The organism is Streptomyces sp. AMJ-169 (genome assembly GCF_055597585.1).
In genome coordinates this window covers 223,187-280,857 of sequence record NZ_JBVLTJ010000007.1, presented here as the reverse complement: position 1 = coordinate 280,857, position 57,671 = coordinate 223,187, and the positions used below count along the sequence as shown (strand labels likewise).

The 57,671-nt window shown below is 72.3% G+C and carries 44 protein-coding genes and 1 pseudogene (2 of these 45 running past the window's edge); 27 read left to right on the top strand and 18 right to left on the bottom strand.

The genetic code is table 11. The features are described 5' to 3' along the window. On the bottom strand, positions 1 to 248 hold the 5' end (the start) of the coding sequence (locus ACYUD3_RS19620; RefSeq protein ID WP_470971568.1) for an L-threonylcarbamoyladenylate synthase. It extends 373 nt beyond the left edge of the window; the window shows 248 of its 621 coding nt (coding positions 1–248); it begins with the start codon at positions 246 to 248; its stop codon lies beyond the left edge, outside the window. 144 nt (positions 249 to 392) lie between these two features. On the opposite strand from ACYUD3_RS19620, the gene ACYUD3_RS19615 reads away from it, so the two are divergent. After that, entirely contained in the window at positions 393 to 1,847 is a 1,455-nt protein-coding gene (locus ACYUD3_RS19615) for a helix-turn-helix domain-containing protein (protein WP_470971565.1), read from the top strand. Positions 1,848 to 1,974: 127 nt separating this feature from the next. Here ACYUD3_RS19615 and ACYUD3_RS19610 read toward each other — a convergent pair whose 3' ends face one another. From ACYUD3_RS19610 to ACYUD3_RS19585, 6 genes are all read right to left on the bottom strand, one after another. Continuing rightward, complete coding sequence (locus ACYUD3_RS19610) at positions 1,975 to 3,156, bottom strand: cytochrome P450 family protein (RefSeq protein ID WP_470971966.1); 1,182 nt, start codon at positions 3,154 to 3,156, stop codon at positions 1,975 to 1,977. A gap of 95 nt (positions 3,157 to 3,251) precedes the next feature. Continuing rightward, a complete protein-coding gene (locus tag ACYUD3_RS19605) occupies positions 3,252 to 3,845 on the bottom strand; it encodes a GTP-binding protein (protein WP_470971562.1) in 594 nt (197 codons plus the stop codon). Further along, positions 3,820 to 4,179, bottom strand: coding sequence for a DUF742 domain-containing protein (locus ACYUD3_RS19600; protein WP_470971560.1), 360 nt, complete (start codon positions 4,177 to 4,179; stop codon positions 3,820 to 3,822). Before ACYUD3_RS19600 ends, ACYUD3_RS19605 begins: the two co-directional genes overlap by 26 nt. Beyond that, positions 4,176 to 4,598 carry a roadblock/LC7 domain-containing protein gene (locus ACYUD3_RS19595; protein WP_470971558.1) on the bottom strand — a complete coding sequence of 141 codons (423 nt, stop codon included), beginning with the start codon at positions 4,596 to 4,598 and terminating at the stop codon, positions 4,176 to 4,178. Before ACYUD3_RS19595 ends, ACYUD3_RS19600 begins: the two co-directional genes overlap by 4 nt. Continuing rightward, positions 4,595 to 6,154, bottom strand: coding sequence for an ATP-binding protein (locus ACYUD3_RS19590; protein ID WP_470971555.1), 1,560 nt, complete (start codon positions 6,152 to 6,154; stop codon positions 4,595 to 4,597). Before ACYUD3_RS19590 ends, ACYUD3_RS19595 begins: the two co-directional genes overlap by 4 nt. Before the next feature lie 379 nt (positions 6,155 to 6,533). Next, positions 6,534 to 7,571, bottom strand: a complete 1,038-nt coding sequence (locus tag ACYUD3_RS19585; RefSeq protein WP_470971553.1) for a GAF domain-containing protein — start codon at positions 7,569 to 7,571, stop codon at positions 6,534 to 6,536. A 494-nt stretch (positions 7,572 to 8,065) separates the two neighbouring features. On the opposite strand from ACYUD3_RS19585, the gene ACYUD3_RS19580 reads away from it, so the two are divergent. The 7 genes from ACYUD3_RS19580 to ACYUD3_RS19550 all read left to right on the top strand — a co-directional run bounded on the left by ACYUD3_RS19580 (position 8,066) and on the right by ACYUD3_RS19550 (position 16,801). After that, positions 8,066 to 9,991 carry a beta-ketoacyl synthase N-terminal-like domain-containing protein gene (locus tag ACYUD3_RS19580; protein ID WP_470971550.1) on the top strand — a complete coding sequence of 642 codons (1,926 nt, stop codon included), beginning with the start codon at positions 8,066 to 8,068 and terminating at the stop codon, positions 9,989 to 9,991. Then, a complete protein-coding gene (locus ACYUD3_RS19575) occupies positions 9,988 to 11,523 on the top strand; it encodes an amino acid adenylation domain-containing protein (RefSeq protein WP_470971548.1) in 1,536 nt (511 codons plus the stop codon). The genes ACYUD3_RS19580 and ACYUD3_RS19575 overlap by 4 nt, the downstream gene beginning before the upstream one ends. 98 nt (positions 11,524 to 11,621) lie before the next feature. Next, a complete protein-coding gene (locus ACYUD3_RS19570; protein WP_470971545.1) occupies positions 11,622 to 12,818 on the top strand; it encodes an NAD(P)/FAD-dependent oxidoreductase in 1,197 nt (398 codons plus the stop codon). Positions 12,819 to 13,055: 237 nt separating this feature from the next. After that, the gene (locus tag ACYUD3_RS19565) at positions 13,056 to 15,392 is read left to right on the top strand and encodes a sensor histidine kinase (protein WP_470971543.1); all 2,337 of its coding nucleotides are present in this window, start codon (positions 13,056 to 13,058) and stop codon (positions 15,390 to 15,392) included. A gap of 30 nt (positions 15,393 to 15,422) precedes the next feature. After that, positions 15,423 to 15,854 (top strand): roadblock/LC7 domain-containing protein, encoded by a 432-nt coding sequence (locus ACYUD3_RS19560; protein WP_470971540.1) that lies wholly within the window; start codon positions 15,423 to 15,425, stop codon positions 15,852 to 15,854. Next, positions 15,847 to 16,221 carry a DUF742 domain-containing protein gene (locus ACYUD3_RS19555; RefSeq protein ID WP_470971538.1) on the top strand — a complete coding sequence of 125 codons (375 nt, stop codon included), beginning with the start codon at positions 15,847 to 15,849 and terminating at the stop codon, positions 16,219 to 16,221. The genes ACYUD3_RS19560 and ACYUD3_RS19555 overlap by 8 nt, the downstream gene beginning before the upstream one ends. Beyond that, positions 16,202 to 16,801 (top strand): GTP-binding protein, encoded by a 600-nt coding sequence (locus ACYUD3_RS19550; protein ID WP_470971535.1) that lies wholly within the window; start codon positions 16,202 to 16,204, stop codon positions 16,799 to 16,801. The genes ACYUD3_RS19555 and ACYUD3_RS19550 overlap by 20 nt, the downstream gene beginning before the upstream one ends. A 44-nt stretch (positions 16,802 to 16,845) precedes the next feature. Here ACYUD3_RS19550 and ACYUD3_RS19545 read toward each other — a convergent pair whose 3' ends face one another. Further along, positions 16,846 to 17,319, bottom strand: a complete 474-nt coding sequence (locus ACYUD3_RS19545; RefSeq protein WP_470971533.1) for a hypothetical protein — start codon at positions 17,317 to 17,319, stop codon at positions 16,846 to 16,848. A gap of 64 nt (positions 17,320 to 17,383) precedes the next feature. Beyond that, a pseudogene (locus ACYUD3_RS19540) lies at positions 17,384 to 17,569 on the bottom strand (CGNR zinc finger domain-containing protein); the annotation flags it as partial. 249 nt (positions 17,570 to 17,818) lie between these two features. On the opposite strand from ACYUD3_RS19540, the gene ACYUD3_RS19535 reads away from it, so the two are divergent. Together ACYUD3_RS19535 and ACYUD3_RS19530 are read left to right on the top strand one after the other, a co-directional pair. Continuing rightward, positions 17,819 to 18,382, top strand: coding sequence for an MFS transporter (locus ACYUD3_RS19535; RefSeq protein ID WP_470971530.1), 564 nt, complete (start codon positions 17,819 to 17,821; stop codon positions 18,380 to 18,382). Further along, entirely contained in the window at positions 18,372 to 19,412 is a 1,041-nt protein-coding gene (locus ACYUD3_RS19530; RefSeq protein ID WP_470971528.1) for a helix-turn-helix domain-containing protein, read from the top strand. Before ACYUD3_RS19535 ends, ACYUD3_RS19530 begins: the two co-directional genes overlap by 11 nt. Positions 19,413 to 19,530: 118 nt before the next feature. Here ACYUD3_RS19530 and ACYUD3_RS19525 read toward each other — a convergent pair whose 3' ends face one another. Beyond that, complete coding sequence (locus ACYUD3_RS19525; RefSeq protein WP_470971526.1) at positions 19,531 to 24,624, bottom strand: family 43 glycosylhydrolase; 5,094 nt, start codon at positions 24,622 to 24,624, stop codon at positions 19,531 to 19,533. A 347-nt stretch (positions 24,625 to 24,971) separates the two neighbouring features. On the opposite strand from ACYUD3_RS19525, the gene ACYUD3_RS19520 reads away from it, so the two are divergent. Together ACYUD3_RS19520 and ACYUD3_RS19515 are read left to right on the top strand one after the other, a co-directional pair. Then, entirely contained in the window at positions 24,972 to 25,817 is an 846-nt protein-coding gene (locus ACYUD3_RS19520; RefSeq protein ID WP_470971523.1) for a PP2C family protein-serine/threonine phosphatase, read from the top strand. A 308-nt stretch (positions 25,818 to 26,125) separates the two neighbouring features. Beyond that, complete coding sequence (locus ACYUD3_RS19515; protein ID WP_470971521.1) at positions 26,126 to 27,109, top strand: MASE1 domain-containing protein; 984 nt, start codon at positions 26,126 to 26,128, stop codon at positions 27,107 to 27,109. Between the two features lie 147 nt (positions 27,110 to 27,256). Here the strand turns inward: ACYUD3_RS19515 and ACYUD3_RS19510 are convergent, their stop codons facing one another. Continuing rightward, positions 27,257 to 29,473 (bottom strand): serine/threonine-protein kinase, encoded by a 2,217-nt coding sequence (locus ACYUD3_RS19510; RefSeq protein WP_470971519.1) that lies wholly within the window; start codon positions 29,471 to 29,473, stop codon positions 27,257 to 27,259. Positions 29,474 to 29,604: 131 nt separating this feature from the next. On the opposite strand from ACYUD3_RS19510, the gene ACYUD3_RS19505 reads away from it, so the two are divergent. Then, complete coding sequence (locus ACYUD3_RS19505) at positions 29,605 to 32,979, top strand: pyruvate carboxylase (protein ID WP_470971516.1); 3,375 nt, start codon at positions 29,605 to 29,607, stop codon at positions 32,977 to 32,979. Positions 32,980 to 33,040: 61 nt separating this feature from the next. Here the strand turns inward: ACYUD3_RS19505 and ACYUD3_RS19500 are convergent, their stop codons facing one another. Further along, positions 33,041 to 33,988: an SDR family oxidoreductase gene (locus ACYUD3_RS19500; RefSeq protein ID WP_470971514.1), complete on the bottom strand. Its 948-nt coding sequence runs from the start codon at positions 33,986 to 33,988 to the stop codon at positions 33,041 to 33,043. Between the two features lie 132 nt (positions 33,989 to 34,120). Here ACYUD3_RS19500 and ACYUD3_RS19495 point away from each other — a divergent pair, with 132 nt between their 5' ends. The 5 genes from ACYUD3_RS19495 to ACYUD3_RS19475 all read left to right on the top strand — a co-directional run bounded on the left by ACYUD3_RS19495 (position 34,121) and on the right by ACYUD3_RS19475 (position 38,713). Then, the gene (locus ACYUD3_RS19495; protein ID WP_470971511.1) at positions 34,121 to 34,696 is read left to right on the top strand and encodes a TetR/AcrR family transcriptional regulator; all 576 of its coding nucleotides are present in this window, start codon (positions 34,121 to 34,123) and stop codon (positions 34,694 to 34,696) included. A gap of 74 nt (positions 34,697 to 34,770) precedes the next feature. Then, positions 34,771 to 36,411, top strand: a complete 1,641-nt coding sequence (pgm, locus tag ACYUD3_RS19490; protein ID WP_470971509.1) for a phosphoglucomutase (alpha-D-glucose-1,6-bisphosphate-dependent) — start codon at positions 34,771 to 34,773, stop codon at positions 36,409 to 36,411. Between the two features lie 235 nt (positions 36,412 to 36,646). Then, the gene (locus tag ACYUD3_RS19485; protein ID WP_470971507.1) at positions 36,647 to 37,882 is read left to right on the top strand and encodes a cation:proton antiporter; all 1,236 of its coding nucleotides are present in this window, start codon (positions 36,647 to 36,649) and stop codon (positions 37,880 to 37,882) included. A 49-nt stretch (positions 37,883 to 37,931) separates the two neighbouring features. Continuing rightward, complete coding sequence (locus ACYUD3_RS19480; protein WP_470971505.1) at positions 37,932 to 38,210, top strand: DUF3040 domain-containing protein; 279 nt, start codon at positions 37,932 to 37,934, stop codon at positions 38,208 to 38,210. Between the two features lie 68 nt (positions 38,211 to 38,278). Next, entirely contained in the window at positions 38,279 to 38,713 is a 435-nt protein-coding gene (locus ACYUD3_RS19475) for a hypothetical protein (protein WP_470971503.1), read from the top strand. 82 nt (positions 38,714 to 38,795) lie between these two features. Here ACYUD3_RS19475 and ACYUD3_RS19470 read toward each other — a convergent pair whose 3' ends face one another. The 5 genes from ACYUD3_RS19470 to ACYUD3_RS19450 form a co-directional block, all read right to left on the bottom strand. Then, positions 38,796 to 40,832 carry an RICIN domain-containing protein gene (locus tag ACYUD3_RS19470; RefSeq protein WP_470971500.1) on the bottom strand — a complete coding sequence of 679 codons (2,037 nt, stop codon included), beginning with the start codon at positions 40,830 to 40,832 and terminating at the stop codon, positions 38,796 to 38,798. Positions 40,833 to 40,934: 102 nt separating this feature from the next. Continuing rightward, a complete protein-coding gene (locus ACYUD3_RS19465) occupies positions 40,935 to 42,962 on the bottom strand; it encodes a beta-galactosidase (RefSeq protein ID WP_470971498.1) in 2,028 nt (675 codons plus the stop codon). A 75-nt stretch (positions 42,963 to 43,037) separates the two neighbouring features. Continuing rightward, the gene (locus ACYUD3_RS19460) at positions 43,038 to 44,381 is read right to left on the bottom strand and encodes an ABC transporter substrate-binding protein (protein WP_470971495.1); all 1,344 of its coding nucleotides are present in this window, start codon (positions 44,379 to 44,381) and stop codon (positions 43,038 to 43,040) included. Positions 44,382 to 44,482: 101 nt separating this feature from the next. Continuing rightward, on the bottom strand, positions 44,483 to 45,403 hold the full coding sequence (locus ACYUD3_RS19455) for a carbohydrate ABC transporter permease (RefSeq protein ID WP_470971493.1): 921 nt from the start codon (positions 45,401 to 45,403) through the stop codon (positions 44,483 to 44,485). A gap of 6 nt (positions 45,404 to 45,409) precedes the next feature. Next, complete coding sequence (locus ACYUD3_RS19450; protein ID WP_470971491.1) at positions 45,410 to 46,336, bottom strand: carbohydrate ABC transporter permease; 927 nt, start codon at positions 46,334 to 46,336, stop codon at positions 45,410 to 45,412. A gap of 219 nt (positions 46,337 to 46,555) precedes the next feature. On the opposite strand from ACYUD3_RS19450, the gene ACYUD3_RS19445 reads away from it, so the two are divergent. The 7 genes from ACYUD3_RS19445 to ACYUD3_RS19415 all read left to right on the top strand — a co-directional run bounded on the left by ACYUD3_RS19445 (position 46,556) and on the right by ACYUD3_RS19415 (position 55,942). Beyond that, complete coding sequence (locus ACYUD3_RS19445; RefSeq protein ID WP_470971488.1) at positions 46,556 to 47,629, top strand: LacI family DNA-binding transcriptional regulator; 1,074 nt, start codon at positions 46,556 to 46,558, stop codon at positions 47,627 to 47,629. A gap of 140 nt (positions 47,630 to 47,769) precedes the next feature. Further along, positions 47,770 to 48,543 (top strand): MHYT domain-containing protein, encoded by a 774-nt coding sequence (locus ACYUD3_RS19440; protein ID WP_470971486.1) that lies wholly within the window; start codon positions 47,770 to 47,772, stop codon positions 48,541 to 48,543. A gap of 44 nt (positions 48,544 to 48,587) precedes the next feature. Beyond that, positions 48,588 to 50,327: a S1 family peptidase gene (locus ACYUD3_RS19435; RefSeq protein WP_470971483.1), complete on the top strand. Its 1,740-nt coding sequence runs from the start codon at positions 48,588 to 48,590 to the stop codon at positions 50,325 to 50,327. A gap of 2 nt (positions 50,328 to 50,329) precedes the next feature. Further along, positions 50,330 to 52,414, top strand: a complete 2,085-nt coding sequence (locus ACYUD3_RS19430; protein ID WP_470971480.1) for a tetratricopeptide repeat protein — start codon at positions 50,330 to 50,332, stop codon at positions 52,412 to 52,414. A 41-nt stretch (positions 52,415 to 52,455) separates the two neighbouring features. Beyond that, a complete protein-coding gene (locus tag ACYUD3_RS19425) occupies positions 52,456 to 53,859 on the top strand; it encodes a VWA domain-containing protein (protein ID WP_470971478.1) in 1,404 nt (467 codons plus the stop codon). Continuing rightward, on the top strand, positions 53,856 to 54,746 hold the full coding sequence (locus tag ACYUD3_RS19420; RefSeq protein WP_470971475.1) for a hypothetical protein: 891 nt from the start codon (positions 53,856 to 53,858) through the stop codon (positions 54,744 to 54,746). The genes ACYUD3_RS19425 and ACYUD3_RS19420 overlap by 4 nt, the downstream gene beginning before the upstream one ends. 8 nt (positions 54,747 to 54,754) lie before the next feature. Further along, positions 54,755 to 55,942: an ABC transporter substrate-binding protein gene (locus ACYUD3_RS19415; protein WP_470971473.1), complete on the top strand. Its 1,188-nt coding sequence runs from the start codon at positions 54,755 to 54,757 to the stop codon at positions 55,940 to 55,942. A gap of 36 nt (positions 55,943 to 55,978) precedes the next feature. On the opposite strand, the gene ACYUD3_RS19410 is transcribed toward ACYUD3_RS19415, so the two are convergent. Continuing rightward, the gene (locus ACYUD3_RS19410; RefSeq protein WP_470971471.1) at positions 55,979 to 56,464 is read right to left on the bottom strand and encodes a MarR family winged helix-turn-helix transcriptional regulator; all 486 of its coding nucleotides are present in this window, start codon (positions 56,462 to 56,464) and stop codon (positions 55,979 to 55,981) included. A gap of 335 nt (positions 56,465 to 56,799) precedes the next feature. Between ACYUD3_RS19410 and ACYUD3_RS19405 the strand changes: the two genes are divergently transcribed. Both ACYUD3_RS19405 and ACYUD3_RS19400 read left to right on the top strand, forming a co-directional pair. Continuing rightward, complete coding sequence (locus ACYUD3_RS19405) at positions 56,800 to 57,027, top strand: CbtB domain-containing protein (protein WP_470971468.1); 228 nt, start codon at positions 56,800 to 56,802, stop codon at positions 57,025 to 57,027. A gap of 13 nt (positions 57,028 to 57,040) precedes the next feature. Then, a protein-coding gene (locus ACYUD3_RS19400) for a CbtA family protein (RefSeq protein ID WP_470971466.1) crosses the window boundary here: on the top strand, positions 57,041 to 57,671 show its 5' portion. The gene runs 119 nt beyond the window's last position; the window shows 631 of its 750 coding nt (coding positions 1–631); it begins with the start codon at positions 57,041 to 57,043; the stop codon falls past the right edge of the window.

Sequence of the window (57,671 nt, the reverse complement as noted above, 5' to 3'; positions counted from 1 at the left end):
TTGTCGATCTGCACGAACTGGCCGAGCTGGGCGAAGTCCTGGCACACCAGCGTGAAGTGGTGCCGGTCGTCGAGCTTGCGGATCGACCGGATCCGGTCGATGCCCTCCTTGCTGCCCAGCTTGCAGCCCAGCGCGTAGCAGGAGTCCGTCGGGTACGCGATCAGCGCACCGCCGCGGACCGCGTCGGCGACCTGCGTGATGGTGCGGGCCTGGGGGTTGTCGGGGTGCACGTCGTAGTACTTCGCCATTCGGCGAGCCTATCCGCAGCCGACGGGAGCCGCCCGACGGGGCCGGGGGGTGTCGTAACAGCCCGCGCGCACTGGCCGAACGACCGCGCACGGCCCCCTGCCCAACCCCGGTACCGTCTCCCCCGGGAAAGGAGGGCCGCCCGGATGCCCGCTCAGGACGGCACGGCACACTGGGCCGAGGAACTCCTCGCCCAGCTGAGACCCGGCCACGGCACCGAAGCCGTCACCGCCTGGCTGGCCCGCACCCTGGACGCCCGAGCGGCCCTGTACGACGCCCGGGGCGCCCTCGTCGCGGGCGAACCCCTGCCCCTCGACGGCACCCCCGCCGCCGACGTCCGCGCCGGCCGCCTCGCCGCCGCCTCCTGGCAGGACCCCGGCCGCGCCCTGCGCCTCGTCCGCGTCGTACGCCCCCGCCCCGAACCCCCCTGGCTGCTCGCCGTCGCCCGCGCCGCGCCCTTCGACGCCCGCGCCGCCGACGTCGTCGCCCACACCGCCGCCGTCCTCGGCGCCGTCCTGCGCGCCCGCGAGGCCGACGCCACCGAACGCCGGCTCGCCCGCGCCGCCGCCGACCTGCGGCTGGCCATCCTCCAGCTGCTGATGGTCGAGGACACCGTCGCCGCCCGCCGCGTCGCCGCCGGCCTCTGGCCCGGCCTCCTCGACACCGACACCGCCCGCGTCTACGTCGCCGAGTCCACCGTCGCCGACCGCGACCGGCTCGCCGAGGACTGCCTCACCGCGACCCGCGACCGCGCCCTCGTCGTCCGCTGCCCGGCGATGGACCCCCAGGTCATCCTCGTCGTCCCCGAAGCCGCCGCGGACGACGGGCTGCGCGCGCTCACCGGCCGCCGCCCCGGCACCTACCTCGGCGGCAGCGTCCCCCTCAGCCTCGGCCGCACCGCCACCGCCTACGGCCAGGCCGTCAGCGCGCTCGCCGTCGCCCGCCACCGCCCCGACCGCACCGCCATCTACACCGAACGCACCCACCCGCGCCGCCTCATGGACCCCGCCGCCCTGCACGCCTGGGCCGCCGCGCTGCTGCGCCCGCTCGACACCCTCCCGCACCACATCCGCGCCGAACTCCTCGCCACCACCCGCCTCGGCCTCGACTTCACCGCCGTCCGCGCTGCCCGCATCCTCGGCGTCAGCCGCAACACCGTCCGCGCCCGCATGGAACGCGTCGAGGCGCTGCTCGGCACCGACCTCACCGACCTGCCCGCCCGCGCCGCCCTCCACCTCGCCCTCACCCGCCAGGACCGCCCCGCCGGCGCCGCCCCGCCCGCCGCCCTCGCCGACCTCCTCGCCGCCCCCGCCCTGCGCACCTGGGCGCACGGCCTGCTCGGCCGCCTCGACACCGACCCGCGCGGACTGCGCCGCACCCTGCGCGCCTGGATCACCGCCCAGGGCAACGCCGAACGCGCCGCCCACACCCTAGGCGTCCACCCCCAGACCGTCCGCGACCACCTCCGCAGCGCCGAACTCATCCTGGAACGACGGCTGCTGGACCCGGGCGGCGATCTCTACGAAGTCGTCCTCGCCCATCTCGCCACCGGGGACATAGGGGCAAACCGGGGCGAGGCGGGCGGAGTTGTGCAGAAGTGAGCCACCGGCGGGCACGGTCGCGATTCACAACAGCGGCCGAACGCGCGTACGTTCACTCTCAGCGGGGTGCGACCAGCACGGGGGACCGGTCGCACCCCTCACCTCTGCGAAGGAGCACACCCTGGGGTCAGACCGCTCCGGGGTGGTCGGGGGTGCGGGCCGTGTAGCGGGCGGGCAGCGCCTTCAGGGAGCGGTGGAACGGGCCCGGCCGCCACTCCAGCCGGCCGCGCGGCAGCGCCGGTTCGAGATCCGGCAGCCACTGCATCAGCCGCTCGATCGCCTCCGTGACGATGAGCAGCGTGTGCTGCTTCACCGGGCAGGCATGCGGACCCGCGCCCCACGACAGGTGCGACGCGTCCGACGGATGCCGCCCGTCGGTCACCTCGCGCTCCGCGAAGTGCCCGAGCGCCCCGAACGACACCACCACCGGCACCGCGTCCCTGATCCACACGCCGTGGAACGCGAACGGCTCACGGGCGTAGTAGACGCCGTAGTTGGCGAGCGGCGTCTCGTGGTGCAGGACCTCCATCACCGCGTCCAGGACCGGGCGGGCGCCGCTCGTGAGGGTCGAGTAGTAGTGCGGGTTGCCGATGACCCGGGAGAGGGTGTTGGAGATGAGGTTCGACGTCGGCTCGAAACCGGCGGTGAGCGTCAGGAACACCTGCCAGGTGACCTCCTCGGTGGTCAACTGGGCCGGGTGGCCGAGGAGTTGGCTCGGCAGGTCGTCGCCGGGCCGCTCGGTCTTCGCGGCGATCAGGTCGAGGAGGTAGCCGGTGAACTCCGCCTCGCCGCCCGCCGCCTCGGCGCCGCCCTCCATCATGCGCGCGAGTCCCCGGTGCAGCCGCTCGCCCTGGCTGTCGGGGAGCCCGAACAGGTCGTTGAAGACCAGCGCCAGCAGCGGGCGCGCGAACTCCCCGACCAGGTCGGCCTCGCCGCGCGGCCCGATCCGGTCCACGATCAGCCGTACCGCCCGGTGCACGCGCGAGCGCAGGTCGTGCGGTTCGATCAGGCCGAACACGTCGATGAGGGTGGTGCGGTGGCGCAGGTGCTCGGCGCCGTCCGAGAACAGCGCGTTGGGCCGCCAGCGCATCATGCCGAGCACCGGCGCGTCGGCCGGCACGGTCTTCTCCCAGGCCCGCGGGTCGTGCGAGAACGTCTCGTCGTCGTGCAGCACCTCCAGCGCCGCCCGCCGGTCGGTCACCACGTACGCGGTCACCCCCGGCGCCAACTCCGCCCAGCCGATGGGGCCTTGGGCGCGCAGGGCCGCGTAGTAGCGGTACGGGTCGGCCGCGAAGCCGTCCTCCCACAGCCGGACCGGGGCGGAGCGGGCGAAGCCGTCACGGGCCTGCGGATACGGGCTCTGCGGAGAGAGGTCTTGCTGACGGCGGCTTTGCCGAGGGGCGGTCACCGGGCCTCCTTGGTGACGAGATGGTCGACCAGCGCGAGCAGCGCGTCGATCGAGGAGTTCGCGTCCCGCGCGTCGCACGTCACCATCGGCGTCCCCGGCTCCAGGTCCAGCGCCCGCCGCAACTGCTCCTCGTGGTGCCGGGGCGCGTCCGGGAACGCGTTGAAGGCGACGGCGTACGGCAGCCGGCTCTCCTCGACCAGGCCGAGGACGTCGAACGAGGCGTCGATGCGGCGGCTGTCCACCAGCACCAGCGCCCCCAGCGCCCCGTGCGCGATGTCCTCCCACAGATCCCGGAACCGCTCCTGTCCGGGCGTCCCGAACAGATACAGCACGACCCCGCCGGGCAGGCTCAGCCGCCCGAAGTCGATCGCCACGGTCGTCGTCGCCTTCTCCCGCACCCCCGCCAGATCGTCGACGTGCGCCGACGCCTGCGACAAGGGCTCCTCGGTGTGCAGCGGCCGGATCTCCGACACCGAGTCGATCAGCGTCGTCTTGCCCACCCCGAACGGACCCGCGACCAGGATCTTCACCAACTCCCGTGCGGTGTCCGGGAGATGCGGGGGACTAACGCTTGAGGGCGCGCAGGCCATCGGCCACTCTCTTCAGCAGATCGGGGTCGTAGTGCGCCGCCGCCGCGATCGGGGCGCGGGCCAGCAGCAGATCGCGGTCCAGCAGGTCGGCCGTCAGCACCCGCACCGCCGACACCGGCAGCCGCAGCACCGCCGCGGCCTCCACCAGCGCCAGCGCACCGCCCGACAGGGCGTCCAGCAGGGCGAGTTCGGCCGCCGGCAGCCCCTCGGGCAGCGGTGTGCCGCTGCGCGCCAGCACCGTCAGCCGCTCCAGGGCGGGCCGGCTCGGCCGCGCCACCCCGCCCGTCGACAGATACGCGGGCACGAGCGGCCGGCCGGCCTGGCGTCTCGTCATGCGGGCGCGGCACCCTCGGTCCCCCGTGGCGCCGCCGTCATCGCCTTCTCCCCGAGCCGCGCCACCTGCGAGTGCACCCGGTGCGCCAGCAGATCGAGCCGCACGTCGGCACTGCCGTACGCGGCGACACACGTCCCGTGGTCGGTGGGCACGATCAGGACGTACCCGTGGTCCGACTCGATGACGATCTGCCGTACGACGGCCCGGTCGGCGTCCGCGAAGGCGGCGGCGGCCGTGCGGCAGGCGCCCTGCACGGTGCTGGTGATCGCCGCGACCCGCTCCGCCGACGGCTGCGACAGCGCGTCGGTGTACCCCGTCACCAGTCCGTCCCGCGTCAGCATCACCGCGGCCACCACCTGCGGGACCTCGAGAATCGGCTCCAGCACCCAGGCCGTGTCGCCCGTGTCGGGGGTGGTCATCGCGCGCTGCCTCCTTCATGTTCGTGTTCGGCTTCGGAATCGGTGCGGCGCGGCGTCTCGGGCGCGCGCGACCAGTCGTGAGCGGGGGCCGGCCTCGGCGGCGGCGGGTCGTACCAGGGCTCGGCCGAGGCGACCGGTCTGGGGGAGGGGGTCGGGTCGGTGCCGTGTTCCGAGCGGGCCGCGGCCGTGCCCGACTGGAGGGCGCCCAGCGCGGCGGCCGACTCCTCCGGTGTCCGCGCGGGGCGCCGGGGCGTCGCCCACTCCTGGCCGCCGACCGGGCCCTGCGGCGCGGTGCTCGCGGTCTTCCTGCGACGCCTGCGCTGCGGGAGGTTGCCGAGATCTGCCGGGGTGTCGTCGGCGGGCGGCGGTACGTGGTCGGCGCGGCCGGCCGGCTCCGGGGCGGGGGAGTCGGTGCTGTAGGCATGGGTGGTGGGGGCCGGAGCCGGGGGTGCCGGGGGCCGGGGCGGCTGGGGGGCCGGCGTCTTGCGGGTGGTGCGCGGGGCGCTCGCCGACGGGGGGCGGCGGGACGGGTCGACGCTGGTCAGGAGGTGGGTACCGATGCGCAGGACGGCGCGGACGCCGCCGTAGGGGGAGACCGACGACAGGTCGACGGTCAGTTCGAACTGCCGGGTCAGGCGGCCGATCGCGGCCAGGCCCATGCGCGGGGGGTCGCCCAGCTCGGTCAGCAGGATCGGCGCGTCCCCGCCGACCAGCAGCTTGGCCCGCTCCCGCTCGTCACGCGTCATCCCGAGCCCCGCGTCGTCGATGGTCACGCACACACCGTGGTGCACGTGCTCCAGGCCGACGACGACGTCGGTGTCCGGCGCGGAGTGGCGCAGCGCGTTGTCGAGGAGTTCGGCGACGATGATCGCGACGGGCTCCACGGCGTGCGAGACCAGCGCTGTGCCGGGCTCCAGGTGGTTGTGGACCTTGACCCGGTGGTAGCCGGCGAGCCGGGCCTGGCCGCCGGTCACCGCGTCCACCAGATGCGACTCCTCGCGCGCGAGGCCCACCCACGCCCCGCACACCACGGCCGCGACCTGCGCCCGGCGCAGCGACTGCTCGTTCTCGTGGTCCAGGCGGAACAGGGTCTGGGCCAACTCCGGTTCGTCGTACTGCTGTTGGAGGCCGCGCAGGGCGTCCTGGAGGCGGTAGAGGGCCGCCTGGATCTCTCTTGTCGCGCCGCGCATTCCCGCCTGGGCCGCCGCGTCGACGCGGTCGCGCTGCGCGGTCACCTCCACGCGCAGGGCCTGGAGGACCTTCTCCAGCGCTATGCCCAGCGGGGTGCCTGCCGTCAGCGGCTGGAGCGGGCCCGGTATTTCCAAGTGGGGGTGGGCGAGTCTGCGGGCCGCCGCGGGGACCCTCAGGCCCGCCAGGTGTTCCACCTCTGCCGTGAACGCCCTTGCCGTGCCGTCGAGTTGGGTGCGGAGGGCGGTGATCTCCGCTCGCTGGCGGGCCTGGTGGCGGCGGGCGCGCAGGAGGCCGCCGGCCAAGGCGAGCGCGGACAGGGTGCCGGCGGCTAGGGCGCCGACGGCCAGGTCCGGTAGTTCGATCATCGGTTCGCGTTCCAGGGAGGGTCAGGGGTTCCGGGGACACGGGCTCGGTGCACAGTACACACCGTCATCGGGCGGTCTCGCACGGTCGAGCGACAGATCCTCCGGAAACGGGCCTGGTTCTGGGGGGTTCTGGGGGGAGTGTCGGAAATTCCTTGTGGGGTAAGGGAGTTGGCGGTGAACGCGGGGGGTGTCGGGGGCGTATGGGTGGGGGCGGGAGGTGCGTTTGGCGTGCCCTGGTGCGGTGGCGGAATGTTCTCGCCCCCGCCGCCCCTACCCTTCCCATCCTTTGAAGGGGCTGCCGCCCCTTCGACCCCGCGTCGGCCCTGAACGGGCCTTGTCCTCAAGCGCCGGACGGGCTGGATTCGGCTGGGGATTGTCCTCAGTGCCTCGGGCCGAAGAAGTCCACCGGCGTCCCCGGGGGTACCGTCGTGTTGAGTTGTTCGAAGCGTTGTTGGACGTTTGCCGCGAAGGCGTGGGACTGGGTGGCGTTGGTCTGGCCGCCTGCGTTCATGGCTACTGTCAGGATGCCGCTGACCGGGACTCCGGGGGACGTGCGGACCGGGGTGCAGAGGAAGTCGAACTCCTGGGGGGCCGGGGAGTCGTAGGTCTTGATGCGGCCGCCGTTGAGGGTGGTCGTCTGGCCGCTGCGGAACGCGTCGTCCATCGCGTTGAAGACGCCTATCGCCTCCAGGCCGGGCAGGACGTGGCGGCCCCGGCTGAACTGGGGGACCATGCCGAAGGCTTGGCCCTGCTTGCCGTTGGCGTAGCGCAGGAGGTGGTCGGGGCCCTCGGTGAGCATGATGGGGAAGGGGGCGCCGTCGAACACGGCGAACAGCTCCTGCTGCTGGGCCAGGAGGCTGTCGCGGAGGCGGAACTCCGACAGCAGCGTGTCGGCCAACTCCCGCATGCCTTCCCGGATCTGCGCGTCCCACGTACGGGGCTTGAAATCGGCCACGCAGACGGTGCCGAGGATCAGGCCGGTGTTGTCACGCAGCGGGGTGCCGAGGTAGGAGCGTACGCCGAGGTCGTTGACCAGTGCGTTGCCCTTGAAGCGGGGGTAGTCGAAGACGTCGTCGAGGGCGAGCTGCGAGCGCATCGCGACCGCGTGCGGGCAGAAGCCGTAGTCCCCGGGGGCTTCACGGGTGAGGTTGCTGAGGTCGAAGGTGACCGGGTTGCCGGCGGCGTCGGTGCGCGGGCCGTCCGGTTCGGTGGGGGGGACGAACATGCCGCGGAACATCTGCCGGTCGTCGTTGATGAAGTTGACCATGGCCAGCGGGGACTGGGTGAAACCGGCCGCAAGCCGTGCCACCCGGTCGAAGGTGGCCTCCGCCTCGACCGTATTGAGGCCGAGAATCTGCAACCGGAGCCTGCGCTGCTCGCCGGCGAGGCGGAGTTCTTCAGGTGAGAGGGAGTCCATGAGATCAGATCAAAGCAGAACTCGATGCGCCGCGAACCACCTCCCCGGGCGATCCGGGTCACTTCTGTCCCAGCCGTAACATGCCGGTCCCCGGCGGGGAATTGGCGAAAGCCGGTCTTGTGGACAGCGGGCCCGGCGGGGTTGACAGCACCTCAACTTCTGAGTCTGTCCAGCATTCGCCAGGTTTCAACCTGCGGCGATCACTTCCCGTCATTCCGCCGGGGGCCGTCGCGCGATGTCGTTGGGGCGTAAGACAATCGTGCGACGGGCGTGTTTTCGACGCTAGCGTGTTCGGCTCGCCATGTCATAAGGAATCGAAAATGTGTCCGAAAATGGGGTGTCGAGCCACCTCGGCGACCGTGCGCCTGTGAGGTGACGGGGGTGTTCCGGTCAGAGATGTTGCCGAGATCTCGTCGTCTTTTCGCCGTCCGACCGGCAAGATCAACACTTACTGCCGCGTAGGACGGTGGCCGAGTATGAATTGGAGTCATCTCATGAACAGCTGCGAGGCGGACGCCCGCTGCGTGGCGGTGATCGGCATGGCCTGCCGGCTGCCCGGCGCGGCAGGCGCCGATGAACTGTGGGAACTGCTGCTCGGCGCCGTGGACGCCACGAGCGAGACCCCGCCCGAGCGTTACGACGCGGGGGCCCTGTACTCCGAGAAGACCACCCCCGGCCGGCTGGCCAGCCGCCGCGCCGGCTATCTCCAGGGGGCCGGCGACTTCGACGCCGGCTTCTTCGGCATGTCCGAGGCCGAGGCCGGCCAACTCGACCCGCAGCAAAGGCTGCTGCTCATGTCCGCGTGGGAGGCGCTGGAGGACGCGGGCCTCCCCGCGAGCACGCTCGCCGGCACCCGGACCGGCGTCTGGGTCGGCAACGCCCGCGCCGACTACCTCGAACTCGCCCTGCGCCAGGGCGCCGAGGGCTCCGGCGCGGCCCAACTGCACAACTTCCGCTCGCTGCTGCCCGCCCGGCTCTCCCACTTCTTCGATCTGCGCGGGCCCAGCGTCGTCGTCGACACCGCCTGCTCCTCCTCGCTCGTCGCCGTCCACCAGGCCGTGCAGAGCCTGCGCGCCGGGGAGACCCCGGTCGCCCTCGCCGCCGGTGTGAACCTCGTGCTCCGCCCTGACGAGGGAATTGTCATGACCCAGGCGGGTGGGCAGGCCCGGGACGGCCGCAGCAAGTTCGGCGACGCCGCCGCCGACGGCCACGCCCCCGCCGACGCCGTCGGGGTCCTCGTCCTCAAGCGGCTCGACCGCGCGCTCGCCGACGGCGACCGCGTCCGCGCCGTCATCCGCGGCAGCGCCGTCGGCAACGACGGCCGCACCAGCGACAGCGTCCTCAACCCCTCGCTCCAGGGCCAGTTGGACGTGCTGCGCTGGGCGTACGAGGACGCGGGCGTCGACCCCGCCGACGTCGACTACGTCGAGGCCCACGGCTCCGGGTCGCCCGCCCTCGACCCGCTCGAACTCGGCGCGCTCGCCTCGGTGCTCGGCGAGGGACGGCCCGCCGGCCGGCCGTTGCTGGTGGGCTCGGTCAAGACCAACGTCGGACACGCGGAGGCGGCCGGCGGGCTCGCCGGGATCGTCAAGGCGATCCTCTGCCTGGAGCACGGCCGCATACCCGCGAGCCTGCACCTCACCACCCCGCGCCCCGACGTCGACTGGGACACCCTCACCGTCCCCGCCGCCGTCCACGAACTGGCCGACCGCGGCCGGCCCGCCCTCGCCGGGGTCTCCGGGCAGGGCTCCTCCGCGCTCAACGCCCACGTCGTCCTCAGCGCCGCCGCCCCGGCCAAGGGGCGCAGGAAGACCGCCGAGCACCCCTATGTACTGCCGCTCTCCGCGCGTAGCGCCGACGCCCTCGCCGAACTCGCCGCCGCCTACGCCCGCTACCTGACCGACGGGCCCGGGGCGGCGTACGCGGTGCGGGACATCTGCCACAGCGCCGCGCTGCGCCGCGAGCACCACACCGGGCACCGGACGGCCGTCGTCGGCGCCACCCACGCGGAGCTGGCCGCCGCGCTCACCGCGACGGCGAAGCAGCGGCAACTGCCGCCGCTCGCCCAGGAGTACGCGGCCGGCGGGGACGTCGAGTGGAAGGGCGCGTTCGGGCGGAGCGCGCGGTACGTGCCGCTGCCCGGCTACCCCTGGCAGACCAAGCGGTACTGGTCCGGCGAGGAACCCGAGCCCCAGGAGGGCGACCTCGCCGCCTGGGTGCTGCGCGAACACGCCCGCAGCGCCTTCGAGGACGGCTCCTCGCTCCTCGACATCGGCATCGACTCCCTCGCCAAACTCCGCATCATCGTCGAACTCGTCAAGCGCACCGGACAGGAGGTCGACCCCGAGGAACTCGGCCGGGTCCGCACCGTCGGCGAACTGCGCCGCTGGACCCGGGACTTGGGGGCGGTCGCCCGATGAGCCGACCGCACGATCTCTACGGCTGGTTCGCCGAGGCGGCGCGGCGACATCCCGGCGCGACGGCCCTCGAAGTGGCCGGGGACCAGCTGACGTACGCTCAGCTCCGTTCAGCGGCACAGGAGTTGTCCGGCGAACTCACCGGCGTCAGACGCGTCGGCCTCCTCGCCGCCCGCTCGCTGCCCGCCTACGCCGGCTGGCTCGCGGCGCTGAGAGCCGGGGCCGCGGTGGTCCCCCTCAACCCGGAACACCCCCCGGCCCGCACGGCGGAGATCATCCGGGAGGCCGCCCTGGACCTGATCCTGGCGGACGCCGCGGACGTGGGGGCGGACAGACAAGGGGGGGCCTTCGCGCAAGGGACCCCGCTCCTCCCCCTCACCCGGGAGGACATCCTCGACCGGGCCGCCCGCGAGACACCCCCGGCCCCCTACGACCCCCCGGCCCCCGACGCCCTCGCCTACCTCATCTTCACCTCAGGATCGACGGGCAAGCCCAAGGGCGTCCCCATCGCCCACGGCAACATCTGCGCCTACCTCGCCGATCTGGCCGGGCGCTACGACATCGGCCCCGGCAGCAGACTCTCCCAGAGCTTCGAGCTGAACTTCGACGGATCGGTGCACGACCTCTTCGTCACGTGGGCGGCGGGCGGAACGCTCGTGGTACCGCACCGCAACCAGCTCATCTCGCCGGTGAAGACGGTCAACTCCCTGCGGCTCACGCACTGGTTCTCCGTCCCGTCCCTCATCTCTTTCGCCGACAAGCTGGGCACCCTCACCCCCGGGGCCATGCCCACCCTCAAGTGGAGCGTCTTCGGCGGGGAGGCCCTCACCCTCGCCGCCGCCCGGCGGTGGAGCGCCGCCGCCCCCGCCGGCCGGATGGACGTCCTGTACGGGCCCACCGAACTCACCATCTCCTGCACCGGACACACCCTCCCCAGGGACCCGGCCGACTGGCCCGACACCCCCAACGGCACCGCGCCCATCGGAACTCCCCACCCCGGCGCGGAAGTCCTCCTGATCGACGAGGCCGGCCGCCCGGCCGACGCCGGCGAGCTGTGCGTGCGCGGCGCACTGCGCTTCGCCGGCTACCTCGACCCCGCCCAGAACGAGGGCCGCTTCCTCGACGAAGAGCTGCGCCCCGCCGACGGCCCGCCCCAGCCGGGCCACTGGTACCGCACCGGCGACCGGGTCACCCGGGGCGACGGGCACTTCGTCCACCTCGGCCGCACCGACCAGCAGGTCAAGATCCGCGGCCACCGCATCGAACTCGGCGAGGTCGAGGCCGCCCTGCGGCGCGGGGAAGGGGTCCGCGACGCCGCCGTCGTGGTCCTGCCGGCCCCCGACGGCGAGAGCGAACTCCAGGCCGCCGTCAGCGGAGACGGCTGCACCCCGGACCGGCTGTACCAGACGCTCAACGCCGAGCTGCCGGCGTACAAGATCCCCCGGCGCATCACCGTCCTCGACGCGCTGCCGCTCAGCGGCAACGGAAAGATCGACCGCCGGGCGCTGCTCACCGCGCTCGGGCACGGGGGCTGACACCCGGGGCTCCCCCCTTCTCCCCCTTCTTTCTTTGTCTTCTGCTTTCCCCAACCCCCCACACCCGTCCCCTTGTTGCCGACATGTAAGGCTCCGACATGTTCGACGCCATCGTGGTGGGTGCGCGCTGCGCCGGCGCGCCCACCGCCATGCTGCTCTCCCGCGCCGGGTACCGGGTGCTCCTGCTGGACAAAGCTCCGTACGGAAAAGACACCCTCTCCACCCATCTCCTGCACCAGCCGGGGGTCGCCGCGCTCGACCGCTGGGGACTGCTCGGCCGGCTGACCGCCACCGGCTGCCCGCCCATCGAGCGGGTGCGCTACGAGGTCGGGGACGTCCGCCTCGACGGCTGCGCCCGCGGCGTCGAAGGCCACCGCACCGCCTACGCGCCCCGCCGCACCGTCCTGGACCCGCTGCTCGTGGACGCGGCCGTCGAGGCGGGCGCCGAGTACCGCGAGCGCTGCGCCGTGGACGGCCTGCTGCACGACGACGTCACCGGCCGCGTCGTGGGGGTCCGGGGCACATACAAAGGAGAAACCTTCACCGAACGCGCCCACCTGGTGATCGGCGCGGACGGCATGAACTCCAAGGTCGCCCAGCTCGCCCAGGCCGCGACCACGGTCGAGGACGACCGGCTGACCTGCGCCTACTACGCGTACTACCCGAACCTCACCGACATGCTGGAACTGTACGAATCCCCCGGCAGCTGGGTCGCCGCCGTCCCCACCCACGGGGACGCCACCCTCGTCCTCGCCTACTTCCCGCAGCGCCGCTACGACGAGCTGCGCAAGGACGGCGAGGTCCGCGCCGCCGCCTACCTCCGGCAGCTGCGCGACACCGCGCCCGGCCTGTACGAACGGGTCGCGGGGCGCCGTCCGTTGGAGAAGCTCACCGGGACCGGCAGCCAGCGGAACTTCTTCCGCCAGGCCACCGGGCCCGGTTGGGTGCTCGCCGGCGACGCCGGGCACCACAAGGACTCCATCACCGCGCGCGGCATCAGCGACGGTTTCCGCCAGGTCGGCCTGCTCACCGAACGCCTCATCGGCAGCCTCGGCGAGGACCCCGCCCGGCTCGACAGGAACCTCGCCGACTTCGCCGCCGAACGCGACCGGCAGCTCACCGACGGTTACGAATCAACCCTCGCCGCCGCCCGCCTCGACCCGCACGAACAGCGCCTGTCGCTGCTGCGGGCGGTGCGCCGGGACGAGGAACTCACGTCGATCTATTTCGACGTCGTTGCCGGAATCGCCCCGCCGAGTTCGCTCTTCACACCCCGCCTGCTCGCCCTGCTGTGACCCATTGCCCGCACCTGCCCGCTTCGGCGGGCTTGTGCCCCCACTTTCCGGGCCTGTCAACTGTGCCGTGACGTGCGGAAGTTGCCCCAGGCGTATGCTGACGCTGCGCCATGATCCTGATACGGTGCAGCTCATCGCCGACATTCGAACACGCCGAGTGAACCGGCGGCGAGGTAGCCCGGCACTTCGCCTACCCGTCCGCCCGCCCAGGTGTTTCGCTGCTGTACGAGGAATCAGATGCCAGGCATCCGCGACCGGCGGACCCGATACCGCTCCGCCACCCGCAGTCCGCTGCGCTCCTCGTTCGTCGTCCCCTTCGTGGTCCCCGCGGTCTGTCTCACCTGCCTGTGGGGCGTCACGGCGGCGGCCCTGGCCGACGAGCAGAGCGCGGCCCGCGCCGACGCCCCCGGCGTGAGCGCCCTCACCCTGCCCGCCCACGACGTGCCCGACCGGCTGCGGACCGAGCGCGGACGCACCGCCCTCTGGCACACCGACGCGCGCCCCGAGCACCGCACCGCGCCCGGCTCCCTCCAGGACGGCGACCCGGCGGCCACCGCCCGCGAGGACGGCCTCGTCACCGCGGTCCTCGCCTCCGGCCGCCTCTCCACCGCCGAACGGGACCTCTTCGAGGAGTACCTGACCCTCCGCCACCAGGCGACGGCGGCCTTCACGGACGCCTCCACCACCACCTACGACGCCGCGGCCGCCCCGGCCGGTTCCGTGAACCAGGCCACACAGCCCGTCGCCGCCCTCATCGGCGTCCGCGCCGACGCCCTCCTGCTCGGCGCCGCCATCGGAGCCGTCGCCGCGCTCGCCGCCGTCTCCGCCGCCTGGCTCGTCGCCCGCCGCAAGCGCCACGCCCTCCTCGCCGATCTGCACGAACTCCACACCCACACCGAGGAGCTGGCGAGCCGCCGGCTGCCCGAACTGCTCAGCAGGATCGAGCGCGGCGAACGCCCCGACCCGGCGGACACCCTCACCCGGCAGCGCCGCAGGCGCGGCTCCGAGGAGGTCGCCAAGCTCGCGGCCGTCATCGACCGCGTCGGCCTCGCCGCCGCCGACACCGCGATCCGCCAGCACATGGGCCGCGAGGGCACCGAGAAGGTCGTCGCCCAGCTCATCCGGCGCACCCAGATCCTGCTGCACCGCCTCATCGCCCTCCTCGACGACCTGGAGCGCAAGCACGAGGACTCCGACCTGCTGCACGACATCTTCAAGGTCGACCACCTCGCCACCCGCGCCCGCCGGCACGCCGAGAACCTGATGATCCTCAGCGGCACGCCCACCGGCCGCCGCACCCACGCGCCCGTCCCGATCACCGACGTGATGCGCGCGTCCGTCGCCGAGACCGAGGCGTACACCAGGGTCAAGGTCAAGAACGCGCCCGCCGACCGCCGTACCGCGCTCGCCGCGCGCGCCGTGTCCGACGTGACGCACCTGCTCGCCGAGCTGATCGAGAACGGCACCAGCTTCTCGCCGCCGGACACCCAGGTCGCCGTCAGCGCGATCCGGGTCGCCAAGGGGCTCGCCATCCACGTCGAGGACCACGGCCTCGGCATCCCGCCCGCCCAGCGCCACCACGCCAACCAGCTGCTCGCCCACCCGCCCCGGCTCGACCTCACCGCGCTCGGCGAGGACCCGCGCCTCGGCCACTTCGTCGTCGGCAAGCTCGCCGAACGGCACGGCATCAAGGTCGAGCTGCGCGAGTCGGTCTACGGCGGCACCCTCAGCATCGTCCTCGTCCCGGCCGAACTCCTCGAAGAGGTCGGCTCGCCGGTCCTCGACCAGCTCCAGGCCGCGACCGCCGCCTCGTTCGGCACGCTGGGCCAGGGGGAGCGCATGGGTCTCGCCGCCGAGCCCGCCGCGAACCCCGTCGAACAGGTCCTGGTCGGCGCGGGCGCCGTCCCCGTCGGCTCCGACCTGCCCACCCACACCCGGATACCCGAGTACGACGGCTTCCCCGAGTACGCGGGCGCGGGCCTGCTGCCCCCGGTCGCCGCCGGCCACCCCGAGCCGATGCCCGCGTACGAGCCGGTGCCCGTGTACGAGCCCGCCCCCGAGCCGATGCCGTCGTACGCGCCCGCGCCCCACCAGGACCCGGAGACCACCGGCTCCTACCGGATGCCACCGCCCGCCGACCCGTACGCCTACCCCCCGCGCTCCGCCGCGCCCGAAGGGGCGGGCCTGTACGTCCCGGAGGGTTCCGGCAGGTACACCGAGCAAGCGGTTTCCGCGCCGTACGGGGCGTACGGGACCCCCGGACCCGCGTACACACCCGAGCCCCCTCCGTCGTCGTACGGACCCGCCGGCACCCCCTACGGCGAGCCGCCCGAGCCCTCCGGACCGCTGATGACCCCTGAGGTCCTCCCGCGCCGCACCCGCGGGGCCGCCCTCGCGCAGCAGCTGCGCAAGGAGGCCAGCCAGTTCGAGGGGGGCGAGGAGCCGGACGAGAGCGTCATCTCTCCCGATGTGTCGGCCCGCGCGCTGAGCGCCATCCAGCGAGGCCTGAAACGAGCGCAGACACCCGACGCGGACCCACCCCGCACCGGGCGGTTCGACGACGGAAGGCCCTGATGCACACCGATTGTGAAGGAACTTTACGGAATGAGTGAGCAGGTACACGCCGGTCCGCAGCTGGACTGGCTCCTGGACGACCTGGTGGACCGTATCCCCGAGATCCGCTGCGCTGTCGTGCTGTCGGGCGACGGCCTCCTCATCGGCAAGTCGAAGGACATCCGCCGCGACGACGCCGAGCACCTCTCGGCCGTCGGCTCCGGAGTGCACAGCCTCGCGCGGGGCGCCGCACGCCACTTCCACGGCGGTCCGGTCCAGCAGACGGTGATCCAGATGGAGAAGGCCTACCTCTTCATCACCGCCGCCGGACAGGGCGCCCGGCTCGCCGCCTTCGCCTCCGAGGCGGTGGACGTCGGGATGATGGCGTACGAGATGGGGACCCTGGTCAAGCGGGTCGGGACCTATCTGAGCGCCGCCCCACGGGTGCCGGGTCCTCCGGGCGGCAACGGCCAGGATGTCTGAGTCCCGGTGGTCGGACGAGTCGGGCGGCGGGCGGTACTTAAGGCCGTACGCCATCACGGGCGGGCGCACCCGTCACTCCCAGCACGCCTTCACGCTGATCACCCAGGTCGTCTCCCGCTCCGAGCTGGAGAGCGACCAGGAGCAGGTGGCACCGGAGGCGGCGAAGATCCTGGAGCTGTGCCGGGACCGCGCGGTGGCGATCGCGGAGATAGCCGCCCTGCTGGATCTTCCCGTCAGCGTGGTGAAGATCCTGTGCGGAGATCTCCTCAGCACGTCGCTGATCCTAGTCCAGTCGCCGCCCGGCAAGGAGAGCCAGCCGGACGTCGAACTCATCGAAAGGGTGATGGATGCCATCCGTCAACTCTGAGCCCGTGCTGCCCACAGCGCTGAAGATCCTGGTCGCGGGCGGCTTCGGCGTGGGCAAGACCACGATGGTGGGCTCGGTCAGCGAGGTGCCCCCGCTGGAGACCGAGGAGCGGATGACGGAGGTCAGCCGCGGCGTCGACGACCTCGCGGGCGTCGAGAACAAGGTCGCCACGACCGTCGCGATGGACTTCGGCCGCATCACGGTCGCCCCCGACCTCGTGGTCTACCTCTTCGGTACGCCGGGACAGGACCGCTTCTGGTTCATGTGGGACGACCTCGCCAGCGGCGCCCTCGGGGCCGTCGTCCTCGCGGACACCCGCCGGCTGGACGCCTCGTTCGCCTCGATCGACTTCTTCGAGGCGCGCGAGATCCCCTTCGCCGTCGGCGTCAACTGTTTCCACGGACGCAAAGAGGCCTCCGTGGAGCAGGTCCGCTCCGCGCTCGACCTCGATCCCGGGATTCCGGTCGTCCTGTGCGACGTGCGCGACCGCGCCTCCAGCCGGGACGTCCTCCTCACGGTCCTCCAGGTCGCCCGGATGCGGGCGGCGGCCCGGCTCAGCCGGCTGGGCGGAAACGCTTAGTCCGTGGGCGGGTTGAAGGGCTAGTTCGCGGGCGAGCCGAACGGTTAGTTCGCGGGCGCGTTGAACGGCCCGAGTGGATACGTCACCGTCCGCGGCGACTTGTCCGGCCGGTCGCCGGTGTACGTCAAGGTCAGCTGGGTGTAGCGCCGCGCTCCGTGGTGCTGCGCCCAGGGCCTCGCCTCGCCGAGCCGCACCCGCACCGGGAAGGAGTGGAACTTCCCGACCGCGCAGTACGGCACGCAGTCGTTGACGACGTTCACGCCGGCGCCCTGGGCGGTGTCCGCGTTCCACCGCGACCACGTCAGCTTCACCAGGTCGCTGTTGCCGTCGCCGCAGGCCAGCAGGTACTCCGTGGGGCGGGTCTGGGGGTGCTGGAAGCAGTCGAGGACGACGGTGCGGCTTTTGTGCGCGGGCGTTCCGCCGTGCGCCGTGGTGGAGGACGCCGCGGTGGAGGACGCCGCCCCCAGTGAGGCCACCGCGCACACTCCGATCAGCGTCCTGAAAACAAACCTGGCCATTTCCACACTCCCCACGCAGATGTTCCGCCTCCGACGCTACGACTGCCCGGCCGGGAACACCACCTCACCCCGGTTCATCCGTTTTCTCCTGCCCGTTCCCCTCTGCCCGCGCCTGCCGATGGGCGGCAACCCGTTCCCGGGTCGCACAGCGGGCCGAGCAGTAGCGGCGGGGGGTGCCGCTGTTGCCGGTGAGGTAGACGTTGCCGCAGGCCGGGGAGGAGCAGAGGCCGCCGGGCGGGCGCTGGTGGTCTTGTGCGGGCCGGATGCGGCGCTTCTTGCGGCTGTCGCGTTGCTGGGGGTGGCTTTGCCGGGGGCTTGGAGGCTGCCTCGGCCTGGGCAGGTGCCGCCTGGGACGCCGACTCGATCTGTTGATACAAGGGACGGGACGTCACCCCGCCGTGGCCGGCCGGCGGCTTGGAGGCTGCCCTGGCCCTCCCGCCCGGTGGTCTGGACGCCGGCCCGGTCTGGGCAGGCGGTGCCCGGTCCCGCTCGCCCCTCATTGACCGCCGACCTCCGCGCCGGCTTCACCGCCCTCCTCCGCAGTCGCCCCCTCGCCCGCGCCACCCTCCTCTCCGTCCTCTCGCACGCCGGTATGGGCGCCTTCGTCGCCGTCACCCCGCTGCTGGGCGCCCGGGGCTGGGGTGCTCCGGGGGCGGGGGCCTTTCTGCTCAGCGTTCTTGCGGTCGCCTCGCTCGGTGCCAACTTCCTTCTCGCCCGGCTTAGTTATGAACCCGATGCCACTCTGTTCATCAGTACCCTCCTCCTGGGCGCCGGGTTCCTCCTCGCGGTGGCCGGTACCCCCGTCGCCCTCTGCGCGGCAGCGGCCCTCGCCGGAATCGGTGCCGGGCCGCAGCTGACCGCGCTCTTCGCGGTGCGGCATCGGGAGGCCCCGGAGCGGCTGCGGGGGCAGGTGTTCACGACCGGGGCCAGTCTGAAGATCAGCGGATACGCCCTCGGCGCGGCCGTCGCCGGGCCGGTCGCCGAATGGTCGCTCACCGGGGCGCTGCTGCTCGCGGCGGGATGCCAACTGGCCGCCGCGATAACCTTCTTGAATGCTGCCTGAAACGGTCCTGAGAACCGAGGACCTTCCCCCGGCCGACCGGTTCGAGGCGTGGACCGAGCGGCTCGGGCGGACGCACGCGCCGATGCATCTGGACAGCGACTACGCGGCGGACTACCAGGGAGTCCAGCGGATCATCGGCCTCGGGGACGTCGTCATGTGGCCGGCCGTGTTCGACCATCTCGTGTTCCGGAGAACACCCCGGCTGGTGCGGCAGTCCGACCCCGAGACCTATCACCTGTCTTTGCTGCTGAACGGAGAAGGCGCCGCCAATTGGGGCCGGCAGCAAGCGGCTTATGGAATCAGGGACTTCCATGTGAGTCAGTCGGCGCGGCCGTTCGAGATCACCACCGGACAGGACCGGGTGAGCATCATCGGACTCGAAGTGCCGCGCAGCTCCATCGCTTTGCCTGCGCCCCGGGCGGAAGGGGTACTGGGCCGGATCTCCGGAAAAGAGGGAGTGGGGGCGCTGCTCGCGCAGTTCCTCGTACAGCTCGCCGGCGACACGACCCCGTACCGGCCCACCGACGCGCTCCGGCTCGGTACGGTCGTCAGCGACCTGGTGACCGCGATGTTCGCGCACCTCGCCGAGGCCGAGCGGGAGATGCCGCCGGAGACGTACACCCGCACCCTCATGCTGCGGATCAAGGCGTTCATGCGCGGCCACCTCGCCGACCCGCAACTCGACCCGGCCGCGATCGCCGCCGCGCACAACATCTCCCGGAGCTACCTCTACCGCCTCTTCCAGGCCGAAGGCATCACCGTGGCCGGGTACTTGAGACAGCAGCGGCTGCGCGGCGCCCGCCGGGAGCTGGGCGACCCCGCGCTCGCGGCGCTCCCCGTGCACGCCGTCGCCGCCCGCTGGGGGTTCACCCGGCCCGCCGACTTCACCCGCGCGTTCCGCACCGCGTACGGGGTCACGCCGAGTGAGGTCCGTGTGGACGCTTTGCGTGACGGGTGTGGACCGTATGCCAATGACACGTACCGCGCCGTGGAGCATGCTGGGGTTCACCGCACAAGGAGTCCTTCCTGAGCGGGCCAGGATCACTGGGGAGTCCTGGCCCCTCCGCAGGACGCCCTGAAGGCGGTTCCGTGCCCAGCGGGTGGAGCCCCCCGGACACGGAACCGCCTGTGCGGTCACAACTCCCGTGTCAGCGGCCTATATTGACCACCCCGCCGGCCGCGCCGCCGCCCTCGTACACGGTCCGGCCCGTGGACTTCTTCCAGATCCTGATGCGGAAGGTGTCGGGGCCGTCCATGGCGGTGACGCGGAAGGCGTAGCCCGAGGCGTTGTTGACGGTCGCCGAACCCTGGTAGACGGCCTGCTTGTTGGTGACCACCAGCCAGTCCGACGCGGTCGCGCGCAGAGAGACGCCGGGGGCCGTGAACGTGACCCGGCCGGTCGGGACCGTCGCCTTCTTGGCGTACGCGGCACTGAAGGAGAACGTGGTCCGGCCCTGAGGGGTCAGGACCATGCCCGCGCCCGCCGCCGGACCCGACTCGCGGTCGTACACCGCCAGTTCGGGCAGGGTCGCGGTCACCTTGCCGCCGTCGTCGTCCGTCACCGTCACCACCGGGCGGCGCAGGCCCGCCTTCGTGTAGCGGTGCTCGGCCTTGCACGCCGGGCCGGTGAACGGCCTTCTGCCGTCACCCCAGTTGATCGTGCAGGTGTGCGTGTCGCGGGTGCCCGGGTCGGTGAACGATGCCTGGATGGTGGCCAGTTGGCCAACTGACGTCACCTCAGGCGCTGTTGTGCGGGTGATGACCGGCGGCGCGTTGGCCACCGTCACCTTCACCGTGTCCCGGCTGCCGCCGCCCGCGAGAGCCAGCGTGAAGACGCCGTCGTCCGCGCAAGTCACCGTCGTACGGGCCGACTTGGGGTCGGCGACCGTGCACGGGGCGTTGCCCTCGACCGACCACTTGGCGTGCGGGGCGCCCGAGACGACGCCGGTCAGGGCGATCGGGGAGCCCTCGGTGCCGGAGACTGCGGGGCCGGCGTGCACGACCGTCACCGGGTCGATGCCCGACAGGGTCGGCACGACCTTCTTGATCAGCCCGTCGGCGCCGAACTCCATTCTGTCGATGGTGGTTTCGCGGTGCGTGCCGTCGCCGCCGGGGATCGCGAAGCGGTGGTAGGCGATGTACCAGTCGTCGGAGTTCGGGACCTGGACGACCGAGTGGTGGCCGGGGCCCTTGATGCCCTGCGCGAGGTCCTTCTCCAGGATCACGCCCCGCTCGGTCCACGGACCGGTGGGCGAGGGGCCGGTGGCGTACGCGACCTCGTAGTTGACGTCACGCGTGTCGTTCTGCGACCACATGAAGTAGTACGTGCCCTTGCGCTTGACCACGAACGAGCCCTCGTTGTAGCCGCTCGGCGTGATCTCCTTGACCGTCGACGGGTCCAGGGACGTCATGTCCGGGTTGAGCTTCGCCACGTACGCGTGCCCGTTGCCCCAGTACAGGTACGTCGTCCCGTCGTCGTCCGTGAACGCGGCCGGGTCGATCATCTGGCCCGGCAACTGGCCTGCTTTCAGCAGGGGTTTGCCGAGCGCGTCCTTGAACGGGCCGGTGGGCGAGTCGGAGACGGCCACGCCGATGTTCGCGTCGGCGCAGAAGTAGAAGTAGTACTTCCCGTTCTTCTCGGCGATGGTCGGCGCCCACGCCCTGCTGTCGGCCCACGAGACGTCCGGACCGAGGTCCAGGATGACGCCGTGGTCCTTCCAGTGCACGAGGTCGGTCGACGAGTACGCCTTGAACCGCGTACCGCTCCAGCCCTCGAAGCCGTCCGTGGTCGGGTAGATGTAGAAGGTGTCACCGAAGCGGACGATGTTCGGGTCCGCGTTCAGCCCCGGCAGCACCGGCGTCCGCAGCACGGCCGCCGACACGGTCCAGGTCTTCTTCTTACCGTCGCCGCCGGTGACTTGGTACGTCACCGGCTTGCTGAAGTTCCGTACGGTCCCCGACGCCGGGCTGATCGCGGCGCCGTGCGCGAGGGTGAACTCCGGTGCCAGGCGCGTGAGATCGGTGCCCTCCTTGACGGGGAGGGTGATGTGGCCGTCCGTGATGACCGCGTCGACCTTCAGCTGCGGGGCGGTCGCCTTGGCGATCCCCGCCGTGTTGCCGCTGATCTCCATGACCTCGGCCGCCGACAGCGCCCGGCTGTACATACGGAAGTCGTCGACCTCTCCGGCGAACGAAGGGTCCGCCGCGTAAAGGGACTTGCCGATGTAACCGGAGTAGTCCTTCGCCGCGTCGTACAGCTCCGACGGCTTGACGGTGGTCGTCGTGCGGGACACCTCGACGCCGTCGGCGTACAGGACCATCGTCCCGGTCGCACCGTCCAGCGTGACCGTCACATGCCGCCAAGTTCCGGGCGTGAGCGGGGAGTTGCCGGTCAGCTTCGACTCGGCCGACCAACTCGCCTTCGTGATCGCCGAGTAGAGCGTCGAGCCGCCGTTGGAGGGCGTGGCGAACAGGTACTTGTCGCTGTCCGGGCCGAGCCCGAACAGCCACTGGAAGGACGAGCCGCCCTGCCACTTCGCGTACGCCGAGACGGTGACCGAACTCGCGTCCTTCAGAACCCCGTTCGGGATCTTCACGTACGACCCGCCGGACAGTTTGACCGAGCCGCCGTGGACGCCGGTCCCGAAGGACGGCGAGCCGACGTACGTGCCGTGGTAGCCGTGGCCGCTGGAGTCCTCGGCGACGGCGGTGCCGGTCTCGTCGAACGTGTAGTGCAGCAGCAGGTCCGCCGGGACGTCCGGGCCCTCGGCCGAGACGGTCACCGCCGCCCGCACCGAAGTCCCGTCCGCCAGCCTGCCGTTGACGCCGAAAGCACCGGGCTTCTTGTAGGCGTCGGCCGGTACGGCGTCCCACGTCACGGCCGCCGGGCGGGTCACGCCGTCGGCGTACCGGGCGATGACGGTCGCCGGGAGGACCGGCGCCTGACCCGTCCCCGTCTTCACCGAGACGGGCTTGACGCTCTCCACCAACTGGTCCGGCTGGTAGGCGCGCAGCAGGCGTTCGTACTCCGCCTTCGTCACCGGCAGGACCGTGCCGTGCCGGGGGCGCGCCGGGAGTTCGTAGTCCGTGGACGGGGTCCAGACGCCCTTGGCGAGGTCGGTCGTCTCGAACGGGAGGTAGCCGCGCCCGCCGAACTCGTCGAGGAACGCGTACCACTTGTCCTCGGTGTTCGACTTGAAGACCAGCGGGCCCTCGGCCGCGCTCATCGTCCCCTTGCCGATGCCCTCGGCGACCGGCGTCCAGGACGTGCTCAGCAGCGAGTCGCTCTTCTCCTCGAAGATGAACTTGCTGTTGGGCGTCGAGGAGGTGTTGTTGCGCTCGTCCTTGGAGAGGCGGTAGTAGGTGTCGCCGTCGCGGATGACCGTCGAGTCGATGACCGAGTAGCCCCGGTCGACCCACACCTTGGGCTCGCTGAAGGTGTAGAAGTCACGCGTCGTCGTGTACATCATCCGGTTGTAGGTGTCCCCGGAGTGCGCGTCGTTGTCGTACAGCTTCGACGCCCAGAAGACGACGTACTCGCCGAGCTTCGCGTCGTAATACGCCTCCGGGGCCCAGGTGTTGCCCGCGCTGTCGGGGGAGATCTTGACCAGGCGCTGGTTGGTCCAGTGGGTCAGGTCGGTGGACTCCCAGACCATGATCGACTTGCTGCCGGTGCGCTGGGCGGCGTCCCAGTCGCCGTTGCCGTAGATCCTGAGGTCGGTGGCGATCTGGTAGAACTTGTCGCCCTCGGGGGAGCGGATGATGAACGGGTCGCGCAGGCCCTTCTCGCCGAGCGAGGAGGTCAGGACCGGGTCGCCGTTGTTGATCTCGCGCCAGCGCAGCGGGTCGTCGCCCTTGCTGAGCGCGAAGTGGACCTGCTCGCCGTCGGCCGTGCCCTCGCCGGTGAAGTAGCTGAAGAGGTAGCCCTCGGGTTTCTCGGCGGCCGGGAGTTCGGGAACTCTCGCGGTGAGGACGCGCGTTGTACGGGCATCACCCTTGGTGAGGGTCGCGGTGAGGTCGACGGCGCTCGCGCCCGAACCGTGGGCGGGGCGGTGCACGGTCCCGTCGGGGGTGATGACGTCGGGGTTCGCGGAGGACCAGGTGACGCGGGTGGCGTAGGTGCCCGTGGAGGGGAGGGTGAGATTGCCGCGTACGTCGTCCAGGTTGTGGACGGTGAGGGACTTGGCGGCCTGCGCCACGGCCGTCGTGTCGTCGAAGGCCGGCAGGACGGTCACGGCGAAGGACTTGGTGTCGCTGACACCGCCCTTGCGCAGGGTCGCCGTGAGCGTCGCGCGGCCGTCGGGCTGACCGGCCGCCGGGCGGGTCACGGCGCCGGTGGCGGAGACGACGGAGGGGTTGTCGCTGGCCCAGGTCAGCGAAGAGCCGCCCGCCGGGCCCGACGTGGGCAGCGTCAGGTCTTCCGTCACGGCGCCGGTGTCGCCGAGGGACAGCGCGGCCTTGTCGGCGGCGACGCCCTGGACGGCCACGGGCCGGGACAGCTCGTCGACCTCGGCGCCGGTCAGCGCCCGGTCGTACACGCGGAAGTCGCGGATCGTGCCCTGGAACAGCTTGTCGCCGGGGTAGACCGACTTGCCTATGTAGTTCGCGGTCGTCGTGCCCGCGCCGATCGAGCCCGGGGTGAGCGACACGGACGTGTTGCGGCCGACCTCGGCGCCGTCCTCGTACAGCACGCCCGTCGTGCCCGACTGCGTGTACGTCAGGTGCTTCCACACGCCGCGCGCGAGATTGTGGCCGTCGTCCGCGCGGGTCGTCTGCTCCGTCGACCAGTTGCCCGACGCGACCGACGTGCGCAGCGCGTTGCCGGTCGTGAAGAGATAGCCGTTCCCGGCGCTGCCGCTGGTGTTGCCGAAGCCGTACAGGAAGTAGGGGGTGGACTGGGCCGGGTCCAGCTTCACGTCGAAGGAGACGCTGACCGCGGCCATGCCCTTCAGGACGTCGTCGGGGACCTTGACGTAGGTGTCCGATCCGTTGAAGGACAGGCCGTCCGACCAGCTCGCGGCGCCGTTCAGAACACCGTCGCGGCCGTGGCCCGAGGCGTCGGGCACCGCGCTCGTCCCCGACGGGGCGTCGAGCTGGTACCAGAGGGCGAGGCCGTCGGTGAGCGTGTCGGTCGTCTCTGCGGCCGAGGCCACTGGCGCGGCCAGGCCCAGCAGCAGCGCCGCCGAGCCCACCGCCCCGGCCAGGCGTCTCGCCCCGCTGTGGGGGCGTGCGAAGTACGGCATGTTGTGTTTCCCTGTCGAGACGCGGGCGAGGCGTGCGGGTGTGGGGGCACGACGCAGCGGCGCGGCTTCGGGAAGGAGGCCGTGCGGTTACAGCTGTGTGACGTCGTGTTGCGAGAGTGTCAGCCGGGTGACGGTGCAGCGTCAAGAGGTCTCGAACGATGTCCGGCTGGTCGAACACGCTGGTGGGGCGCAGGAGTTGGGGGGTGCGCTTGCCGGGGCTGACCAGCTGGGGGTGCCGGTCGGGTGCTGCTCGGTCGGCTGAGGGGTGCTGCCCGGTCGGTTGAGGGGTGCCGTTCGGCATACGATCCGGAAATGCGCCGACCGGCCCCCTCCCTCACAATCGACGTGTGCCCCGCACGCGACCCACGGACGACGGCGACGAACTGCTGAGACGGCTCCGCTCGCTGACCGCCCAGGCGCGCGAGCGCGCGCAGCTCCAGCGCTCCCAGGTCGAGCTGGCGATCGCCCTCCAGCGCGAGATGCTCCCCCGCGACCTCCCCGCCGCCCCCCGCGTCCGCCTCGCCGTGCGCTACGAACCCGCCTGCTACGGGCTCAACGTCGGCGGCGACTGGTACGACGCCTTCCCCCTCCCCGACGGCCGGCTCGCCCTGTCCATCGGCGACGTCCAGGGCCACAACATCGAGGCCGCCGCCTTCATGGGCCAGGTCAGGGTCGGCCTGCGCGCCCTCGCGTCCGTCACCAGCGACCCCGGCGAGCTGCTCGCCCGCACCAACGACCTGCTGCTCTCCCTCGGCGGCGACCTCTTCGCGACCTGCACGTTCCTGCGGCTCGACCCGGTGACCGGCGTCCTGGAGAGCGCCCGCGCGGGCCACACCCCGTTCGTCTGGGCCACCGCCGACGGCCGCTCCGGCGTCGCCGAGGACGAGGCGGGACCGCCGCTGGGGGTCCAGCCGCGCACCGAGTACCCCGTCTCCCACCACCAGCTCACCAGCGGCGGCGTCTTCGTCCTCCTCACCGACGGGGTCGTCGAGGGGCCGTCGATGCCGCTGGAGGAGGGGCTCGACCAGGTGGTCCGGCTGGCGGGGATCGCGGCGGTGGCGGGGCTTGAGGCGCGGGCGCTGGCGGCGGCCGTGATCAAGGGGGCGGCGCGGGTGGGGCATGAGGATGACGCGGCGGTGCTGGTGGTGGGGCATGACGAGCCGGACGGGAGGGGGGAGGCTGCGGCTCCGTAAGGCGGGGGTTGCGCGGGCTCTGTGGGGACGAGGGGCGGGCCCGGCTTTCGTGGGGACGAGGACCTCCCCCGGCTCGGTGGCTGCTCCGGCTTTGTGGGGGCGAGGGCCCGTTCCGGCTCCGTGGCTGCTCCGGCTCTGTGGGGACGGGGGCCTGCCTTGACTCCGTGGGGGTGAGGGCGCGGCCCGGCTCCGTGAGGGCGAGGGCGCGGCGCGGCTTCGTAAACCCCCGGGGCGGAAGTTCAGCCAGAGGGCCGCAGCCCCGCGTCCCTCGCCTGGCCGACCTGTCCCGGTCAGTGTCTGATGGCCCTGTGGTGGGCACCTGGGATCTGCGCCGGCCGGCTGTCTTCAGCCTTCAGACGCTGGGGGTGGCCGGCGGGTACTACGCGGCCGGGCGGCTCGGGCTGCTGCGGGGGCTGACCCTCGACGGTGCCGTCATCACCCCCATCTGGCCGCCCACCGGCGTCGCCCTGATCTGCCTGCTGCTGATCGGGCTGCGCGCGTGGGCCGGGATCGCGCTCGGCAGCTTCTTCGTCATCCTGTCGATCTCTACCAGCGGACTGCACCCCGCCCTCATCGGCAACCTCGCCGGGAACACGCTCGCCCCCGTCTGCTCCTACCTCCTGCTCCGCAGAGTCGGCTTCCGCGCCGACCTCACCCGGCTGCGCGACGGCCTCGCCCTCGTCTTCCTCGGCGCGCTCACCGCGATGCTGATCAGTTCGACCACCGGCGCGGGGCTCGCGCTGCTCACCGGCGGGCTGCCCGCGCACGACTTCTGGCCGGCGTGGCTCGCGTGGTGGGTCGGCGATGCGATGGGCGTCCTCATCGTGACGCCGCTGCTGCTGATGCTGCCGAGGATGCGGTGGCCGCCGCGTCCGGTGCGGTGGAAGGAGGGCGGGGCGCTGGTGCTGGCCGCGTGCGTGGTGATCCCGTTCGCCACCCAGTCCCACGTCAACATGCTGTTCCTCGTGTATCCGCTGCTGATCTGGGCCGCGCTGCGCTTCGAGTTCGCGGGCAGTATGCCGTGTGCGCTGGCCGCGTCCGTGCTGGCGACGATCGCCGCGACGGACCGGGCCGGGCCGTTCGGCCGGCTCACGGACGTCGAGGTGATGCTGAAGCTCCAGGCGTTCAACGGGGCGATGGCGCTGACCGCGCTGCTGCTGTCGGCGGTGATCACCGAGCAGCGGGGGACACGGCGGGCGGTGGAGGAGGCCTGCCAGGAGCTGGTGGAGGTGCTGGAGCATTTGACGGCGGGGGAGGGGCCGGGGCAGCGGGAGGCGGAGGGGGCGGGGTGAGGACGGGGGAGCGGCGGCTGGGGGTGATCCCTCGGCCCCGGTTCCTCGGCCGGCTCCGCCGGTTCCTCGGCTGGCTCGGCGCCGGCTCTTCCGGCCCCGCTCCCCGCCCCCCGCGTCAGCCCGCTCGCTCCCCCACCTCGCTCGCCCTCACCCCTCCGCCGGATTCACCCGAGTCACCCTGCCCTTCGCGTCCGCCTGGAGATACCCGCTCTTGCCGTACTCGTCGGAGAGGTACACCGCCATGTTCGCCGGGGTGTCGAAGATGGAGCTCGCCGGGTTGAGGATCAGGTAGCGGCTGGTCGGCTTCGCGACGTTCAGCTTCTTCTGCGCCTCGGCCAGCAGCGCGGGCAGCTTGTCCCAGTCGAAGCCCTTCAGGGACAGCGGCCGGCTCCCGCTCATCACCTGGGACTTGATGATGCCCTCCTCGACGCCCTGGCCGATCCGGTAGGTGTAGGTGTCGTAACTGGTGTCGCTGCCGTCCACCAGGACCTGCGCCGACAGGTACTCCGGGTACACCACGACCATGCTGTACCGGTCCCGCCCGGTCTTCTTCTCGACGGCGGCGAGCGCGGTCCGGATGCCGGCGGGGGTGAGGAGATTCCCGACGGCGGCGGTGGGGGTGGAACCGGAGGAGGGGTCGGCGGAGGGGTCGGCGGAGGGCGAGGAGGACGCCCCCGTACGACCGGACCCGGTCGCCCCGGAAGCCCCGGCCGACCCGCTGTCCGGCAACAGACTCCAGGTCAACGCCCCGATCAGCACGATCCCGGCCCCCGCGAACACCACAGCCGCAGCCCGCCGCCCCCGCCGAACCTCCGGCACAGGAACCACGGTCGGCGCACCGAAAATACTGCCGGGCCCCCTGAACCCGGGCACGGCGGTCGTACCGGAGGGCACAGGAGAGCCGGGGGCACCGGAGGCGTACGGAACGGACCCGGTACCGCTCCCCGCGCGCGCAGATCCGGGGGCACCGCCGTCGGCAAGGGGCGGCGACAAGTGATACGAGGTCGCCGCCGACGCCGGCCCGCCAGAAACCCCGGCGTCCACAGGACCGACTGTGCCTGCGGCCCCCGCGTTCCCCAGGTACCCGGGCTGCGCCTGACCTCCCGCGTCCTGCGGGCTCCCCGAGCTTCCTGGGTATCCCGCGCCGAGCGGGTGCCCCTGATGCCGGCCGGCTCCCGAACCCCTGGAGCTGTCCGGATGCCCGGCGTCTCGCGGACTTCCCGCGCCGCCCGCGTCCGCCAGGCGCCCCGGATGCCCCGCGCCCCCCGAACCCCTGGCGCCGCCGGCATCCCCGGCACCTGCCGGACCGCCCGGATGCCCGGCACCTGCCGGACCGCCCGGATACCCCGCACCCACCGGACCACCCGGATGCTCAGTGCCGCCCTTACCTCCGGCGCTCACCGGACCGCCCGAGTGCCCCGCACCCCCTGTACCGCCCGAACTCCCCAGGCCCCCCGAACTCCCCAGGCCCCCCGAACTCCCCAGGCCCCCCGAACTCCCCAGGCCCCCTCCAACCCCCGAACCCCCCGAAACCACCCCCTCCAACAACCCCCGCACCACCCCCGCCCCCGGCCGCACCCCCGGATCCCGCACCAGCACCCGCACCAACACCTCCGTCAACGCCCCCGCCCGCACCGGCGCCGGTATCTCCTCGCTCAACACCGCCGCCAGCGTCGCCAACGTCGTCCCCCGGTGCAGCGGATGCCGCCCCTCCACGGCCGTGTACAGCATCATCGCCAGCGACCACAGATCCGCCGCCGGTCCGCCCTCCGTGCCGGTGATGCGTTCCGGGGCCATGTAGTCGGCGGTGCCGATGATCGAACCGGTCGCCGTGAGGGTCGTCGCCTCGCGGATCGCGGCGATGCCGAAGTCGGTGAGGACGGCCCGCCCGTCGGGGCGCAGGAGGACGTTCGCCGGTTTGACGTCGCGGTGTTCGATGCCGGCCGCGTGCGCGGCCTCCAGAGCCGCGAGGACGTCGAGACCGATCCGCGCCGCCGCGACCGGGTCCATCGGGCCCGCCGCGAGCCGGTCGGCGAACGAACCGCCTGTGACCAGCTCCATGACGATCCACGGGAAGGTACCGGGACCGCCGTCGACGACGTGATGGATCGTCACGACGTTCGGATGGTCGATACGGGCCAGCGCCCGCGCCTCGCGCAGCACGCGTTCGCGCAACTGCCGCGCCCCCTCGGGGTCGTACTCCGCGAGATCCGGGTCGGGCGGCCGGACCTCTTTCACGGCCACGCTGCGGTGCAGCACCACATCGGTGGCCCGCCACACGAGCCCCATCCCGCCACCGCCGAGCCGCGCCTCCAGCCGGAACCGCCCGTCGACCATCTGTCTTGCGCTGTCCCCACCACTCATGCGCGGAGCATAGTTCGAGCCACCGACACCGCCGACCGGGTGCCCCCGTCCGCGAGGTGGCCCCCGTCACATGGACCTCGGCCCGCCGCGCCGACACGATGGTCCCCACACCGGCAGGCTGGAGGGTTCACATGTTCCGCAAGGTGCTGGTCGCCAACCGGGGCGAGATCGCGATCAGGGCGTTCCGCGCGGGGTACGAGCTGGGCGCGCGCACCGTCGCCGTCTTCCCGCACGAGGACCGCAACTCGCTGCACCGGCTGAAGGCCGACGAGGCGTACGAGATCGGCGAACCGGGGCACCCGGTGCGGGCGTACCTGTCCGTGGCGGAGATCGTCGGCGCGGCGCGCAGGGCCGGTGCCGACGCCGTCTACCCGGGGTACGGCTTCCTCTCCGAGAACCCGGAACTGGCCCGCGCCTGCGAGGAGGCCGGGATCACCTTCGTCGGGCCCGACGCCCGCACGCTGGAGCTGACCGGCAACAAGGCGAGCGCCGTCGCCGCCGCCCGCGAGGCCGGAGTGCCGGTGCTCGGCTCCTCGGCGCCCTCGACGGACGTGGACCAACTCCTGGCCGCCGCCGAGGAGATCGGCTTCCCGGTGTTCGTGAAGGCCGTCGCGGGCGGCGGCGGGCGCGGGATGCGGCGGGTCGAGGAGCGCGCCCAGCTGCGCGAGTCCATCGAGGCCGCCTCACGCGAGGCGGCGTCCGCGTTCGGGGATCCAACTGTCTTCCTGGAGAAGGCCGTTGTCGACCCCCGGCACATCGAGGTGCAGATCCTCGCCGACGGCGAGGGCAACGTCATCCATCTCTTCGAGCGGGACTGTTCGCTCCAGCGCCGCCACCAGAAGGTCATCGAGCTGGCCCCGGCCCCCAACCTCGACCCCGCGCTGCGCGACCGGATCTGCGCCGACGCGGTCAGGTTCGCCCGCCAGATCGGCTACCGCAACGCCGGCACCGTCGAGTTCCTCCTCGATCCCGAAGGCAAGCACGTCTTCATCGAGATGAACCCGCGCATCCAGGTCGAGCACACGGTCACCGAGGAGGTCACCGACGTCGACCTCGTCCAGGCCCAGCTGCGGATCGCCGCCGGGGAGACCCTCGCCGACCTCGGGCTCTCCCAGGAGACGGTGAAGCTGCACGGCGCGGCCCTCCAGTGCCGGATCACCACCGAGGACCCCGCCAACGGCTTCCGCCCCGACACCGGCCGCATCAGCGCCTACCGTTCCCCGGGTGGTTCAGGCATCCGGCTGGACGGCGGAACGACCCACGCCGGTACGGAGATCAGCGCCCACTTCGACTCGATGCTGGTCAAACTCACCTGCCGGGGACGGGACTTCAGGTCCGCGATCGGCCGGGCCCGGCGTGCCGTCGCCGAGTTCCGCATCCGGGGTGTCGCCACCAACATCCCGTTCCTGCAAGCCGTGTTGGACGACCCCGATTTCCAAGCCGGCCGGGTCACCACGTCGTTCATCGAGCAGCGCCCGCAGCTGCTGACCGCGCGCACCTCCGCCGACCGGGGCACCAAGCTCCTCACCTACCTCGCCGACGTCACCGTCAACAAGCCGCACGGCGAACGCCCCGACCTGCTCGACCCGTTGGCGAAACTGCCCCGCACCCCGGCGGCCGACCCCCCGCCCGGCTCCCGGCAGCGCCTGATCGAGCTGGGCCCCGAAGGCTTCGCCCGCGCACTGCGCGAATCACCCCAACTCGGCGTCACCGACACGACGTTCCGCGACGCCCACCAGTCCCTCCTCGCCACCCGCGTCCGCACGAAGGACCTCCTCGCCTCCGCCCCCCTCGTCGCCCGCACCCTCCCCGACCTGCTCTCCCTGGAGTGCTGGGGCGGCGCGACCTACGACGTGGCGCTGCGCTTCCTCGCCGAGGACCCCTGGGAGCGGCTGGCGGCGCTGCGCGAGGCCGTGCCCAACATCTGCCTCCAGATGCTGCTGCGCGGCCGCAACACCGTCGGCTACACCCCGTACCCCACCGAGGTCACCGACGCGTTCGTGCAGGAGGCCGCCGCCACCGGCATCGACATCTTCCGCGTCTTCGACGCCCTCAACGACGTCGGCCAGATGCGCCCCGCCATCGACGCCGTACGCGCCACCGGCACCGCCGTCGCCGAGGTCGCGCTCTGCTACACCGCCGACCTCTCCGACCCGGACGAGCGGCTGTACACGCTGGATTACTACCTCCGGCTCGCCGAGCAGATCGTCGAGGCGGGCGCGCACGTCCTCGCCGTCAAGGACATGGCCGGCGTCCTGCGCGCGCCCGCCGCCGCGAAGCTGATCACCGCGCTGCGCCAGGAGTTCGGGCTGCCGGTGCACCTGCACACCCACGACACGGCCGGCGGCCAGCTCGCCACCTACCTCGCCGCGATCCAGGCCGGCGTGGACGCCGTCGACGGCGCCGTCGCCTCCATGGCCGGGACGACGTCCCAGCCGTCGCTGTCCGCCATCGTCGCCGCCACCGACCACTCCGAGCGCACCACCGGGCTCGACCTCCAGGCGGTCGGCGACCTGGAGCCGTACTGGGAACACGTCCGCAAGGTCTACGCCCCCTTCGAGGCCGGCCTCGCCGCGCCGACCGGGCGGGTCTACCACCACGAGATCCCCGGCGGCCAGCTCTCCAACCTGCGCACCCAGGCCGTCGCGCTCGGCCTCGGCGACCGCTTCGAGGACATCGAGGCCATGTACGCCGCCGCCGACCGCATGCTGGGCCGGCTGGTCAAGGTCACCCCGTCCTCGAAGGTCGTCGGCGACCTCGCCCTGCACCTGGTCGGCGCGGGTGTGTCCCCGCAGGACTTCGAGTCGGCGCCCAACCGGTACGACATCCCCGACTCCGTCATCGGCTTCCTCCGCGGCGAGCTGGGCACCCCGCCCGGCGGCTGGCCCGAGCCGTTCCGCACCAAGGCCCTCGAAGGCCGGGCCGGCGCCAAGCCCGTCGCCGACCTCGCCCCCGAGGACCGCGAAGGCCTGGAGAAGTCCCCCCGCGCCACCCTCAACCGGCTCCTCTTCCCCGGCCCGACCCGCGACTTCGAGACCCACCGCCAGGCCTACGGCGACACCAGCGTCCTCGACAGCAAGGACTTCTTCTACGGACTGCGCCCGGGCAAGGAGTACGCCGTCGACCTGGAACCCGGCGTGCGCCTCCTCATCGAGCTCCAGGCGATCGGCGAGGCCGACGAGCGCGGTATGCGCACGGTCATGTCCTCCCTCAACGGGCAGCTGCGCCCCATCCCGGTCCGCGACCGCGCCGCCTCCTCCGACCTCCCGGTCACCGAGAAGGCGGACCGCTCCAACTCCGGCCATGTGGCCGCCCCGTTCGCGGGCGTGGTCACGCTCGCGGTGCGCGAGGGCGACACCGTCGAGGCGGGCGCGACCGTCGCCACCATCGAGGCGATGAAGATGGAGGCGACGATCACCGCCACCAGGGCGGGCCGGGTCAACCGCCTCGCGATCAACCGCATCCAGCAGGTCGAGGGCGGTGACCTGCTGGTCGAGGTGGGCTGACGTACGACGTCGAAGGGGCCGGACTTGACACGGTCCGGCCCCTCCAGCGCCCCTCAGACCCTCACCACCCCCGCAGCTCCGAAGCCGTCTTCCCCTCCCGGGACGTGAAGTAGTGCCCCGCGTCCAGGTCCGCGATCAGCCCCGGCCCCTGCGGCTCCCAGCCCAGCAGCTCCCGTGTACGGGCGCTCGACGCCGGCGAGTCGAGGCCGACGAAGCCGCCGAGCCAGCCGAAGTGCTCGCCCGCCCGCTCGGCCGGGACCGGCTCGACCGGCAGCCCGGTGCCCCGCCCGATCGCCTCCGCGACCTCGCGCAGCGACACCCCTTCCTCCGCGTTGCCGTGCAGCACCGACCCGGCCGGCGCCTTCTCCAGCGCGAGCCGGAACAGCCGGGCCACGTCCGAGCGGTGGCCCGCGGGCCAGCGGGCGGAGCCGTCACCGACGTACCCGGCGACCCCGCGCGTACGGGCCGTGTCGATCAGGGTCAGCATGAAGCCGTAGTCGCCGTCCCCGTGGACGGTCGGGGGCAGCCGGACGACCGACGAGCGGACGCCGCGTTCGGCGAGGGCGACCGCCGCGGTGGTGTTGGCGTGCCGGTCGTGGGCTCCGCCCGTCGTCCCGGCGGGCAGGACGTCCTCCTCCGTCGCCGTCTGTCCCGCGGCGACCATCAGCAGGCCGGCCGCCAGCACGAACGGCCGGTCCGAGCCGGCCAGCGCGTCGCCGAACGCCTCCAGGGCCCGCCGGTCGATGGCGACGGCCTCGGGGAAATCGCCGCTGAAGGCGATCTCGTGCGCGAACGCCAGATGCACCACCCCGTCCGACCCGGCCGCCGCGTCCTTCAGCACCTCCACGTCGGCCAGCGAACCGCGCCGCACCTCGGCCCCGGCCGCCTTCAGCGCGTCGGCCGAGGAGTCGGAGCGGGCCAGGGCCACGACCTCATGTCCCGCCCCCAGCAGCTCGGGCACCACGGCCGAACCGATCCAGCCGGACGCGCCCGTGACGAATACCCGCATGGGAGACCTCCCTGAGAGACCGGGGCCAGGGCAGAGCCCTCCCCGGAGAAGCGCCGGCACCCCTTCGATGTCAGTCACTGACATCGACCCTACGCTCGATGTCAGGAACTGTCATCACGGTAGGATCGCGCCATGAGCAGATGGCAGCCCGACGCACGCGGCCGGCTGGAGAAGGCCGCGCTGGAGCTGTACGCCGAGCGCGGCTACGAACGCACGACGGTCGCCGAGATCGCCGAGCGGGCCGGTCTCACCGAGCGCACGTTCTTCCGGCACTACGCCGACAAACGCGAAGTCCTCTTCGGCGCCGCGGGCGGGATGGCCGACGTCATCGTCGACGCCGCCTCCGCCGCCCCCGAGGACGCCCCGCCCGTCGACGTCGTCGCCACCGTCCTCGACGCGCTCGCCGCCTGCTTCCCCGAGGAGCGCCGGCCCTTCTCGCGCCGCCGGCAGGCCGTCATCGACGCCCACCCCGAACTGCGCGAACGCGAACTCATCAAGATGGCCCGGCTCTCCGCCGCCCTCTCCGGGGTGCTGCGCGAGCGCGGGACGGCCGGGCCGACGGCGGACCTCGCCGCCGAGGCCGGGGTCGCCGTCTTCAAGGTCGCGTTCGGCTGCTGGATCGGGGCGGACGAGAGCCGGGACATGAGGACGCTGATGGGCGAGAGCCTGGACCGGCTCAGGGCGGTGACAGCGGGCGGACAGCACTGACCCCAGCTTTCCGCCTACCCTCCGGGCAAGGAAAGATGGTCCCTGACCAGGGAACGAACCGATGCGGAGGAACCATGCGGCACGAGCGAGCGGGCAGGCCGGCCGGAGCCGAGGACCTTGTCGACGTGGCCCGGCTGGTCACCGCGTACTACGCGCTGCACCCCGACCCCGCCGACCCCGGCCAGCGGGTCGCCTTCGGCACCTCGGGACACCGCGGCTCGGCGCTGAACACCGCGTTCAACGAGGACCACATCGCCGCCACCAGCCAGGCCATCGTCGAGTACCGCGCCCAACAGGGCACCGACGGGCCGCTGTTCCTCGGCGCCGACACCCACGCCCTGTCGGAACCCGCCAAAGTCACGGCGCTTGAGGTCTTCGCCGCCAACGGCGTCACCGTCCTGATCGACAGCGCCGACGGCTACACCCCCACCCCGGCGGTCTCCCACGCGATCCTCGCCCACAACCGGGGCCGCACGACCGCCCTCGCCGACGGCGTCGTCGTCACCCCCTCCCACAACCCGCCCGCCGACGGCGGCTTCAAGTACAACCCCCCGTCCGGCGGCCCCGCCGCCTCCGACGCCACCTCCTGGATCCAGGACCGCGCCAACCAGATCATCGCCTCCGGCCTGAAGGACGTCCGCCGCCTGCCCTACACCCAGGCCCTGGCCGCCGACACGACGGGCCGGTACGACTTCCTCGGCACGTACGTCGCCGACCTCCCCGGCGTCCTCGACCTGGACGCGATCCGCGCGGCCGGCGTCCGCATCGGCGCCGACCCGCTCGGCGGCGCCTCCGTCGCCTACTGGGGCCGCATCGCCGAACAGCACGGCCTCGACCTCACCGTCGTCAACCCGCACACCGACCCCACCTGGCGCTTCATGACGCTCGACTGGGACGGCCAGATCCGCATGGACTGCTCCTCGCCCTACGCGATGGCCTCCCTCATCGAGCAGCGCGACCGCTACGACATCGCCACCGGCAACGACGCCGACGCCGACCGGCACGGCATCGTCACCCCCGACGCCGGCCTGATGAACCCCAACCACTACCTCGCCGTCGCCATCGACTACCTCTACCGCCACCGCTCCGGCTGGCCGCAGACGGCCGGGATCGGCAAGACCCTCGTCTCCTCGTCGATGATCGACCGCGTCGCCGCGGGCCTCGGCCGCACCCTCGTCGAAGTCCCCGTCGGCTTCAAGTGGTTCGTCGACGGGCTCGCGGGCGGCACGCTCGGCTTCGGCGGCGAGGAGTCGGCCGGCGCCTCCTTCCTGCGCCGCGACGGCTCCGTGTGGACCACCGACAAGGACGGCCTCATCCTCGCCCTGCTGGCCGCCGAGATCACCGCCGTCACCGGCGAGACCCCCTCCCGGCACTACGCCGCGCTCACCGGCCGTTTCGGCGAGCCCGCCTACGCCCGTGTCGACGCGCCCGCGACCCGCGAGGAGAAGGCGCTCCTCGCGAAGCTGTCGCCGGCCCAGGTCACCGCCACCACCCTCGCCGGCGAGGACATCACCGGCGTGCTCACCGAGGCGCCCGGCAACGGCGCCGCGCTCGGCGGGATCAAGGTCACCACCGAGAACGCCTGGTTCGCGGCGCGGCCCTCCGGGACCGAGGACGTGTACAAGATCTACGCCGAGTCCTTCCAGGGGGGCGAGCACCTCGCGCGGGTGCAGGAGGAGGCGAAGACGGTGGTGCTGAACGCGCTGGGCGGCTGAGCGGTGAGGCGCCGACCGCCTGTCTTACAAGCAGGTTGTCGGCGCCCTGTTCGGCGTAGGGGGGAAATGGGTGTCGCCCCCGATACCGCCAACTCCTCCGTAACGGCAAGCTGGTGAACAGGCCCGGGGAGACCGGACCCGGGTCGTCCAGCCCTTCCCGTTCAAGGAGGACACCCCATCCACTCCCCACGCGCAGCACTGCCCCGTCCCCAGCCCGCCCGGCGGGAGGTGACCCATGGGACACGCTGACTCCCTGCTCGCCCTCGGCGGAGCCTTCGTCGCCGCCGCCGTCCTGGCCCGCCTCGGCAACCGCTTCGGACTGCCGACGATCCCCCTGTTCACCCTCGCGGGCATCCTGCTCGGCCCCCACACGCCGGGCCTCGTGCTCGTGCACGACGCGCACGACTTCGAGATGCTCTCCGCGCTCGGCCTGGTCCTGCTGCTGTTCTACCTGGGCCTCGAGTTCCACGTCGACGACCTCAAGGACGGCGGCCGGCGGCTGCTGCTCGCGGGCGGCAGCTATCTGCTGCTGAACGTCGGCGCGGGCCTCGCCTTCGGCTTCGGCCTCGGCTGGGGGACGCGCGAGGCGCTGGTCCTCGCCGGGGTGCTCGGCATCTCCTCGTCCGCGATCGTCACCAAGATCCTGATCGACCTGGGCCGCATAGGCCGTCCCGAGACGAAGATCGTCCTCGGGGTCATCGTCGTCGAGGACATCTTCCTCGCCCTCTACCTGGCGGTCCTGCAACCGGTCATCGGCGGTGCCGAGGGCGGGGTCGAGATCGCCTGGCAGGTGGCGAAGGCGTTCGGCTTCCTGCTCGTCCTCGCGACCGCCGCCCGCTACGGCACCCGCCTCGTCGCCCGGCTCATCCACGTCCGGGACGACGAACTCCTCGTCATCAGCTTCCTCGGCGCGGCCGTCCTGGTCGCCGGGGTCTCCGAGTACCTGGGCGTCGCCGACGCCATCGGCGCGTTCATGGTCGGCCTCATCTTCGGCGCCACCCCCTCCGGGCCGCGCATCCGCAGCCTGGTCCACCCGCTGCGCGACGCCTTCGCGGCCATCTTCTTCTTCGCGTTCGGCCTCGCCATCGACCCCGGCGACCTCGCCGCCGTCCTCGCCCCCGTCGCCGTGGCGGTCGCCCTGACCGTCGCGATGAACATGGCCGCGGGCCTCATCGTGGCCCGCCTGTACGGCTACCGGGCGCGCGAAGCGGTCATGATCGCCGCGACCCTCCTCGCGCGCGGCGAGTTCGCGCTGATCCTCGCGGCCATGGCGGCCGGCGCCGGACTCGACAGCAGGCTCGCCCCGTTCATCGCCGGGTACGTCCTCGTCCTCGCCGTCCTCGGACCGCTCGCGGCGGGCCGCGTGAACGCCATGAACAAAAGGGAGTTGATGGCTCCGCCGACGACTGAAGAAGCCTCAGCGGCGGAAGAGACCAGGCAAAGGGACCCCGTCACGGCCCCCGACCGGTAGACGGACCCTCAGGCCCAGGGCCCGGGTGCGGGCCCGGACGGGAGGAACCGTGTCCGAACGCGAGGACGACCGCCTCCAGGCCCTGGCGTCCGCCACCGAACGCGACGACGCCCGCTTCGCCAGAGCCCTGGCCAGCGGCAGACCCGAGTGCCCCCGCGAGTACCGGCGCGGGCGCGCCTGGTGGTCCCTCGCGGGGGCCGGGGCCGTCCTCGCCGCCGGCATCGCCCTGCCCCACGGGCTGCTGCTGGCGACGGGGCTGGTCCTCGCGGGGATGGCGGCGAGCCTGTTCGACCCGCACCGGCGCCATCCCGGGCAGGGGCCGCGCTGAACAGGGGCGTCCCGGCGGACGTACCTGTGTGCGTACGCGTACCCCGTCCCACCCCGGAGCCGACCGCCGTGCCCCACCACGTCCGAACCGCCGCCCTCGCCCTCCTCCTGCTCGGCCTCACCACCGCGTGCGGCGGTGGTGAACCGGCCGGAGGGAAAGGGGAGTCGGCCGCGCCCGCCGCCCAAGTCGTCGCGCCCGCCAAGGTCGAGGTCATCGCCGGGCTCACCGGCTGCACCGCCGCCATCCGCATCGAGGCCGAGGAACTGCGCCAGGGCAGCTGCCGTACGGCGAAGGGCGATTACATCATCGCCACGTTCCCGAAGGACAGCCTCAAGGACACCTGGCTGGACGCGGCCTCCGTGTACGGCGGGACGTACATCGTCGGGCCGCAGTGGGCGGTCGGCGGGAAGGAGGACGTGCTGCGGAAGCTCCAGCCGTCCATCGGGGGGCAGTTGGTGGAGCTGACGGGGACCGGGCCCAGCCCGTTGCCGAGCAGCACCTGAGCGAGCCGCACAGGAGAAAGGGCCCCTCCGAAGAGGGGCCCTCCTATATATGGGGCTCAATCGGCCCGCCGCTGTACGGAACTCAGTTCACCCGGGCGATCCGCCACCGCTGGTTCGCCCCCGAGTTGGCCAGCCACGTCGTCACGGCCGCCCCCTCGTTCGTCGACTGCCCGCCGACCTCCAGGAGCCGCCCGGTCGCCGCGTTCACCAGCGTCCAGGTCCCGTCGCCCGTGGTCGACGCGATCCACTCGGTTGCCGGGTCACGCCGACCGGTGTCCGCCTCGATCACCGGGACGTCGTCGCGCACCGCGAGCCGCTTGCCCTCCGCAGGGTTCGAGAAGACATACCGCAGCCGGTTGCCCGTTGTGCCGTACACCGCGTCGAGCCGCCACTGCTGGGCGGGCGCCCCGGTCGCCGAGTTGATGACCAGGCTCGTGCCGCCGGAGGAGACGGTCACCGCCTTGTTGCTCTGCACGCCGGTCAGCGTGTACGCCTTGCCCTTGCTGAACAGGCTGGCGTCCTTCGCGACCCCGGAGACACCCGTGACCGCGAACGACGTCACGGACTGCGCGGGGACGGTGTACGTCGCCTTGCCGTCGACGACCTTGACGGCCGCCTGCCGCACCAGCTTGCCGTCGGCGTCCGTCACGGTCGGCGTGACCGTCGCCTTCTTGTCGATCCTCCCGAACCGGGAGAGGTCGATGGTGACCGTGCGCGGCGCGGTCGTGGAGTTGACGTGGACGAGGGAGGCGCCCTTGCCGTCCTTCGTCACGGCGGCGGCGCTGGAGGTGTCGTCCACCTTGATCAGGCTGTCGCCGGGCTTGATGAAGTGGGTGAAGTTGCGGGCCGTGTCGAACTTGGTGTTGGTGTGGATCGGGCAGGATGTAAGGGTGTCCTTCGACGTGCAGCTGAACGGCAGCTGGATGGAACCCCAGTTGCCGCCCTTGGCGGACTCGCCGCCCGGCTTCATGTTGTCGTAGTCCTCGACCGGCTGCCAGAACACCCAGGCCCTGGGCTCCAGTTCGCGCAGGTCGTTCACCATCTGCTGGGCGAGGCCGAGCCCCGGGCGCATGTCGGTGAAGCTCTGCCCGTCGCCCCAGTCGCCCTCGACCTCGCTCATCCACAGCGGCTTGTCGGCCGCCTTGGCGAGGTCGCGCACGGTGGTGCGCTGGCCGGTGCCGTAGGTGTGGACGTTCATTTGCCCGACGAGGTCCTTGGACGCCTGCGAGTAGGAGTTCCAATTGCTCGCGAACAGGCCCGGGTTGGTCTCGTCCATCGCCGATATCCCGGCGCCCACCTTGGCCTTCCTCAGCGCGGGCGCGAGCGCGGCGAGGACCTTCTCCTGCATCGCGGGCCCGATGTGCGCGCCCTCCTGACGGCCGCCCACCGGCTGGCCGTCCGCGCCCAGCCGGGTGCCCCAGTAACCGGTGTTGGGCTCGTTGAACGGGTCGATCGTGTCGACCTTGATGCCCGAGGACTTCTCCAGACGCTTCGTCGCCCCCGCGAGGTAGGCGGCGAAGTCGTTCACCGAACTCGCCTTCAGCTGCTCGTCGTTGGCATTGAACCCGCCCGACACGTAGCCGCTCTCGGTCATGAACCACGGGGGCGAGTTGGAGAACGTCTCCCAGTGGGTGATGTCGTTCTTGATCCGGTTCACCCACCAGCGCTGGGTGGCGTCCGCCTTGTCGTTCCAGTCAGCGGGGTCGTCCGCGTTCCACCAGCTGGTGTCGGTGCGGGTGGTGCCGGCCGGCGCCTTCCACCAGCCCTCGACCGCGCCCCCGGCCCGCAAGTAGTCCTTGACATCAGGGGCGTTGCCGCCGCCGATGTTGTAACGGGCGATGTTCAGCGCGAGCCCGTCGTCCCCGAAGAGCAGCTTGGCGAGCTTCTCCCGGACCTCCTTCGGATAGTTCCCGGTGGCGTTCGCGAACCACACCAGGCTGGTGCCCCAGCCCTCGAACTTCTCCTGCTTGTACGACGGATCGGGCTGGACGGTGACCGCCGCGGTGGCCGTATCGGCCTGGGCGAGCGGCGCGGGGACGGTCAGCAGGGCCGCCCCGGTCGCCAGCGCGGTCATCGAAGCGGTTCCCAGGAACCGTCTGCCGCGGGTGAGTCGTGCCATCGTGTGCTCCCAGCTCTCATAGGTGGAAACGCTGCACAGGGTGTGAAAAAGGGGCCGGCTGTGCGGAACCGGCCCCTCCAGTAAGGGGAATTACCCCCGTACTCAGGCCAAGGGACGCCGTACGACGGTCACTTCACGCGGGCCCAGGGTGAGGCTGCCGTACAGCACCTCGCCCGCGAAAGACCCCAGCTCCACCGTCTCGTCGGTCCGGTTGACGAGGAACAGGAACCGCTCCGCCGCCCCGGCCCGTACGGTCAGCTCGACGCGCCCGCGCGCCTCGGCGGGCAGCTCGCTCTCCACACCGGCCGGCTCGAGCAGGCGCGGCAGCAGCGCGGTGAGCCCCTCGACGCCGAGCCGCGTCGAGACGTACGCGGCCGAACCGCGCCCGGTGTTGCGGCGGGTGACGGCCGGGCGGCCCGACTGCTCGCCGGAGGTGTAGCGGGCCAGGACCTCGGTGCGCTCGTCGGCGAGGTCGACGCGGTCGGTCCACAGGGTGCCGGTCGTGCCGTCGTCCAGGGTGACCGACTCGTGGGCCAGCAGCGGGGCGAACTCCTCGACGCGGATGCCGAGCAGCTCACGCAGGGCGCCGGGGTAGCCGCCGAGCCAGATGTGGTCGTTCTCGTCGACGACGCCGGAGAAGTACGTGGTGACGAGGTGGCCGCCCTGCTCGGCGTACCGGGTCAGCTCCTTGGCGAGCGCGGCCGGCATCACGTGCAGGACCGGCGCGATCAGGACGTCGTAGCGGGAGAAGTCGGCCGTCTTCGTGATCAGGTCGGCGCGCACGCCCAGGGCGAGCAGCGCGGAGTACCAGTCCAGGCCCTCCTGGCGGTACTTGAGGAGGTCGGTGGGGTGGGAGTCCAGCTCGCTGGCCCACCACGAGTCCCAGTCGAAGACGATGCCGACGCGGGCGCTCTCGCGGTCCGAACCGGCCACCGGGGCGAGGGTCTTGAGGGTCGCGCCGAGGGCGGCGACCGCGCGGAAGACCTCGCTGTCCGCGCCGGCATGCGGGACCATCGCCGAGTGGTACTTCTCGGCGCCGGCCGCCGACTGCCGCCACTGGAAGTAGCAGACGGCGTCCGCGCCGTGCGCCACGTGCAGCAGGGCGTCGCGGGCCAGCTCGCCGGGGCGCTTGGCGACGTTCACCGGCTGCCAGTTGACGGCGCTGGTGGAGTGCTCCATCAGGAACCAGGGCTTGCCGTGCGCGATGCCGCTGGTGAGGTTCGCGGAGAACGACAGCTCGTCGCGCGACTGCGGACCGGGGTGCACGTAGTGGTCGTTGGAGACGAAGTCGATCTCCTGCGCCCAGTCCGCGTAGTCCATGCCCTTCGTCTCGCCCATCACCATGAAGTTGGTGGTCACGGGGACGTCCGGGGTGATCTCCTTCAGCAGGTCGCGCTCGGCCCGCAGATGGTCCTTCAGGACGTCCGAGGAGAACCGCTTGAAGTCCAGCTGCTGCGTCGGGTTCGGGTGCGAGGCCGCGAGCCGCGGGGGCAGGATCTGCTCCCAGTCGGTGTAGCGCTGGGACCAGAACGCCGTGCCCCAGGCGTGGTTGAGGGCCTCCAGCGTGCCGTAGCGGGCGCGCAGCCAGCCGCGGAAGGCGCGGGCGGCGTCGTCGGAGTAGTCGTACACGTTGTGGCAGCCCAGCTCGTTGGAGACGTGCCAGGCGACCAGCGCGGGGTGGTCCTTGTAGCGGTTCGCCAGCTCGCGCACCAGGCGCAGGGCGTACTCGCGGAAGACGGGGGAGGTGGGCCGCCAGTGCTGGCGGGCGCCCGGCCAGAGGGTCTCGCCGGTCGCGGTGACCGGGAGGATCTCGGGGTGGGCCGTGGTCAGCCACGGCGGCGGGGACGCGGTCGCGGTGGCGAGGTCGACGCCTATGCCGCCCGCGTGCAGCAGGTCCATGACCTCGTCGAGCCAGCCGAAGTCCCAGCTGTCCGGGGCGGGCTGGAGCCGCGCCCAGGAGAAGATCGCCACGGAGACGACGTTCACGCCCGCCTCCCGCATGAGGCGGATGTCCTCCTCCCACACCTCCCGGGGCCACTGCTCGGGGTTGTAGTCGGCGCCGTAGCCGAAGCGGGGGGCGAGGTCACCGTCCGTCCCGCGCCCGGCGCGGGTGTGGAGGGTGGAGATCATGGCGGTCCTTCCCAAGGGGTGGGGCACGGGGGCGGCGCGCCGCGGGGGGCGCGCCGCCCGGTCAGTCCGAGAGGGCTACTTCTCGATGGTGAAGCCCTGCTCCTGGCCGTACTTGACCGAAGCGTCCTGCCAGGACTTCAGACCCTGCGCGAGGGTCGTGGAGGACACGTACGCCTTGCCGACCGTGTCGTTGAAGATCGAGTTGGCGTACGGCTGGAAGGGGAGGTACGACCAGCCGGTGCCGACGTTCGCCGCGGACTCGGCGAAGATCTTGTTGGCCTCCTGGCCGCCGAAGTAGTCGAACTTCTTGGCCTGGAACGAGGCCGACTGGAGCTCCGCCTTGGTGGCGGGGAAGGCGCCCTCGGAGACCCGCGTGGTGACCCCGTCACCGGCGTTGGCGTACTGCACGAACGCGTACGCCAGCTCCTTGTTCTTGCTGAGCGCGGGGACGGTCAGCGAGCTGCCGCCGTTCTCCGAGGTCGTCTTGTCGCCCTTGGTCCAGGCGGGCATGGCCGCGGCGCGCCACTGGCCGGAGGCGTTGGGGACGCCGGTGGTGAAGTTCGCGGGCATCCAGGCGCCGGTCGCGAGGGTGGCGATGGTGCCGTCGCCCAGGCCCTTGTACCAGTCGTCGGTCCAGCCGGTGACCGGGGCGAGCAGCTTCTCGTCGATCAGCTTCTGCCAGACCGTCTCGAACTTCTTGGCGCCCGCGTCGTCGAAGTTGATCCCGACCTTGGTGCCGTCGACCTTGTAGGGGCGCGAGCCGGCCTGCCACAGCATGGAGGTCGTGAAGCCCGCGTCGCCGGTGTCGTTGGCGATGTACGCCTTCGGGTCGGCCTTGTGCAGCTTGCGGGCCGCGTCCAGGTACTCGTCCCACGTGGTCGGGACGGCGATCTTGTACTTGTCGAAGACCGTCTTGTTGTAGAACAGCGCCATCGGACCGGAGTCCATGGGCAGGCCCCACACGCTGGAGCCGCCGCCGGTGACCGAGTTCCACGGGCCGGCGGTGTACTTCGAGGCGAGCTTGTCGGCGCCGAAGGACTTGAGGTCGGTCAGGCCCTTGGTGAGGGAGTACTGGCCGAGCGCGAAGTACTCGACCTGGGCGACGTCCGGGACGCCCTTGCCGGCCGAGATCGCGTTGGACAGCGCCGTGTAGTGCTTGTCGCCGGAGCGCTCGCTGACCAGGTTGACCTTGACCTTGGGGTACTTCTTCTGGAAGTCGGCGGCCACCGTCTTCAGCGTGGGCTCCCAGGCCCAGACGGTGATGTCGCCGCCCTTGTCCAGGGCCGCCTGGAGGTCGCCCGCGGAGACGGCCTTCTGGCTGGAGTCGGAGCTGTCGGAGCCGCCGCAGGCGGTGGCGCCGAGGGCGATGGCGGAGGCGACGGCGACGCCGCGCAGGATGCGGCTCGTTGTTCTGCGCATGAGAGGTGTTTCCACTTCTTCGTGGGCTGGATCCGGGGTGAAGGTGGGGCTGTTACCGGTGATTCTGAATGGGGGGGTCTGTGGGCGCGCGCGAGGCGCGGCTACTCCTTGACGCTTCCGGCGGCGAGGCCGGACTGCCAGTACTTCTGGAGCAGCAGGAAGACGAGGATCAGCGGGATGATCGTCAGCAGCGAACCGGTGATCACGAGGTTGAAGATGACGTCACCGCCGATGGTCTGCGCCTGCGAGCTCCACGCGCTCAGGCCCAGCGTCAGCGGATACCAGTTCGGGTCCTTCAGCATGATCAGCGGCAGGAAGTAGTTGTTCCAGGTGGCGACCGTGGTGAACAGCAGCACGGTCACGATGCCCGGCGCCAGCAGCGGCAGCGCGACCTGGAAGAAGGTCCGCACCTCGCCGGCCCCGTCCATCCGGGCCGCCTCCAGCAGCTCCGTCGGGATCGCCTCGGCCGCGAACACCCACATCAGGTACAGGCCGAACGGCGACACCAGCGACGGGATGATCACCGCCCACGGAGTGTCGGTGAGCCCCATCTTGGAGAACATCAGGAACGTCGGCACCGCCAGCGCCGTACCCGGCACCGCGACCGCGCCGATGACGACGGCGAAGATGGCCTTCTTGCCGGGGAAGTCGAACTTCGCCAGCGCGTAGCCGCCGAGCACCGCGAGCAGGGTCGCGCCGCCCGCGCCGAGGACGACGTACAGCAGGGTGTTCAGCAGCCAGCGGCCGAAGATGCCGTCGTGGTAGGTGAACGTGTCGTGGATGTTGCTCCACAGGGCGAAGTCGTGCGCGAACCACAGGCCGTTGGACTCGGCCAGGCCGGTCTGGGTCTTGGTGGAGCTGATGATCAGCCAGATCAGCGGGATGACGGTGTAGAGGACCATCAGCGCCATCAGGGCGGTCAGCAGCTTGCTGCGGCGCGGCTTGCTCGCGCTGTACGGCTTGCGCGTCTTCAGCCGGGGGGCCCGCTTCGCGGGGGCGGGGGTCGTGACGGAAGTGGTCATCGCTTGTCACGCTCCCTTGCGCATACCGCGCAGCTGCACGACGTAGGCGACCGCCATGGTGATGACACCCATGATGATGGCGACCGTCGCGGAGTAGTTGTGCTGCTGGCCGTTGAAGGACAGCGAGTAGGTGTAGAAGTTCGGCGTGTAGTCCGTCGTCACCGAGTTCAGCGCCAGCGGGCGCAGGATGCTCGGCTCGTTGAAGAGCTGGAAGCTGCCGATGATCGAGAAGATCGTCGCGATGACCAGCGAACCGCGGATCGCGGGCAGCTTGATCGAGCGGATCACCCGCCACTGGCCGGCCCCGTCGATCTCCGCCGCCTCGTACAGCGAGGTCGGGATGACCCGCAGCGCCGAGTAGAAGATCAGCATGTTGTAGCCGACGAACTCCCAGGTCACGATGTTGCCGATGGAGGCGAGCACCCAGCTGGGGGAGAGCAGGTCGGGCAGCGTGATCCCGAACGCGTCGTTGAGGTCGCGCACCAGTCCGTACTTGGTGCCGTACATGAAGCCCCACATCAAGGTGGCGACCACCGCGGGGACCGCGTACGGCAGGAAGATCGTGATGCGGAAGAAGCTCTTGCCGTACAGCCGGCCGCTGTCCAGGGCCAGGGCGACCAGCAGGGCGATGCCCAGCATGATCGGGACCTGGATCAGCAGGAAGAACCCGACGCGGACGACGGAGTCCCAGAACTGCGAGTCCTGGAGCGCCTGCGTGTAGTTGTCCAGACCGACGAACTGGTTGCCGCCGATCAGCCGGTCCTGGAAGAGGCTCAGGTACACCGAGTAGGCGATCGGGGCCAGGAAGACCAGAGCGAACACGGCCACGAACGGACCGATGAACCCCCAGCCGGTCCAGGACCGGCGGTCCCTCTTCACCGGAGGCGGGGCCGGCCGCGGCTCGGCGGCGGCCGGCGGTTGCAGCGTCGTCATGATCGTTCCTCGCTCGTCCACTTCATGGAACCCGCGGGACCTCTGCGCCGCCCCGCGCGATGTTTACGTAAACATCAGCCAGCAAAAAAAGAGACTTGAGCTGTTATGTTTACGTAAACATCTGATGGCGGCATGTCTACACTCCCCCGATGACGCAGGTCAAGGGTCTTCAGGGAGAACATGGTCAAACGAGGTGAGAGGGGAGGTCGGGGGCAGGAAATGGACACGGCACGCAACATCCCGGCACGGGGGCCCGCACCGGCCGAGGCCGCGCGCGGAGGGGTCCGTACGAGCGTCTCGATGGCCGATGTCGCACGGCTCGCCGGCGTGTCGTCCCAGACCGTCTCGCGCGTGTCGAACGGCTACGAGGGCGTGACCGAGAACACCCGCAGGCAGGTCCTGGCCGCCATGCGCGAGCTCGGCTACCGACCCAACAGCGCCGCCCGCGCCCTCAAGCGCGGCGAGTTCCGCACCCTCGGTGTGATCACGTTCTCGCTCTCCTCGACCGGGAACGTACGCACGCTGGAGGCGATCGCGACCTCCGCCGCCGCCGAGGGGTACGCGGTGACCCTGCTGCCGGTCGCCGTCCCCACCCAGGACGAGGTCAGGGGCGCTTTCTCGCGCCTGGAGGAACTGGCCGTCGACGCGGTGATCGTCATCATGGAGGTCCACCTCCTGGACGCCGCGACCATCAGCCTCCCGCCGTACGTGCAGGTCGTGGTCGCCGACTCGGACGCGGGGGAGCGGTACACGGTCGTCGACACCGACCAGACCGGCGGCACCCGCACCGCCGTGCGGCATCTGCTCGGGCTCGGGCACGACACCGTCTGGCACCTCGCCGGGCCCGGCGACTCCTTCGCCGCCCAGCGCCGCACCGACGCCTGGGAGACCACGCTGGTCTCCGCCGGGCGGGAGGTGCCGCCGCTGGTGCGCGGGGACTGGTCGGCGGAGTCCGGCTACCGGGCCGGGCTCGAACTCGCCGCGCGCGAGGACTGCACGGCCGTCTTCGCCGCCAACGACCAGATGGCGCTGGGGCTGCTGCGCGCCCTGAACGAGAAGGGGCGCAGGGTCCCCGAGGACGTCAGCGTCATCGGCTTCGACGACATCCCGGAGGCCGGCTCCTTCCTGCCGCCGCTGACCACGCTGCACCAGGACTTCGCCGAGGTGGGCCGGCTCTGTGTGCAGGCGGTGCTGCGCAAGATGCGGCGGGACGGGCCGACGCACGGGACGACGCTGGTGCCGACCCGGCTGGTGATCAGGGAGAGCACGGCTCCGCCGCCGCCGAGGGGCTAGCCGGACCGACGGACCGTCATGTGAAGGAGTTGTGCTTGAATGGCGAATGAATCGGCCAAATGGCCGGTTCCCGCTGCCCTCTTGACGGGCGGTTCCCCCCTCGGAAACCACACCCCCTGTCGAAGAGAGGCGTCGGCACGTTGACCGCCACGCTGTCGGAATTCCACTACGGCCTCGTCACCCCGATCGCCGCCTACCTCATGGCCTGCGCGGGCTCCATGCTCGCCCTGCGCTGCACCACCCGCTCCCTGCGCCGCGTCCCCGGCCGCCGCCGCTGGACCTGGCTCGCCCTCGGCGCGGTCTGCCTCGGCTGCGGCATCTGGACCATGCACTTCATCGCCATGATCGGCTTCACCGTCGACGGCACCCTGCTGCGCTACGACGCCGGCCTCACCCTCCTCAGCCTCGCCGTCGCCATCGCCGTCGTCGCCCTCGGCGTCTTCCTCGTCGGCTACCGGGGCGCGGGCCCCGTCACCCTCGGCGTCGCCGGCACCGCGACCGGACTCGGCGTCGCCGCCATGCACTACATGGGCATGGCCGCCGTCCACGCCGGCGCCGACATCCGCTACGACACCACCGTCGTCGTCCTCTCCGTCGTCATCGCGGTCGTCGCCGCCACCGCCGCCCTGTGGGCCGCCGTCTCCATCAGCGCCGTCTGGGCCACCCTCGGCGCGAGCCTCGTCATGGGCGCCGCCGTCTGCGCCATGCACTACACCGGGATGGCCGCCGTCAGCGTCCACCTCACCCACGGCGCCGTCGGCGGGCAGTCCTCCGCGAGCCTGCTCTCCTTCATGCTCGCCATGCTGGTCGGACCGCTCGCCGTCCTGCTGCTCGCGGCCGTCGTCGTCATGTTCGACCCCGAGGTCGTCCTCGGCCGCGGGGAGTGGGAGGAGCGCGCGGCGCCGGTGCGCTGAGACAACTCGGGTGCGCCGGGGGTGAGTTGTCCTACTGTGGGGGGATGGGGAGCCATCACCATCAGGACAGTCCTTGGCGGGTGCGGGTGGACGACGGGCAGGGGGAACCCTGGGGCGCGGGGGTGCTGCTCGACGACCGGCACGTCCTGACCTGCGCCCACGTCGTACGCCGCGCGGGCGGGGAGGCCGGCGCGTTACAGGTCAGCAGCGTCGCCTGCGGCCGGGAGTGGACCCTCCCCGCCCGCCGCGCCCCCGGCACCTGGGTCCAGCCGGACACCGGACGCGGCGACGTCGCCCTCCTCGAACTCGCCGAACCCGCCGACTGCGGACTCACCACCCGGCTGTGGAAGGTCCCCGTCTCCGGCGGCCGGGTCCGCGCCTACGGCTTCCCCGACGCCGAGCCCTACTACGGCATCGCCGCCGAGGCCCAGCTCCTCGGCTCCGGCGGCCGCAGCGGCGAATGGGTCCAGCTGCGCCGCATCAGCGCCGGCGACCCCTGGATCGCGGCCGGCTACTCCGGCGCCGGAGTCCTCGCGCTGGAGGGGGAGCACGCCGGGAAGGTCATCGGCATCGTCGTCGCCGACTACACCGACGGCTCCGCCCGCGCCGCCTGGATGCTGCCCACCGAGACCATCCTCAGCTACCTCCCGCAACTGCGCGCCGGCGGCGAACCCGCCGTGGTCGCCCCGCACCTCCACGCCGGCCGGCTCGCGGACGACTCCCCGCTGCTCCCCGACGACGTCCTCACCGACCCCCTGCGCCTCGCCCTCACCCAGGAGCTGACCCGCCTCCTCGCCGGCGGCTTCACCGGCACCGCCGTCGTCAGCACCGACGCCACCACCGGCGCCGGCGACTCCTGGCTGGTCCGCCTCGTCCGCACCGCCGACCCCGCCGCCCGCGCCGCCGTCACCGACGCCGAACTCACCGGCGCCCCCCAGGACACCGTCCTCGGCCTCGGCGCCGTCGACGCCGCCTACGACGCGGGCGAACGCACCACCGACGACGTCCGCGGCTACCTCGCCCGCCGCTTCGGGCTCGCCGCCGACACCGACCGGGAACTGGTCTCCCGGCTGCTGCGCCGCACCCCGCCCGCCTGCGCCGTCATCGGCCGCGTCGACCGCGCCGCCGACCCCGCCACGCTCGTCTCCGGCCTCCTCGGCCCGCTCGCCCGCAGCGCCCGCACCCGGGGCCTCAGACTCGTCCTCGGCTTCGAGGGCCGCCCGCCCGACGGCCTCCCGCACGACATCCACCTCGACCCCGGACCCCTGCGCGCCGTCGCGCCCCGCACCGTCGAACCCGCCCACGCCGAAACGGCCGTGGCCGCCCTCGCCGCCGCCGAACAGGAGGCCGGCCGGCTGCGCACGCGCTACGCCGACCACTACTTCGCCCCGCCCCGGCTGCCCCCGCCGCTCGCCCCCGCCCTGCGCGTGCGCCTCGCCGTCGCCCGCACCACCGGCGGACCCGAGTCCGCCGCCGTCCTCGACCGCGCCGAACACGCCCGCGCCGCCGCCGAACGCTACTGCGCCGCCGTCCGCCGCATGGCCGCCGCCCACGAGGAACTCACCGTCCGGCTCGAACTCCACCGGGTGCGCGCCGCACGGCACTTCGGCGCCGAGGACCGCGCCCTGGGCGAACTGCACACCCCGGCCGCCCGCGCCCTGCGCACCGTCCCCGTCGACCTGCGCACCGCCCGCGACCTCGTACGCCGCTACGTCGACGAGACCGACCGGCGCATCGACGAAGCGGGACCGCCCGCCGAGGACTCACCCACCGACGGAGGCTGACCGTGCAGCAGTGCAACCGCCCCGAATGCGGCCGAGGAGTCATCGACGAGGAGGGCTACTGCACCCGCTGCGGCGCCGCCCCCCTCCCGCGCGCCACCCCGGCCGACCGTCCCCGCGCCGCCACCGGAGTCGCCCAGGTCCGCCCCGACCCCTGGTACGGCCTCGCCCTCGCCGCCACCGGACCCGCCCCTGAACCCGCCGACCCCGGCCCCGGCGAACCCGTCCCCGAACCCGAGCGGCACTGCCCGGACCCCGACTGCGGCCACCCCGTCGGCCGCGGCCACGACGGCAAGGCGGGCCCGGTCACCGGCTACTGCCCCCGCTGCGGCACCCCCTTCGACTTCACCCAGCCCCGCGGCCTGACCATAGGCGACCGCTACGACGTCCAGCGCGTCCTCGGCTCCGGCGCCTTCGGCCACGCCTACCTCGCCCACGACCGCAACCTCGGCACCCACGTCGTCCTCAAGATGCTCACCCGCGCCGTCGCCCGCACCGCCGAACACGAACGCGACGTCCTCGCCGCCCTGCGCCACGACAGCATCGTCCGCATCCTCGGCTACGAACCCGACGGCGGCCCCTACCTCGTCCTCGAACACGTCCCCGGCAGCGCCCTCGCCGCCCGACCCGGCGAACCCCTCGAAACCCTCCTCGCCCACGGACTGCGTATCCTCCAGGCCCTCGACTACCTCCACGCCCGCCGCCTGCTGCACTGCGACGTCAAACCCCCCAACATCATCCGCTTCGCCGAACCCGGACCCGAAGGCCCCCTCGACCGCGTCCGCCTCATCGACTTCGGCGCCGTCCGCGCCCTCGACGACCCCGGCCCCGTCACCGTCTGCACCCGCCTGTACGCACCCCCCGAGAACGACCCCGAACTCCTCGACCCCACCCCCGGCTTCGACCTCTACTGCCTCGGCACCACCCTGCGCGAGGTCTGCCGCGCCCACCTCAGGGACCCGGCCGCGCCCGGCGTCCACTCCCTCGGCCTTCTCCTCGACCGCGCCACCGACCCCCTGCCCGCCCGCCGCTTCCGCACCGCCCGCCAGTTCGCCGAACAGCTCAGCGGCGTCGTCCGCCAGACCGTCGCCGCCCCGCTGCGCCAAGTAGCCCGCCCCTCCGCCCTGTTCGGCTCCCTCAACGACCCCCTCCACGGCGGCCTCGGCACCGCCCGCCCGCTCGCCGACTGGACCCGCGCCGCCGTCACCGACGACACCCGCCTCACCCTGCCCGCCCCCTTCGCCTGCCCCCGCCCCCAGGAGGTCGCCGCCTCCCTCCCCGCCCCCCTCGCCGACCCCGACGACCCCGCCCCCACGCCCGCCACCCGCACCGCCCTCGCCGAAAGCCGCTCCGCCCTGCGCCGCAGAGACGTCCAGGCCGCCGAAGAAGCCCTCGGCCAGGCCCAGTTGCCCGCCCAGCACTGGCTGCACGACTGGTACCGCGGCCTCCTCGCCCTCGCCCACGCCCGCACCCCCGACGCCGCCCACCACTTCACCCGGGTCCGCGCCGCCCTCCCCGGCGAACTCATGCCCCTCCTCGCCCTCGGCCTCTGCCACGAACACCAAGGAGACACCGCCGCCGCCACCGCCCTCTACACCACCGTCTTCACCACCACCCCGGCCTTCGGCGCCGCCGGCTTCGGCCTCGCCCGCCTCCACCACACCGAGGGCCACCGCGACCGCGCCGGCGCCATCGCCGCCCGGCTCGCCGAGGAGTTCCGCTACGAGCACGAGGCCCGCACCGCCGCCGTCCGCCTGTCCGTCCTGCCCGGACCCGACGGAGCGGCGCCGCCCCACGAACAGCTCGACCGGGCCCGGGAGCTGCTCGGCGCGCTCGACGTCGACGCCACCTCCCACGCCGCGCTCGCCGCCGAGATCCAGCACGGCGAGACCCTGCGCACCGGGGACCGGCTCGCCCTCTCCGAAGCGGTGCGCGCCCTCGCCGCGCACGCGCCGACCCCGCCCGACCACACCACCCTGGTCGACCTCGCCAACCGGCTGCGGCCCCCGCTCGGCTGGCGGGACATGCTCACTTTGAGGGGAACTCTCCCATCCCGTTCCCGGGGCGCGGCCCGCGCGTTACGCTCCTGAGCGTAAAGCTACGCGTACGCGAAGCGATCAGGGTGGGGCCGGTGGGGGACAGGCAGCCATGGAAACTCGACTTCAGCGTGGTCACGGACACACCAGGAGACCTGGCCCGTGACGCGGCCCGCGCGGACGCGCTGATCACGGTCCGCGCCACCGCCCGCGAGGCCCCGCCCGCACCGCTCGCCGAAGTCCTCATCATGGACAAGTCACTGTCCATGGCCGACCACGGCAGACTCGACGCCGCCAAACGCGCCCTGTGCGCGGCCCTCGACACCCTCCAGGACGGCACCCTCCTCGGCATCGTCGCCGGGCAGTACCACGCCGAGGTCATCCACCCGCTCACCCCGCTGACCCCGGACAGCAGACGCCGCGCCAAGGACCGCGTCCTCAGCCAGCTCCCCGAAGGCGGCACCGCCATCGGCCAGTGGCTCGCCTGCGCCGGCCGCCTCCTCGCCGGGGCCCCCGCCGAAAGCGTGCGGCACGCCGTCCTCTACACCGACGGCAACGACGAGCACGAGACCCCCGAACAGTTCGAGGCCCACCTCGCCGCCTGCGCCGGACACTTCGTGTGCGACGTACGCGGCCTCGGCCACGACTGGCACTACCACGAGGTCCGGCGCATCGCCGACGTGCTCCAGGGCGACGCCCGCGGCGTCGTCGAGGCCGCCGACCTCTCCACCGACCTCACCCGCCTCGTCCACCAGGCCCAGCGGCTCGCCGAACCCCGCGTCCACCTCGGCCTGCACGTCAGCAGCCGCTTCCGGCTCGACTTCGTGCGCCAGACCCGCCCCGCCGACGCCCCGCTCACCGCGCCCGAACGCCGCCCCGACGGCGAACTCCACCTCCCCCTCGGCCCCTGGCGCGCCGAGGAACGCCAGTACCACGTCTGCCTGCGCTTCACCCCCGACGCCCTGCCGCCCGAGGAGGACCTGCGGGCCCTGCGGATCACCGTCCACGCCGAGACCCCCGACGGCACCCGCACCGCCCGCACCCCGGCCCGGTCGGTGATCGTACGGCGCCGCGCGAGCCCCGAACTGCCCGTCCCGCGCCCGGAGAACCTCACCTTCCTCGACCGGCAGCGCGAGCTCGGCATGGCGATCCGCGCCTGCGTCGACGCCTGGCTCACCCGCGAACCCGCGGCGGCCGACCGGGAGTTGCGCCTCGCCCTCACGCTGGCCGAAGAGCTGGACGACTTCCACCTCACCGACCTGCGCCGGATCGCGGAGACCGGACCCGACGGGCGGCCCCGCGTCCGCCGCGCCGTCACCCGGGGCGAGATGCAGGCCCTGGCGCTGGAGACCGGACGGACGGTCGCCCGCCGCGAGGACTTCGCGGAACCCGCCCCCATGGACAGCGTCCCGCGCCGCCCCTGCCCCGGCTGCGGCGAACAGACCGACCACCCGGACCTGTTCTGCCAGCACTGCGGCACCCGCCTGGACACCCCGTGAGAGCGCCCCATCCGGCCGCACAGCTACGGCTCTTACGGGCCGCGGTCCACACCGCCCTCGCCCTCACCGCCCTCCTCTACCTCCTGCTCGCCGCCCAGGCCGACCGCCAGATCACCGCCGCCCTCCGCACCCACCGCGCGATCGAGAACATCGGCCAGGCCTACGCCGCCGCCGAGACGGCGCACACCGCGCTCGCCGGCGTCATCCGCACCCGCCAGCTCTCCCTCACCGGCACCGGAACCGAGTTCGCCAACGCCACCGCCCGCGTCACCACCCTCCTCACCTCCGCCGCCGAGGGAAACGCGGCCGGCAGCGCGGGCCAGGCCCAGATCCAGTTCGTGCAGGGCCAGTTGACGACCTGCGTCCAGATGGCCGAGGCCGCCGCCGACTCCCCGGACGGCGCCGCGAGCCTGGACAGCGCCCAGAAGGCGCTCACCGCCCCCCGCGAGCTGGACCCCAAGACCGGCAAGCCCATCCCCTACACCGGAGGCCTCACGCAATCCCTCCTCGACCTCACCGCCGTCCAGAGCGACGCCCTCGCCCGGCAACGGCGTTCGCACTGGCTGAACCCCGTCTCCAGCTGGGCCCTCCTCACCGGACCCGCCGCCGTCATGCTCGGCTGCGCCGGCGCCGGCGCCGCCGTGGTCGTACGCCGTTTCCGCCGGCCGCCCAGCAGACGGATCGCGCTGGCGTGGGTGCTGACGGCGGCGACCGGGGTCACGGGTGCGCTGCTCGCCCAGGCCGACGCCCGCGCGCTGCCCGGTGATCCGCTGCTCGGGCATCCGCTGACGGGCGCCCTCACCCTGCTCACGCTCGCCGCCGCGGCCGGGCTCGTGCACTTCGGCTACCGGCCCCGCCTCGCCGAGTACAGGTTCCCGCGCTCATGAGGAGGCTCATGCTGGTGCTGGTGGCCCTGTGCCTCGCCGTCGCCGGGTGCGCGGGGGAGCCGGGGCGCGGCCATGTGACGGTCATGGTGCCCTGGTCGGACCGGGAGTTCCAGGCGTTCTACACGGTCGTGAAGGACTTCGAGAAGAGCTCGGGCGTCACGGTCGACGTCCAGGTCAGCCGGGCCCTCACCCAGCAGCTCGACGCGGCCGTCGCGGCGGGCGCCCCGCCCGATCTCGCGATGCTGCCCAGCGTCGGCGCGATCGACAGATACATCGGCCCGGAGGGACAACTCCAGCCGCTGGACGTGTCGGTGAGCAGCTATCTGGACCCCTTCCGGGGACTCGCGACCGCCGACGGGACCGTCTACGCGGTACCGGTGAAAGCCGATGTGAAGAGCCTCGTCTGGTACGACGCGAAGAAGACCCCGGCGCCGCCCGCCACCCTGGCCGGGCTCAAGTCGGCCGGCCGGCCCTGGTGTCTCGGGCTCGCGTCCGGTCCCGCCTCCGGCTGGCCCGGCGCCGACTGGATCGCGGACATCCTCCTCGCGCAGGGCGACGGCAGCGCGTACCAGAAGTGGCTCGGCGGCACGCTCAAGTGGGACTCCCCGCAGGTGCGGCAGGCGTGGACGGTCTGGCACGACCTCGTCGGCGACGCCGCCCTGAAGCGCGCGGTCACCTTCGGTTTCGCCGAGGCGGCGGCCGGCATGAGGACCGGGAGCTGCGGCTACGCCCACGGCGCGCTCTCGGCGCTGGGCCTCGACGAGCGCTCCTCCACCTACGCGCCCTGGCTCGGGACCCGGCGCCTCGAGGTCTCCGCCGACTTCGTCGGGATGTTCACGCGCGGCAACCCGGCGGCGCGGGAGTTCATCCACTACCTGGCGGGGGCGGGGCAGGCCAAGTGGGTGCGGGCGCAAGGGGGTTACGCGATCTCGGCCGACACCCGGGTGCCGCTCGCGGACTACGGCACGGGGGCGCGGCAGGGGGTCGCGAAGATGCTGCGCCCCGGCTCCGGCTACACCCTCTGCTTCGGCGCCGCCGACGTCATGCGGCCCGATGTGTCGGCGGCCTTCTACCGGGCGGTGCTGGCGTACGCGGGCGGCGGGCGGGAGCTGGGGGAACTGCTGCCGGCGCTGGACGCGGTCCAGGAGCGGCTGGGGAGTTCGGGGGTGGGGGCGGGGAAGCTGTGCGCGTCTTGAGGGGCGGGGCGTGCCGAGGGGTGGGCGTCTTGAGGTTCAGGCGCGCGGCGGAGCCGTCCCGTCCGTGTCGATCGCGTGCTGGATCCGCTGGCCTATGTCCCGCAGCTGGCGCACCTGTGTCTGCGTGAGCGGGTCGAAGATCAGCCGGCGTACGGTCTCGACGTGGTCCGGGGTCGCGGCCCCGAACTTCTCCAGCCCTGCGGCGGTGAGGGTCGCCGTGGTGAAGCGGCCGTCCTGCGCGTCCGGCGCCCGGCGCAGCCAGCCGCGCTCCTCAAGTCTGCGGGCCACGTGCGAGAGCCGGGAGAGGGAGCCGTTGGCGAACATCGCCAGCTCGCTCATGCGCAGGGTGTGCTCGGGGGCCTCGGAGAGCACCGACAGGACCTGGTACTCGAAGACGCTCATGGACGCGTCGCGCTGCAACTGGGTGTCCAGTGTCGCGGGCAGCCTGAGCAGTACCCCGATCAGGGCCGCCCAGGTCTTCCTCTCCTCGGCGGTCAGTGGACGCGGCTCGGGGATCTGCATCCGCAGAGCATATCTGACGGGTCAACTAGTCTTTACTCAACCGTAGGTTGACGCTTCAAGTTGCCGATATGCGCAACTCCCCTTGTTATTTGCCGAGTTGCGCAGAAGTGGAGGCAGCCCCCATAAAACAGGGGCCGGCCGGCCGTCTCATGGGCGGGTCGAACGGGTATGGTCACCCCGTTCAACTGCTCGACGACGGCGAAGCGGAAGCCGGTGGGAATCCGGCACGGTCGCGCCACTGTGTGCCCTCGCGAGGGGGTGAGTCAGACCCGTGGCCGTCGTACCCCACACGCACCACCGACACGGGACGCGAACTCCCCAAGGAGGCACACGCCATGGCGCAGCACGTCGCCCAGCCGGCCGACAGCACCGAACTCCCCGCTCTGCCGGCCAAGTTGCCGATCGGCGCGATCGCCCCCTGGGCGGTCTTCTTCGGCATCCTGATGCTGGTCCTGCTCTACTTCGTCGGCGCCGAGCAGGGCGCCACGTCCGTCGTCGCCGGCGAGGACGTCCACGAGTGGGTGCACGACGCCCGCCATCTGCTCGGCTTCCCCTGCCACTGACCAGGGGACCGAGATGAACTCCGCAACAGTGCGAGGCCTCCTCGTCCGGGGCATGCTCGCGGGCCTCGCGGCCGGCGTCCTCGCCCTCGTCACCGCCTATCTGCTCGGTGAGCCCTACGTCGACAAGGCGATCGGCTTCGAGGCGGCGCACTCCCACGAGCACGAGACGGAACTCGTCTCCCGCTCGCTCCAGTCCACCGCGGGACTCGCCACCGGCGTCCTCCTCTACGGCGTCGCCTTCGGCGGTATCGCGGCGCTCGCCTACTGCTTCGCCCTCGGCCGCGTCGGGCGCTTCGGCCCCCGGGCGACCGCGCTGCTGCTGTCCGGCTGCGCGCTGCTCGCCGTCTACGTCGTGCCGTTCCTCAAGTACCCCGCCAACCCGCCGGCCGTCGGTGACCCCGGCACCATCGGCAAGCGGACCACCCTGTACTTCCTGATGATCGTGCTGAGCGTGCTCCTCGCGGTCGCCGCGACCCTCCTCGGCAAGCGGCTCGCGCCCCGGCTCGGGAACTGGTGGGCGACCGTCGCCGCGGTGGCCGCCTTCGCGCTGGCCGTCGGGCTGGCGTACGCCTTCCTGCCGGTCATCAACGAGGTGCCCGCCGACTTCCCGGCGACCGTCCTGTGGCGGTTCCGGCTCGCCGCGC

Excerpts from the sequence above, each read along its gene's own strand:
- ACYUD3_RS19585 (WP_470971553.1), bottom strand. The coding sequence starts at position 7,571 with ATGGACTCCCTCTCACCTGAAGAACTCCGCCTCGCCGGCGAGCAGCGC.
- ACYUD3_RS19460 (WP_470971495.1), bottom strand. The coding sequence starts at position 44,381 with ATGCGCAGAACAACGAGCCGCATCCTGCGCGGCGTCGCCGTCGCCTCC.
- ACYUD3_RS19600 (WP_470971560.1), bottom strand. The coding sequence starts at position 4,179 with ATGACGAGACGCCAGGCCGGCCGGCCGCTCGTGCCCGCGTATCTGTCG.
- ACYUD3_RS19615 (WP_470971565.1), top strand. The coding sequence starts at position 393 with ATGCCCGCTCAGGACGGCACGGCACACTGGGCCGAGGAACTCCTCGCC.
- ACYUD3_RS19455 (WP_470971493.1), bottom strand. The coding sequence starts at position 45,403 with ATGACCACTTCCGTCACGACCCCCGCCCCCGCGAAGCGGGCCCCCCGG.
- ACYUD3_RS19465 (WP_470971498.1), bottom strand. The coding sequence starts at position 42,962 with ATGATCTCCACCCTCCACACCCGCGCCGGGCGCGGGACGGACGGTGAC.
- ACYUD3_RS19550 (WP_470971535.1), top strand. The coding sequence starts at position 16,202 with ATGCCATCCGTCAACTCTGAGCCCGTGCTGCCCACAGCGCTGAAGATC.
- ACYUD3_RS19575 (WP_470971548.1), top strand. The coding sequence starts at position 9,988 with ATGAGCCGACCGCACGATCTCTACGGCTGGTTCGCCGAGGCGGCGCGG.
- pgm (WP_470971509.1), top strand. The coding sequence starts at position 34,771 with ATGCGGCACGAGCGAGCGGGCAGGCCGGCCGGAGCCGAGGACCTTGTC.
- ACYUD3_RS19560 (WP_470971540.1), top strand. The coding sequence starts at position 15,423 with ATGAGTGAGCAGGTACACGCCGGTCCGCAGCTGGACTGGCTCCTGGAC.
- ACYUD3_RS19545 (WP_470971533.1), bottom strand. The coding sequence starts at position 17,319 with ATGGCCAGGTTTGTTTTCAGGACGCTGATCGGAGTGTGCGCGGTGGCC.
- ACYUD3_RS19445 (WP_470971488.1), top strand. The coding sequence starts at position 46,556 with ATGGACACGGCACGCAACATCCCGGCACGGGGGCCCGCACCGGCCGAG.
- ACYUD3_RS19555 (WP_470971538.1), top strand. The coding sequence starts at position 15,847 with ATGTCTGAGTCCCGGTGGTCGGACGAGTCGGGCGGCGGGCGGTACTTA.
- ACYUD3_RS19415 (WP_470971473.1), top strand. The coding sequence starts at position 54,755 with ATGCTGGTGCTGGTGGCCCTGTGCCTCGCCGTCGCCGGGTGCGCGGGG.
- ACYUD3_RS19500 (WP_470971514.1), bottom strand. The coding sequence starts at position 33,988 with ATGCGGGTATTCGTCACGGGCGCGTCCGGCTGGATCGGTTCGGCCGTG.
- ACYUD3_RS19580 (WP_470971550.1), top strand. The coding sequence starts at position 8,066 with ATGAACAGCTGCGAGGCGGACGCCCGCTGCGTGGCGGTGATCGGCATG.
- ACYUD3_RS19525 (WP_470971526.1), bottom strand. The coding sequence starts at position 24,624 with ATGCCGTACTTCGCACGCCCCCACAGCGGGGCGAGACGCCTGGCCGGG.
- ACYUD3_RS19410 (WP_470971471.1), bottom strand. The coding sequence starts at position 56,464 with ATGCAGATCCCCGAGCCGCGTCCACTGACCGCCGAGGAGAGGAAGACC.
- ACYUD3_RS19595 (WP_470971558.1), bottom strand. The coding sequence starts at position 4,598 with ATGACCACCCCCGACACGGGCGACACGGCCTGGGTGCTGGAGCCGATT.
- ACYUD3_RS19605 (WP_470971562.1), bottom strand. The coding sequence starts at position 3,845 with ATGGCCTGCGCGCCCTCAAGCGTTAGTCCCCCGCATCTCCCGGACACC.
- ACYUD3_RS19405 (WP_470971468.1), top strand. The coding sequence starts at position 56,800 with ATGGCGCAGCACGTCGCCCAGCCGGCCGACAGCACCGAACTCCCCGCT.
- ACYUD3_RS19435 (WP_470971483.1), top strand. The coding sequence starts at position 48,588 with ATGGGGAGCCATCACCATCAGGACAGTCCTTGGCGGGTGCGGGTGGAC.
- ACYUD3_RS19505 (WP_470971516.1), top strand. The coding sequence starts at position 29,605 with ATGTTCCGCAAGGTGCTGGTCGCCAACCGGGGCGAGATCGCGATCAGG.
- ACYUD3_RS19470 (WP_470971500.1), bottom strand. The coding sequence starts at position 40,832 with ATGGCACGACTCACCCGCGGCAGACGGTTCCTGGGAACCGCTTCGATG.
- ACYUD3_RS19450 (WP_470971491.1), bottom strand. The coding sequence starts at position 46,336 with ATGACGACGCTGCAACCGCCGGCCGCCGCCGAGCCGCGGCCGGCCCCG.
- ACYUD3_RS19570 (WP_470971545.1), top strand. The coding sequence starts at position 11,622 with ATGTTCGACGCCATCGTGGTGGGTGCGCGCTGCGCCGGCGCGCCCACC.
- ACYUD3_RS19565 (WP_470971543.1), top strand. The coding sequence starts at position 13,056 with ATGCCAGGCATCCGCGACCGGCGGACCCGATACCGCTCCGCCACCCGC.
- ACYUD3_RS19485 (WP_470971507.1), top strand. The coding sequence starts at position 36,647 with ATGGGACACGCTGACTCCCTGCTCGCCCTCGGCGGAGCCTTCGTCGCC.
- ACYUD3_RS19510 (WP_470971519.1), bottom strand. The coding sequence starts at position 29,473 with ATGAGTGGTGGGGACAGCGCAAGACAGATGGTCGACGGGCGGTTCCGG.
- ACYUD3_RS19530 (WP_470971528.1), top strand. The coding sequence starts at position 18,372 with ATGCTGCCTGAAACGGTCCTGAGAACCGAGGACCTTCCCCCGGCCGAC.
- ACYUD3_RS19495 (WP_470971511.1), top strand. The coding sequence starts at position 34,121 with ATGAGCAGATGGCAGCCCGACGCACGCGGCCGGCTGGAGAAGGCCGCG.
- ACYUD3_RS19590 (WP_470971555.1), bottom strand. The coding sequence starts at position 6,154 with ATGATCGAACTACCGGACCTGGCCGTCGGCGCCCTAGCCGCCGGCACC.